This is a genomic window from Rhodophyticola sp. CCM32 (assembly GCF_004751985.1).
Taxonomy (GTDB): domain Bacteria; phylum Pseudomonadota; class Alphaproteobacteria; order Rhodobacterales; family Rhodobacteraceae; genus Rhodophyticola.
In genome coordinates this window covers 3,241,172-3,298,842 of the sequence record NZ_CP038492.1, presented here as the reverse complement: position 1 = coordinate 3,298,842, position 57,671 = coordinate 3,241,172, and the positions used below count along the sequence as shown (strand labels likewise).

At 60.3% G+C, this 57,671-nt stretch carries 49 protein-coding genes and 1 tRNA gene (2 of these 50 running past the window's edge); 26 read left to right on the top strand and 24 right to left on the bottom strand.

The features are described 5' to 3' along the window. Nucleotides 1-352, bottom strand: partial view of a shikimate dehydrogenase gene (locus tag E2K80_RS16075; RefSeq protein ID WP_135375916.1) — the beginning only. The gene continues 482 nt to the left of window position 1, outside the view; 352 of the gene's 834 nt are visible here — the first part of the coding sequence; its start codon is at nt 350-352; the stop codon falls past the left edge of the window. Continuing rightward, nucleotides 349-945, bottom strand: a complete 597-nt coding sequence (locus tag E2K80_RS16070; protein WP_135375915.1) for a Maf family protein — start codon at nt 943-945, stop codon at nt 349-351. Before E2K80_RS16070 ends, E2K80_RS16075 begins: the two co-directional genes overlap by 4 nt. Before the next feature lie 416 nt (nt 946-1,361). Here E2K80_RS16070 and hemJ point away from each other — a divergent pair, with 416 nt between their 5' ends. The 7 genes from hemJ (at nt 1,362) to E2K80_RS16035 (ending at nt 8,725) form a co-directional block, all read left to right on the top strand. After that, a complete protein-coding gene (hemJ, locus tag E2K80_RS16065; RefSeq protein ID WP_135375914.1) occupies nt 1,362-1,817 on the top strand; it encodes a protoporphyrinogen oxidase HemJ in 456 nt (151 codons plus the stop codon). Between the two features lie 131 nt (nt 1,818-1,948). Continuing rightward, on the top strand, nt 1,949-3,220 hold the full coding sequence (rho, locus tag E2K80_RS16060; RefSeq protein ID WP_135375913.1) for a transcription termination factor Rho: 1,272 nt from the start codon (nt 1,949-1,951) through the stop codon (nt 3,218-3,220). Nucleotides 3,221-3,247: 27 nt separating this feature from the next. Continuing rightward, nucleotides 3,248-4,537 carry a tRNA uridine-5-carboxymethylaminomethyl(34) synthesis GTPase MnmE gene (gene mnmE, locus E2K80_RS16055; protein ID WP_135375912.1) on the top strand — a complete coding sequence of 430 codons (1,290 nt, stop codon included), beginning with the start codon at nt 3,248-3,250 and terminating at the stop codon, nt 4,535-4,537. Between the two features lie 11 nt (nt 4,538-4,548). Beyond that, nucleotides 4,549-6,414, top strand: coding sequence for a tRNA uridine-5-carboxymethylaminomethyl(34) synthesis enzyme MnmG (gene mnmG, locus E2K80_RS16050; protein WP_135375911.1), 1,866 nt, complete (start codon nt 4,549-4,551; stop codon nt 6,412-6,414). Continuing rightward, nucleotides 6,411-7,043, top strand: a complete 633-nt coding sequence (gene rsmG, locus E2K80_RS16045; RefSeq protein WP_135375910.1) for a 16S rRNA (guanine(527)-N(7))-methyltransferase RsmG — start codon at nt 6,411-6,413, stop codon at nt 7,041-7,043. The genes mnmG and rsmG overlap by 4 nt, the downstream gene beginning before the upstream one ends. Beyond that, nucleotides 7,031-7,822, top strand: a complete 792-nt coding sequence (locus tag E2K80_RS16040; protein ID WP_135375909.1) for a ParA family protein — start codon at nt 7,031-7,033, stop codon at nt 7,820-7,822. The genes rsmG and E2K80_RS16040 overlap by 13 nt, the downstream gene beginning before the upstream one ends. A 9-nt stretch (nt 7,823-7,831) precedes the next feature. Then, on the top strand, nt 7,832-8,725 hold the full coding sequence (locus E2K80_RS16035) for a ParB/RepB/Spo0J family partition protein (protein ID WP_135375908.1): 894 nt from the start codon (nt 7,832-7,834) through the stop codon (nt 8,723-8,725). A gap of 14 nt (nt 8,726-8,739) precedes the next feature. Here E2K80_RS16035 and hemW read toward each other — a convergent pair whose 3' ends face one another. The 3 genes from hemW to rph are packed head-to-tail and all read right to left on the bottom strand — an operon-like array spanning nt 8,740 to nt 11,217. Further along, nucleotides 8,740-9,903 (bottom strand): radical SAM family heme chaperone HemW, encoded by a 1,164-nt coding sequence (gene hemW / locus E2K80_RS16030; protein WP_135375907.1) that lies wholly within the window; start codon nt 9,901-9,903, stop codon nt 8,740-8,742. Further along, on the bottom strand, nt 9,890-10,501 hold the full coding sequence (gene rdgB / locus E2K80_RS16025; RefSeq protein WP_135375906.1) for an RdgB/HAM1 family non-canonical purine NTP pyrophosphatase: 612 nt from the start codon (nt 10,499-10,501) through the stop codon (nt 9,890-9,892). The genes hemW and rdgB overlap by 14 nt, the downstream gene beginning before the upstream one ends. 2 nt (nt 10,502-10,503) lie before the next feature. Next, nucleotides 10,504-11,217, bottom strand: a complete 714-nt coding sequence (gene rph / locus E2K80_RS16020) for a ribonuclease PH (RefSeq protein WP_135376655.1) — start codon at nt 11,215-11,217, stop codon at nt 10,504-10,506. A gap of 119 nt (nt 11,218-11,336) precedes the next feature. On the opposite strand from rph, the gene hrcA reads away from it, so the two are divergent. Both hrcA and E2K80_RS16010 read left to right on the top strand, forming a co-directional pair. Beyond that, nucleotides 11,337-12,401, top strand: coding sequence for a heat-inducible transcriptional repressor HrcA (gene hrcA / locus E2K80_RS16015; protein ID WP_135375905.1), 1,065 nt, complete (start codon nt 11,337-11,339; stop codon nt 12,399-12,401). Between the two features lie 11 nt (nt 12,402-12,412). Next, the gene (locus tag E2K80_RS16010) at nt 12,413-12,982 is read left to right on the top strand and encodes a nucleotide exchange factor GrpE (protein WP_135375904.1); all 570 of its coding nucleotides are present in this window, start codon (nt 12,413-12,415) and stop codon (nt 12,980-12,982) included. A gap of 21 nt (nt 12,983-13,003) precedes the next feature. Here E2K80_RS16010 and mutS read toward each other — a convergent pair whose 3' ends face one another. After that, nucleotides 13,004-15,646 carry a DNA mismatch repair protein MutS gene (gene mutS, locus E2K80_RS16005; RefSeq protein ID WP_135375903.1) on the bottom strand — a complete coding sequence of 881 codons (2,643 nt, stop codon included), beginning with the start codon at nt 15,644-15,646 and terminating at the stop codon, nt 13,004-13,006. Between the two features lie 176 nt (nt 15,647-15,822). On the opposite strand from mutS, the gene E2K80_RS16000 reads away from it, so the two are divergent. Further along, entirely contained in the window at nt 15,823-16,704 is an 882-nt protein-coding gene (locus E2K80_RS16000) for a ribokinase (RefSeq protein WP_135375902.1), read from the top strand. 4 nt (nt 16,705-16,708) lie between these two features. On the opposite strand, the gene dnaJ is transcribed toward E2K80_RS16000, so the two are convergent. After that, nucleotides 16,709-17,869 (bottom strand): molecular chaperone DnaJ, encoded by a 1,161-nt coding sequence (gene dnaJ / locus E2K80_RS15995; protein ID WP_135375901.1) that lies wholly within the window; start codon nt 17,867-17,869, stop codon nt 16,709-16,711. Between the two features lie 79 nt (nt 17,870-17,948). Beyond that, complete coding sequence (dnaK, locus tag E2K80_RS15990) at nt 17,949-19,865, bottom strand: molecular chaperone DnaK (RefSeq protein WP_135375900.1); 1,917 nt, start codon at nt 19,863-19,865, stop codon at nt 17,949-17,951. Nucleotides 19,866-20,127: 262 nt separating this feature from the next. On the opposite strand from dnaK, the gene E2K80_RS15985 reads away from it, so the two are divergent. Further along, on the top strand, nt 20,128-20,832 hold the full coding sequence (locus E2K80_RS15985; protein ID WP_135375899.1) for an alpha-ketoglutarate-dependent dioxygenase AlkB family protein: 705 nt from the start codon (nt 20,128-20,130) through the stop codon (nt 20,830-20,832). 11 nt (nt 20,833-20,843) lie between these two features. On the opposite strand, the gene E2K80_RS15980 is transcribed toward E2K80_RS15985, so the two are convergent. Then, the gene (locus tag E2K80_RS15980) at nt 20,844-21,452 is read right to left on the bottom strand and encodes an SH3 domain-containing protein (protein WP_135375898.1); all 609 of its coding nucleotides are present in this window, start codon (nt 21,450-21,452) and stop codon (nt 20,844-20,846) included. Further along, nucleotides 21,449-22,270, bottom strand: coding sequence for an ABC transporter permease (locus E2K80_RS15975; RefSeq protein ID WP_135375897.1), 822 nt, complete (start codon nt 22,268-22,270; stop codon nt 21,449-21,451). Before E2K80_RS15975 ends, E2K80_RS15980 begins: the two co-directional genes overlap by 4 nt. Nucleotides 22,271-22,412: 142 nt before the next feature. Here E2K80_RS15975 and cysQ point away from each other — a divergent pair, with 142 nt between their 5' ends. The 8 genes from cysQ (at nt 22,413) to E2K80_RS15935 (ending at nt 31,709) form a co-directional block, all read left to right on the top strand. After that, complete coding sequence (gene cysQ, locus E2K80_RS15970) at nt 22,413-23,210, top strand: 3'(2'),5'-bisphosphate nucleotidase CysQ (RefSeq protein WP_135375896.1); 798 nt, start codon at nt 22,413-22,415, stop codon at nt 23,208-23,210. Beyond that, complete coding sequence (locus E2K80_RS15965) at nt 23,207-24,007, top strand: 3-deoxy-manno-octulosonate cytidylyltransferase (RefSeq protein WP_135375895.1); 801 nt, start codon at nt 23,207-23,209, stop codon at nt 24,005-24,007. The genes cysQ and E2K80_RS15965 overlap by 4 nt, the downstream gene beginning before the upstream one ends. Continuing rightward, nucleotides 24,007-25,239: a glycosyltransferase family 2 protein gene (locus E2K80_RS15960; protein ID WP_135375894.1), complete on the top strand. Its 1,233-nt coding sequence runs from the start codon at nt 24,007-24,009 to the stop codon at nt 25,237-25,239. The genes E2K80_RS15965 and E2K80_RS15960 overlap by 1 nt, the downstream gene beginning before the upstream one ends. Before the next feature lie 138 nt (nt 25,240-25,377). Beyond that, complete coding sequence (galU, locus tag E2K80_RS15955) at nt 25,378-26,271, top strand: UTP--glucose-1-phosphate uridylyltransferase GalU (protein ID WP_168193222.1); 894 nt, start codon at nt 25,378-25,380, stop codon at nt 26,269-26,271. 35 nt (nt 26,272-26,306) lie between these two features. Beyond that, nucleotides 26,307-27,569: a glycosyltransferase family 4 protein gene (locus E2K80_RS15950; RefSeq protein ID WP_135375892.1), complete on the top strand. Its 1,263-nt coding sequence runs from the start codon at nt 26,307-26,309 to the stop codon at nt 27,567-27,569. Continuing rightward, entirely contained in the window at nt 27,566-28,576 is a 1,011-nt protein-coding gene (locus E2K80_RS15945; protein WP_135375891.1) for a glycosyltransferase family 2 protein, read from the top strand. The genes E2K80_RS15950 and E2K80_RS15945 overlap by 4 nt, the downstream gene beginning before the upstream one ends. Next, the gene (locus E2K80_RS15940) at nt 28,573-30,276 is read left to right on the top strand and encodes a DUF5927 domain-containing protein (RefSeq protein ID WP_135375890.1); all 1,704 of its coding nucleotides are present in this window, start codon (nt 28,573-28,575) and stop codon (nt 30,274-30,276) included. Before E2K80_RS15945 ends, E2K80_RS15940 begins: the two co-directional genes overlap by 4 nt. Next, complete coding sequence (locus E2K80_RS15935; RefSeq protein WP_135375889.1) at nt 30,276-31,709, top strand: nodulation protein NodH; 1,434 nt, start codon at nt 30,276-30,278, stop codon at nt 31,707-31,709. The genes E2K80_RS15940 and E2K80_RS15935 overlap by 1 nt, the downstream gene beginning before the upstream one ends. Nucleotides 31,710-31,833: 124 nt before the next feature. Here the strand turns inward: E2K80_RS15935 and E2K80_RS15930 are convergent, their stop codons facing one another. The 9 genes from E2K80_RS15930 to E2K80_RS15890 all read right to left on the bottom strand — a co-directional run bounded on the left by E2K80_RS15930 (nt 31,834) and on the right by E2K80_RS15890 (nt 41,097). After that, on the bottom strand, nt 31,834-32,298 hold the full coding sequence (locus E2K80_RS15930; protein ID WP_135375888.1) for a PTS sugar transporter subunit IIA: 465 nt from the start codon (nt 32,296-32,298) through the stop codon (nt 31,834-31,836). Nucleotides 32,299-32,306: 8 nt separating this feature from the next. Then, complete coding sequence (gene hpf / locus E2K80_RS15925) at nt 32,307-32,915, bottom strand: ribosome hibernation-promoting factor, HPF/YfiA family (protein ID WP_135375887.1); 609 nt, start codon at nt 32,913-32,915, stop codon at nt 32,307-32,309. A gap of 374 nt (nt 32,916-33,289) precedes the next feature. After that, the gene (lptB, locus tag E2K80_RS15920; protein WP_135375886.1) at nt 33,290-34,051 is read right to left on the bottom strand and encodes an LPS export ABC transporter ATP-binding protein; all 762 of its coding nucleotides are present in this window, start codon (nt 34,049-34,051) and stop codon (nt 33,290-33,292) included. Continuing rightward, nucleotides 34,048-34,542: an LptA/OstA family protein gene (locus E2K80_RS15915; RefSeq protein WP_135375885.1), complete on the bottom strand. Its 495-nt coding sequence runs from the start codon at nt 34,540-34,542 to the stop codon at nt 34,048-34,050. The genes lptB and E2K80_RS15915 overlap by 4 nt, the downstream gene beginning before the upstream one ends. A gap of 7 nt (nt 34,543-34,549) precedes the next feature. Next, nucleotides 34,550-35,146 carry a hypothetical protein gene (locus tag E2K80_RS15910; RefSeq protein WP_135375884.1) on the bottom strand — a complete coding sequence of 199 codons (597 nt, stop codon included), beginning with the start codon at nt 35,144-35,146 and terminating at the stop codon, nt 34,550-34,552. Nucleotides 35,147-35,257: 111 nt separating this feature from the next. Next, complete coding sequence (locus E2K80_RS15905) at nt 35,258-35,869, bottom strand: ribonuclease D (RefSeq protein ID WP_135375883.1); 612 nt, start codon at nt 35,867-35,869, stop codon at nt 35,258-35,260. 37 nt (nt 35,870-35,906) lie between these two features. Continuing rightward, nucleotides 35,907-35,993: transfer RNA gene (locus tag E2K80_RS15900), tRNA-Leu, on the bottom strand. An 83-nt stretch (nt 35,994-36,076) separates the two neighbouring features. Then, complete coding sequence (locus tag E2K80_RS15895; protein ID WP_135375882.1) at nt 36,077-39,310, bottom strand: translocation/assembly module TamB domain-containing protein; 3,234 nt, start codon at nt 39,308-39,310, stop codon at nt 36,077-36,079. Further along, nucleotides 39,307-41,097, bottom strand: coding sequence for an autotransporter assembly complex protein TamA (locus E2K80_RS15890; protein WP_135375881.1), 1,791 nt, complete (start codon nt 41,095-41,097; stop codon nt 39,307-39,309). The genes E2K80_RS15895 and E2K80_RS15890 overlap by 4 nt, the downstream gene beginning before the upstream one ends. Nucleotides 41,098-41,263: 166 nt before the next feature. Between E2K80_RS15890 and E2K80_RS15885 the strand changes: the two genes are divergently transcribed. Further along, on the top strand, nt 41,264-42,247 hold the full coding sequence (locus E2K80_RS15885) for a complex I NDUFA9 subunit family protein (RefSeq protein WP_135375880.1): 984 nt from the start codon (nt 41,264-41,266) through the stop codon (nt 42,245-42,247). 37 nt (nt 42,248-42,284) lie between these two features. Here E2K80_RS15885 and E2K80_RS15880 read toward each other — a convergent pair whose 3' ends face one another. After that, the gene (locus E2K80_RS15880; RefSeq protein WP_135375879.1) at nt 42,285-43,088 is read right to left on the bottom strand and encodes an undecaprenyl-diphosphate phosphatase; all 804 of its coding nucleotides are present in this window, start codon (nt 43,086-43,088) and stop codon (nt 42,285-42,287) included. 212 nt (nt 43,089-43,300) lie between these two features. Between E2K80_RS15880 and E2K80_RS15875 the strand changes: the two genes are divergently transcribed. The 3 genes from E2K80_RS15875 (at nt 43,301) to gltB (ending at nt 50,165) form a co-directional block, all read left to right on the top strand. Continuing rightward, complete coding sequence (locus tag E2K80_RS15875) at nt 43,301-44,734, top strand: NAD(P)-dependent oxidoreductase (protein WP_135375878.1); 1,434 nt, start codon at nt 43,301-43,303, stop codon at nt 44,732-44,734. Between the two features lie 98 nt (nt 44,735-44,832). Next, a complete protein-coding gene (locus E2K80_RS15870; protein WP_135375877.1) occupies nt 44,833-45,594 on the top strand; it encodes a hypothetical protein in 762 nt (253 codons plus the stop codon). 32 nt (nt 45,595-45,626) lie between these two features. After that, nucleotides 45,627-50,165, top strand: coding sequence for a glutamate synthase large subunit (gene gltB, locus E2K80_RS15865; protein ID WP_135375876.1), 4,539 nt, complete (start codon nt 45,627-45,629; stop codon nt 50,163-50,165). A gap of 69 nt (nt 50,166-50,234) precedes the next feature. Here the strand turns inward: gltB and serB are convergent, their stop codons facing one another. Further along, nucleotides 50,235-51,110: a phosphoserine phosphatase SerB gene (gene serB / locus E2K80_RS15860; protein WP_135375875.1), complete on the bottom strand. Its 876-nt coding sequence runs from the start codon at nt 51,108-51,110 to the stop codon at nt 50,235-50,237. Between the two features lie 231 nt (nt 51,111-51,341). Here serB and E2K80_RS15855 point away from each other — a divergent pair, with 231 nt between their 5' ends. Together E2K80_RS15855 and E2K80_RS15850 are read left to right on the top strand one after the other, a co-directional pair. Continuing rightward, entirely contained in the window at nt 51,342-51,674 is a 333-nt protein-coding gene (locus E2K80_RS15855) for a hypothetical protein (RefSeq protein ID WP_135375874.1), read from the top strand. Then, a complete protein-coding gene (locus E2K80_RS15850) occupies nt 51,668-52,819 on the top strand; it encodes an alpha/beta hydrolase (RefSeq protein WP_135375873.1) in 1,152 nt (383 codons plus the stop codon). The genes E2K80_RS15855 and E2K80_RS15850 overlap by 7 nt, the downstream gene beginning before the upstream one ends. 116 nt (nt 52,820-52,935) lie before the next feature. Here E2K80_RS15850 and E2K80_RS15845 read toward each other — a convergent pair whose 3' ends face one another. The 3 genes from E2K80_RS15845 to E2K80_RS15835 are packed head-to-tail and all read right to left on the bottom strand — an operon-like array spanning nt 52,936 to nt 57,072. Further along, the gene (locus E2K80_RS15845; protein WP_135375872.1) at nt 52,936-53,997 is read right to left on the bottom strand and encodes a lipocalin-like domain-containing protein; all 1,062 of its coding nucleotides are present in this window, start codon (nt 53,995-53,997) and stop codon (nt 52,936-52,938) included. Continuing rightward, nucleotides 53,987-56,395 (bottom strand): ABC transporter permease, encoded by a 2,409-nt coding sequence (locus tag E2K80_RS15840; protein WP_135375871.1) that lies wholly within the window; start codon nt 56,393-56,395, stop codon nt 53,987-53,989. The genes E2K80_RS15845 and E2K80_RS15840 overlap by 11 nt, the downstream gene beginning before the upstream one ends. Then, a complete protein-coding gene (locus E2K80_RS15835) occupies nt 56,392-57,072 on the bottom strand; it encodes an ABC transporter ATP-binding protein (protein WP_238475563.1) in 681 nt (226 codons plus the stop codon). Before E2K80_RS15835 ends, E2K80_RS15840 begins: the two co-directional genes overlap by 4 nt. Nucleotides 57,073-57,370: 298 nt before the next feature. Between E2K80_RS15835 and E2K80_RS15830 the strand changes: the two genes are divergently transcribed. Continuing rightward, a protein-coding gene (locus E2K80_RS15830; RefSeq protein WP_135375870.1) for a helix-turn-helix domain-containing protein crosses the window boundary here: on the top strand, nt 57,371-57,671 show its 5' portion. The gene runs 611 nt beyond the window's last position; only the first 301 of its 912 coding nucleotides appear in the window; its start codon is at nt 57,371-57,373; its stop codon lies off the right edge, out of view.

Below are 57,671 nucleotides of genomic sequence, written 5' to 3'. Positions count from 1 at the left end.
CGTTCTGGTAAAGATTTGCCAGAAACCCGACACCATCGGTGTTGTCGGCCTGCAACTGCCCGTTTGCGGAAAAGGTGAGTGTATTGGCCGCCCCGATCAGGGCGGCACGGTCGGTCACGGAATCCGCGAAGCTCAATACATGCTCTTTATGGGGGATCGTCACATTCACGCCCGAAAACCCCATGCGGGGCAGGGCGCGCAGGGTTTTTTTCAGATCCTTGCGGGCAATTTTCAGGGGAACATAATGACCGGGAATACCATAGCGGGCCAGCCAATGGCCATGCAAAGCGGGTGATTTGCTATGTGCGATCGGGTCACCGATGACACCGGCAAGACGTATCTCTGTACTCATCCCTCGATGATCCCCCGATTGGTGAGATACCCGCATAAATCCAGCAATGGCAGCCCCAGAACAGTGAAGTAATCCCCGTCAATCCGCAAGAACAGCCGCGCGCCCTCTTCCTCCAGTTTATAGGCACCAACACTGTCGGACAGACCGGGCCAGTTCCTGTCAAGATAGGCGTCAATATAGTCTTCGCTTAAAGCGCGCATCGTCAATTTGACCTTTCCGATCATGCGCCAGACAGGTTTTTGATCTTCATAAATCACAACCGCCGAAAGAAGCTGATGCGCCGCGCCCTGCAATGCTTGCAGCTGCCCGCGCGCGTCTTCTTTCGTTTCGGGTTTGCTGAAAACCCTGCCCTTGAAATCAAGCACCTGATCACATCCGATGACCAGGGCATTCGGGTGTTTCCCGGCAACCTGCCGGGCCTTGTATTCGGCCAATGTGTCCGCCACATCACGGGGGCTGGCGCCTTCATGGTCCAGTGACTGGCGGATCGCCTCTTCATCCACGCGGGCCGGGATTACCGTGAAGGGAATCCGCGCCTGGCGCAACATCGCCTGACGGGCTGCGGATGCAGAAGCAAGCACAATTTCGGTCATGGGCTCATTTGACAGGTCTGTGGATATACAGGGGCGCAAGCACGGGGTCAGGATGTGTATAGAAGCCGGTTTGCGGGGCAGCCATCGTTTTCACCCGGTTTCACACGATTTCTCCGCATCTGATCCCCGGGCATGATTTGCCCACACCCTGCTGTGGATGCATGTGGCGGGTGTTCTTACAGTTGCAGATATCCTTCTTTATCCCAAAGATGTCCTTGCCTAACATGTTGTTTTTATATGTATTTATTTTATCTTCTGGACAAGATCATATCGCCGGTCTGAACGTTAAGGATATGTGTATCACCGCAGGCACAATCTGTGATCACTGCTGTTATCCCCGATATCCCCGGTACAAATACAACATCATCTTTTCTTCTATTCTTTTTATTTTTATTGGGGAGAGATAGGAAGCTCGCATGATCCTCGACTTTCTCGCCAATGCGTATCCCTGGACAAAAAGCCTGCATGTGATTTCAGTGATCGCATGGATGGCGGGGCTGTTCTATCTGCCCCGGCTTTTTGTCTATCATGTGGAACGGGTGGGCATGAGCGGTGACATGGCCGATCTGTTCCAGACGATGGAAGTCCGGCTTTTGCGGGCAATCATGAACCCGGCGATGATCGCGACCTGGGTGTTCGGGCTGGCACTGGTCTTTACGCCGGGCGTGGTCAGCTGGGCAGAGGTCTGGCCGTGGACAAAGGCGGCGGCTGTTCTGGGAATGACATGGTTTCACCATTGGTTGGGGCTGCGGCGCAAAGAGCTTCTGGCGGGTACGGATACGCGCAGCGGGCGCACCTATCGGCTGATGAATGAGGTTCCGACCGTACTTTTGATCATCATTGTGATCTCGGTCATTGCCCGGCCATTTTAAGGGATTTGTTGACTTCCTGCGCAACTCTTCTTACCTAGGCAGCGCAATGGGCCGTCCGGCCCTGTCGCTTTCCATTTTTGACATGACACACCCGGTTTGAGATATCGCCGGGCTTTATGGTGCTTTCCCACATGACCGAGAATTCCCTGAACCTGGCTGATCTGAAAGCCAAATCCCCCAAAGACCTGCTGGCCATGGCCGAAGAGCTTGAGATCGAGAATGCCTCGACCATGCGCAAAGGCGATATGATGTTCTCGATCCTCAAGGAGCGGGCCGAGGATGGGTGGGAAATCTCAGGCGATGGCGTGCTTGAGGTTGTGCAGGACGGGTTCGGGTTTCTCCGCTCGCCCGAGGCGAATTATCTTCCGGGCCCCGATGATATCTATGTTTCCCCCGACATGATCCGCCAGCACAGCCTGCGCACCGGCGATACGCTGGAAGGGGTGATCAACGCACCGCGCGAGAATGAGCGGTATTTCGGTCTGGTGAAGGTCACCAAGATCAATTTTGAGGATCCGATCAAGGCGAAACACAAGATCGCTTTCGACAACCTCACACCGCTTTACCCCGATGAACGGCTGAAGATGGAGATCGAGGATCCGACGATCAAGGACCGCTCGGCGCGGATTATTGATCTGGTGTCGCCGATCGGGAAAGGCCAGCGCTCGCTGATCGTGGCACCGCCGCGCACGGGCAAGACGGTGATCCTGCAAAACATCGCCCATTCGATCGAACAGAACCATCCCGAATGCTATCTGATCGTGCTTTTGATTGATGAACGCCCGGAAGAGGTGACCGATATGCAGCGGAGCGTGAAAGGGGAGGTTGTGTCTTCCACCTTTGACGAACCGGCCACCCGCCACGTGGCGGTGTCTGAGATGGTGATTGAAAAGGCGAAACGCCTGGTTGAACATAAACGCGATGTTGTCATCCTGCTTGATTCCATCACCCGTCTGGGGCGCGCCTTCAACACGGTTGTGCCCTCCTCGGGCAAGGTTCTGACCGGTGGTGTGGATGCCAACGCCCTGCAACGCCCCAAGCGGTTCTTCGGGGCCGCACGGAATATCGAGGAAGGCGGCTCCCTGACCATCATCGCCACGGCGCTGATCGACACGGGCAGCCGGATGGACGAGGTGATCTTTGAAGAATTCAAGGGCACCGGCAATTCCGAGATCGTGCTGGACCGGAAGGTTGCGGATAAACGCGTCTTTCCGGCGATGGACATCCTCAAATCCGGGACGCGGAAAGAGGAGTTGCTGGTCGATAAGGGCGATTTGCAGAAAACCTATGTGCTGCGCCGTATCCTGAACCCGATGGGCACTACCGATGCGATCGAGTTTCTGATCTCGAAACTCAAGCAGACCAAGACCAATTCGGAATTCTTCGATTCAATGAACACCTGACGCCACCGTTAAAAACAGGCGGATGTGATGGATACGATCTTTGCTCTGGCCTCCGCGCCGGGTCGCGCGGGCGTTTCGGTGATCCGTGTGTCCGGGCCCAAGGCGCATGATATCGGCCGGGCGCTGGCGGGGGATTTGCCGAAGATCGGGCGGGCTGGTCTGCGGGTGCTGCGGCGTGCGGATGGAGAGGTTCTGGATCAGGCACTGGTTGTGGCATTCGCAGCACCACACAGCTTTACCGGCGAAAATATTGTTGAATTTCAAGTGCATGGCAGTGTTTCGGTTGTGAAATCCCTGCTCGCCGCACTGGCGCAGACCGGGCTTGCCCGCGGGGCGGAACCGGGAGAGTTCACAAGACGGGCCTTGATGAATGACCGGCTTGATCTGGCCCAGGTCGAAGGGCTTGGCGCGCTGATCGAGGCGGAAACCGAGGCGCAGCGGAAGCTGGCGATGAAGGTTTTCGCAGGGAGTCTGGGCGAGGTGGTTGAAACCTGGCGCGCGGGTTTGCTGCGCGCAGCGGCCCTGCTGGAGGCCACAATAGATTTTGCCGATGAAGAGGTGCCCGAGGATGTATCGGAAGAGGTGCTTTCGCTTATTGACGATATCTCGGCCTCACTCACCCGGGAAATTGCGGGCAGTCATGTGGCGGAACGCATTCGCGACGGGTTTGAAGTGGCGATTCTGGGGGCGCCCAATGCGGGGAAATCCACATTGCTGAACGCGCTTGCGGGTCGTGATGCGGCAATCACATCCGAGATTGCCGGCACCACGCGCGATGTGATTGAGGTGCGCATGGATCTGGACGGGTTGGCGGTGACCCTGCTGGATACCGCCGGGCTGCGGGAGGCGGAGGATGCAGTTGAAAAGCTCGGCATCGCCCGCGCACGGGACCGGGCAGCAGGCGCTGATCTGCGGGTTTATCTGATGTCCTCCCCGGAGGAAGTTCCGCCGATTGATCTGGAAAAAGATGATATTCTGCGGCTTGGGAAAGGTGACCTGTTCCCGGATGAACCTGCGGCGATTTCCGGAAAGACGGGGGAGGGTGTGACGGATCTGGTTGCTGAGATCTCTGCCCGCCTGTCAGACCGCGCCGCGCGGGCCGAAACCGCCACCCATGCCCGCCATCGGGAGGCGATGCAGACAGCGGAGAGCGCTTTAGAAACCGCGCGATTCGAGGTAGAAGCTGGTATGGACAGGGCAGAGCTGGCGGCGGAGCATATCCGCGAGGCCATACGCAGGCTTGACGCGCTGGTCGGCCGTATTGATGTGGAAGCGGTGTTGGGAGAAGTTTTCTCCAGCTTCTGCATCGGGAAATAGGAGTGTTTCACGTGAAACACCGGGATTACGATCTTGTTGTTATCGGCGGCGGCCATGCAGGCTGCGAGGCGGCCTGTGCCGCTGCACGCGCCGGTGCGAACACAGCGCTGGTAACCCTGAACCGTGACAGCATTGGCGTGATGTCCTGCAATCCGGCGATTGGCGGGCTTGGAAAGGGCCATCTGGTTCGGGAAATTGACGCTATGGGCGGGGTGATGGGCCAGGTGGCGGACCGGTCCGGCATTCAGTTCCGCCTGTTGAACCGCAGCAAGGGCCCGGCTGTTCAGGGGCCGCGCACCCAATCGGACCGCAAGCTCTATTGTCAGGCGATGCAAACGGAGCTGGCCGATATGCCGGGTCTTGAGATTATCGAGGGCGAAGCCGCTGATTTTCTGATGCAGGGCGACCGGGTTGAAGGGCTGGTGCTGGCGGATGGCTCCCAAATCAAGGCAGGCGCCGTTGTGTTGACCACGGGCACATTCCTGCGCGGGGTGATCCATATCGGCGATCAGCAGCGGCCCGGTGGACGGATGGGGGATAAGCCTTCGGTCAGAATGGCCGAACGGATCGAAGGATTTGGCCTGCCCTTGGGCCGCCTGAAAACCGGCACGCCACCCCGTTTGCGGCGTGCCAGCATCAATTGGGATATGCTTGAGATGCAGCCCGCAGATGCAGAACCGGTGATGTTTTCCTTCCTCTCCTCCACCCCTTTTGTGACGCAGATCAGCTGCGGCATCACCCATACCAACAGCCGGACCCATGATATCATCCGCGATAATCTGGCGCGGTCTGCGATGTATGGCGGCCATATCGAAGGGGTCGGCCCGCGCTATTGCCCGTCGATCGAGGATAAAATCGTTCGCTTTGCCGATAAGGACTCTCACCAGATCTTTCTGGAACCTGAAGGGATCGACAGCGATCTGGTCTATCCGAACGGCATTTCAACCTCTCTCCCGGTAGAGGTTCAGCAGGATTATGTGCGCTCGATTCGCGGGCTGGAGGCGGCAGAGATCATGCAGCCGGGCTATGCCATCGAATATGATTATGTGGATCCCCGCGCGCTTTCCGCGACGCTGGAGGTGAAGGATGTGCCGGGCCTGTTTCTTGCAGGGCAGATCAACGGCACCACGGGTTATGAAGAGGCCGCCGCCCAGGGCATGATTGCGGGGCTGAACGCCGCCCGGCAGGTGCAGGATAAGGGAGAGGTTATTCTGGGCCGGGATCAGGCCTATATCGGCGTGATGATTGATGATCTGGTCACGCGCGGCGTGGCCGAACCCTATCGCATGTTCACCTCACGCGCCGAATTCCGCCTGACGCTCCGGGCGGATAACGCGGATCAGCGGCTTACGCCATTGGCTGAAAATCTGGGAATTGTCAGCGAAGACCGCTCTGCCCGGTTTGCGGATAAGATGGAGCGTCTGGCCGCAGGTCATGAGATCATGGCGCAGAAAACCCTGTCACCGACAGAAGGCCGCAAGCATAGGCTGCGCATCAATCAGGATGGGGTGCGGCGCAGCGCGGTGGATTTGCTGGCATTCCCCGATATTGACATGGCCATGCTGGATGACATCTGGCCGGAATTGCAGCAGCTTGACCGGGACACGCGGGAGCAGATTGCCCGCGAAGCGCTTTATGCGAAATATATCGAGCGACAGTCGCGCGATGTGGCGGCCCTGCGGCGGGATGAGGCGCTGACCATTCCCAGCGGCTTTGCCTTTGACATGATCGAAGGCCTGTCGAATGAGCTGAAAGGCAAGCTTGTCACCATCCGCCCGCGTACATTGGGGCAGGCGGGGCGTATTGACGGGATGACACCGGCGGCGCTGACCTTACTGCTGACCCGGTTGCGCCAGGCTGAGCGTCAGCGGGCATGACGGAAGAAGAGGCTCGTGACCGTCTGTTGGCAGATGTTTCACGTGAAACAGCGGGTCGGTTCGATGCTTACGCAGCCGCGCTGATCAAATGGCAGAAGGCCATCAATCTGGTGGCGCCCGCTTCGCTCAACCATCTGTGGTACAGGCATTTTCTGGACAGTGCGCAGGTGTTTCCCCTGCGCATCAAGGATCAGGGGCTTTGGCTGGATATTGGCAGCGGCGGCGGTTTCCCGGGCTTGATCTGTGCGATTCTTGCCACTGAAAAATCCCCCGATCTGCGGTTTACCTTCATTGAAAGCGATCTGCGAAAATGCAGTTTTCTTAGGGAAGTTGCCCGGCAGACAGGCCTGAAAATCTCGGTCTTAAGCCGGCGGATCGAGGATGCGCCACCACAGGGGGCCAATGTGATTTCCGCGCGTGCGCTGGCGCCCCTGACGAAGCTATGCACCCTGGCGCAGCCTCATTTGGCGCCAGATGGTGTTTGCCTGTTCCAAAAAGGCGAATCCCATCAGGCGGAACTGGACGCGGCGCGCGCAGAATGGCAAATGGGTATGGTGCAGTTCGACAGCCAGACGGCAGATGGGGCTGTGATCTACAGGATAGGAGATCTTGCCCCGTGTCTGATGTAACGCGTGCCCGGGTTATCGCTGTTGCCAACCAGAAAGGCGGTGTGGGCAAAACCACCACTGCCATCAATCTGGGGGCGGCCCTTGCCCTGTCGGGTCAGCGCACGCTGATCCTTGATCTTGATCCGCAGGGCAATGCCTCAACCGGATTGGGGATTGATGCGGGCAACCGGGATTTGACGACCTATGATCTGATCCTCGACGACACACCGCTGGCCGATGTGGTCACCAAAACCAGCGTGCCCAGCCTCTGGATCGCGCCGGCGACAACGGATCTCAGCTCTGCGGATATCGAGCTGGTGTCGAATGAAAACCGGGTGTTCATGTTGAAAGACAGCCTGGCCAACCGGGCGACGAAGGATTTCGACATTATCCTGATCGATTGCCCCCCGTCACTGAACCTTTTGACGATCAATGCAATGGTCGCGGCGGATGCGGTTCTGGTGCCCCTGCAATCGGAATTCTTTGCCTTGGAAGGCCTGTCTCAACTGATGCTGACCATCCGCGAGGTGCGGCAATCCGCCAATCCGGGGTTGCGGATTGAGGGCGTGGTTCTGACCATGTATGATCAACGCAACAACCTGTCGCGGCAGGTGGAAGAGGATGCGCGCGAGACGCTGGGCGCGCTGGTTTACAACACAAAGATTCCACGAAATGTGCGGTTGAGCGAGGCGCCGTCATTCTCGGTGCCGGTGTTGCAGTATGATCCGGCCTCCCGCGGGAGCCAGGCCTATCTGGATCTGGCGGATGAGATGCTGAACCGGCATCTGGAAACGGCATAAGGGGGCGATATGGCGGCGAAACGGGAAAAACGCGGGCTTGGGCGTGGATTGTCGGCCCTGATGGCCGATATCGAACCGTCAGCAGAGCCCGCAGGTGAAACAGCCCCGGTATCCCGGCGCGCCGATCTGCAGATTCCGGTGGAAAAGATACACCCGAACCCCGATCAGCCCCGGCGCAGCTTCACCGAAGGGGCGCTGGCAGAGCTTGCCGCCTCGATCCGGGAAAAAGGCGTTATCCAGCCCCTGATTCTGCGGCCCGATCCGGAAAAGGCAGAGATGTATCAGATTGTTGCGGGGGAACGCCGCTGGCGGGCCGCGCAGCTGGCGCAGCTCCATGAGGTGCCGGCGATTGTGCGGGATTTCGATGATACGGAAGTTCTGGAAGTCGCGATTATCGAGAATATCCAGCGTGCCGATCTCAACCCGATTGAGGAGGCCGCGGGCTATCGGCAGTTGATGGACCGGTTTGGTCATACGCAGGAAAAACTGGCCGAAGCGATGGGGAAAAGCCGCAGCCATGTGGCGAACCTGTTGCGCCTGTTGAATTTACCCGAAGAAATTCAGGGCTTTGTGCGCGACGGCCAATTGTCGGCCGGGCATGCGCGGGCGCTGGTCACGGCGGACGACCCGTTGGCTTTGGCGCGAAAGGTGATCGCCAAGGCATTGTCAGTGCGCGATGTGGAAAAACTGGCAAAAGCGCCTGTCTCGCAAGGCTCAAGCCGTGTGCACGCGGCCCCTGCCAAGGATGCGGACACCAGGGCGCTGGAGGGGGATTTATCTGCGGCCGTTGGGATGAAAGTAAGCATCGAGCATGATGAAGCGGACGGTTCTGGTAAAATATCAATTAAATACAAAGACTTATCACAGCTTGACGATATTGTTCGGATGCTGAACCGGGGTTAGGATATCCTGTGATCTCACTCTGTCAGAAGCTCGCGGAGCAGGGCATTCAGAAGCGGCCGCCCTGTTTTTGTCGTCCTTAGACGGCTGCCAATACGCTCAAGAAACCCGTCTGATTCGAGCCTGTTCAGCGTATTTGGGTCAGGCATTGGCCCGCCGATCTCACCCAATCTGTTCAAATCCGTACCTTCCGCCAAACGCAGGCTCATCATCAGGTATTCCTGGGCCTGTTCTTCAGGTGACAGGGCGCTGCGCAGGGTGCTGCCGCCTTGTCCCTGTTCCACTTGGTCCAGCCAGTAATCGGGCCGTTTTTCCGTTTCCGTGGCATAACGCTGCTGCTGAAGCGTAAGCCGCCCATGGGCGCCGGGGCCGATGCCGATATAATCCCCACAGCGCCAGTAGATCAGGTTATGGCGCGATTGTGCCATATCCGCCGCGTGATTTGACACTTCATAGGCGGGAAGACCCGCCGCTTCACATAAATCCTGCGTCAGATCATACATATCGGCGCCAAGATCATCGCTGGGCAGGCCGGGCAGGCGGCCCAGATGGTGGCGATCACCAAAGGCGGTGCCGTCTTCGATGGTCAGTTGATAAAGCGACAGGTGATCCACGGCGAGGGACAGGGCCCTGGTCAGTTCTGCCCGCCATTCCGCAAGCGTCTGGTGCTGGCGGGCATAGATCAGGTCGAAACTGACCCTGTCAAAGGCGTTTCGCGCGATGTCAAAGGCTGTCATCGCCTCTGCGACCGTGTGCAACCGGCCAAGACGTTTGAGGTCTGTATCATTCAACGCCTGAATACCCATGGAGATACGGCTGACACCTGCATCGCGGAACCCATTGAATTTATGGGATTCTACCGAGGTCGGGTTGGCCTCCAACGTGATTTCCAGATCATTTGCCACGGGCCAGGTGCGCCGGATCTTATCAATCACGGCTGCAACCAGATCGGGGGACATCAGCGAAGGCGTGCCGCCGCCAAAAAAGACACTGTTCAGGGTCTGCCCCGGGGTTTCACACCCCGCGCGTCTGATTTCATCCAGATAGGCCCGTTTCCAGCGGTTCTGATCAATCTCTGCGGCAACATGGGAGTTGAAATCACAATAGGGGCATTTCGCCTGACAATAGGGCCAGTGCAGGTACAGGCCAAAGCCAGCGCCTTGCCTGTCAGCCGCGTTCAAAAATCGTCACCAGTTTGCGGAACGCATCGGCGCGATGGCTGATCCGGTTCTTTTCCCAGCGGTCCATTTCTCCAAAGGTGATGTCATAGCCTTCGGGCTGGAAAATCGGGTCATAGCCATGGCCCTGATTGCCCCGCATGGGCCAGACAACCTGTCCCTCCATCACGCCGGGAAATACCTCATCATGGCCATCGGGCCAGGCCAGTACCAGCGTGCAGCAGAAGCGCGCTGTTCTGGGGAAGGGGGCGGATTTCGCCTCAAGCGCGTCATGGGCGCGGGTCATCGCCATGGTGAAATCGCGCCCGGTCGGGGTTTCGGCCCAATCGGCGGTATAGACACCGGGGGCTTTGCCGAGCGCGTCAATCTCGATCCCGCTGTCATCGGAAAGGGCGGGCAGGCCGGTGGCTTTTGCTGCTGCATGGGCTTTGATCCGCGCATTTTCGACAAAAAGAGTGCCGGTTTCCGCAGGCTCGGGCAGGTTGTGATCTTTGGCCGAGGTCACCGTGATGCCATAAGGCGCCAGAAGATGTGTCATCTCTTCCAGCTTGCCCGGGTTATGGGTGGCCAGCAGCAGGGTATCGCCCGTGAAACGGCGCATGATCAGGTGATGGCCTCTGTTTGTGCGGCCACCAGTTCGGTCACGCCTTTATCGGCAAGGGCCAGAAGCTCGGCAAACTGATCGCGCGAAAAGGTCGAACCTTCGGCGCTGGCCTGCACTTCAATCATCTTGCCACCCCCGGTCATCACGAAATTCGCATCCGTTCCGGCCTCACTGTCTTCGGGATAGTCCAGATCCAGCACCGGCTGACCTGCATAGATACCGCAGGACACCGCCGCGACGTGATCAGTGATCGGGTCCGACAGGACCTCACCGGTCTTCAGCAATTTGTTCACCGCCAGACGCAGGGCCACCCAGCCGCCGGTGATCGAGGCGCAGCGGGTGCCGCCATCGGCCTGAATGACATCGCAATCAACGGTAATCTGCCGTTCGCCCAGCGCAACCCGGTCAATGCCGGCGCGCAGGGATCTGCCGATCAGGCGCTGAATTTCCTGGGTACGCCCCGATTGTTTGCCGGCTGCAGCCTCGCGTCGCATGCGGGTATGGGTTGCGCGCGGCAGCATGCCATATTCCGCCGTGACCCAGCCCAGGCCGGTATTTTTCAGAAATGGCGGCACCCGTTCCTCAAGCGAGGCGGTGCATAACACATGGGTGTTGCCGCATTTGATCAGGCAGGAGCCTTCGGCATGTCTGGTCACACCGGTTTCAATGGAAATCGGGCGTAGTTCATCTAGGTTTCGACCGGAAGGGCGCATATCTGACTCCATGGGGATAGCTGCCTGTGGGATAGTCTGCCGCGCCGGGCCAGCGCAACCCCGATTGACCTTGCGCATGGCGCGCTTCTTAATAGGCTGACGCGAACAAGACGGTAAGAATGACCGATCAGTCAAATATCCTGACCGAGATGAATGACCGCTCCCGCGAGGTGTTTCGTCGCGTGGTGGAGGGATATCTGGATTCCGGGGCGCCTGTGGGCTCACGCACCCTGACGCGCAGCCTGTCGGAACAGGTTTCAGCCGCGACAGTGCGCAATGTCATGCAGGACCTTGAATATCTGGGCCTTCTGGACAGCCCCCATATCTCTGCCGGGCGGGTGCCGACGCAACTGGGCTTGCGTCTGTTTGTCGATGGTTTGCTGGAAGTCGGTGATCTGACGGATGAGGATCGCGACAGGATGGATGCGACCCTGGGCGGCAATGCCGATGACGTGACCACCATGCTTGACCGGGTCGGGTCGGCCCTGTCCGGTGTGACGCTTGGGGCCAGTCTGGTTCTGGCACCGAAACATGAGGCGCCGATCAAGCATATCGAATTTGTGTCGCTGTCACCGGATCAGGCCCTTGTTGTGTTGGTCTTTGGCGACGGACATGTGGAAAACCGGTTGTTTCAGCCACCGCCGGGCCAGACCCCAAGCTCGATGCGCGAAGCGGCGAATTTCCTGAATGCGCTGGCCGAGGGAAAGACGGTTCAGTCTTTGCGCAGGGCGATGGAGGTGGAGATTTCCGCCCGCCGCCAGGAGATTGACAGCCTGGCCCGGGACCTGATCGAAAGCGGGCTTGCGATCTGGGAAAATGAAGGTGACCGGTCTGAACGGCTGATCGTGCGCGGGCGGTCGAATCTGCTGGAAGACACCCCTGAAACCGCCGATTTTGACCGCATCCGCAACCTCTTTGATGACCTTGAGCGCAAGCGGGATATCGCCGAATTTCTGGAACTGACCGAAGGTGGCGACGGTGTGCGCATTTTTATTGGCTCAGAGAACAAGTTATTTTCACTTTCGGGTTCCTCTCTGGTGGTCTCTCCATATATGAACGCTGACCGAAAGATAGTTGGTGCGGTGGGAGTCATCGGGCCGACTCGTCTGAATTATGGTCGGATTGTTCCGATCGTGGATTATACGGCACAGCTGGTCAGCAGGTTGATCTCTGACCGGGGTTAAAAGGGTAAGATATGGCAGATCCGAAGGAAGATCCGTTCCTGGATGATGTGGAAGATATCGAGGCTGATCTCGATGCGATGATGGAGGCCGAGGTCGATCTGGACCCGGAGGTTTCCGAAATCGACGCGCTGAAGGCAGAGCGGGATGAGCTGAAAGACCGCGTGCTGCGCATGCTTGCGGATTCAGAGAATATGCGCAAACGCGGAGAACGTGACCGCCGCGAGGCCGAGCAATATGGCGGCTCGCGCCTGGCGCGGGATTTGCTGCCGGTCTATGATAATCTGCGCCGTGCGCTGGACACGGTAAATGAGGATCAGCGGGCGGTGGCCGGTGGTGTGATCGACGGGGTTGAATTGACCCTGCGGGAATTGCTGAACGTGTTCACCAAACACGGGATGACGCCGGTTATACCTGAAGCCGGGGACAAGTTTGACCCGCAATTGCATCAGGCGATGTTTGAAGCCCCCATGCCCGACACCAAGGCCGGTGAGATCATTCAGGTGATGGCCGAAGGTTTCATGCTGCATGACCGGTTGTTGCGGCCCGCGCAGGTCGGGGTGTCGTCAACGCCGGCAGGTTAAAACGATTACTGCTCTATAGCTTTAGTCCTGTAAAGCGGCTTTCAACTCATAGATCAGCGCCAGAGCCTCCCGCGCGGTCATCTCGTCGGGGTGAATGTCTTTCAGACGATCCTCGATCGGGGAGTGTTTCACCGCTGTTTTTGCAGCTGGCGGTGGCGTGGCGGCAAAAAGCGGCAGATCGTCGATCAGCGTATCCTTGCGCTGGCTGCCTTCACGCTCGCCGCGCTCCAGCGTCTCAAGCACCATTTGCGCCCGGGCAACCACAGAGGCGGGAAGCCCGGCGAGTTTTGCAACCTGCACCCCATATGACCGATCCGCCGCGCCCTGCCGGACCTCATGCAGGAAGATGACATCGCCCTCCCATTCCTTGACCGCGACCGTGGCGTTTGTCACGCCATCAAGCCGTGCGGCCAGGCCGGTCATCTCATGGTAATGGGTGGCGAAAAGCGCGCGGCATTTATTACGCGCATGCAGATGTTCCAGCGTGGCCCATGCAATCGACAGCCCGTCATAAGTGGCCGTGCCGCGCCCGATTTCATCCAGAATCACCAGTGCCCGGTCATCCGCCTGATTGAGGATGGTGGCGGTTTCCACCATTTCAACCATGAAGGTCGACCGGCCGCGCGCCAGATCATCCGATGCGCCGACCCGGCTGAACACCTGGCTGACAATGCCGATATCAGCCTTTGATGCGGGCACGAAACTGCCCATCTGCGCCAATATCGCGATCAGGGCGTTCTGGCGCAGATAGGTGGATTTGCCCGCCATGTTCGGGCCGGTCAGAAGGCTGATGGCGGCGGCGTCTTCTGCGGCGCTCAACTGGCAGTCATTGGCGATGAAAGGCGCGCCCGTCGCTTCCAGCGCGGCCTCAACCACCGGGTGCCGGCCACCTGTGATCACAAAGCTGCGGCTGGCATCCACATGCGGGCGGCACCAGTCTTTTTCCCGGGCAAGATCGGCAAGGGCGGTGGCGATATCCATCTCTGCCAGGGCGCGGGCGGTCTGGCCGATCCGGGCGTGATTGTCGAGAATATCGGCATGAAGGGCCTGAAACAGGGTCTTTTCAATCGCCAGCGCCCGTTGCCCGGCATTCAGGATTTTTGTCTCAAGCTCTGACAGGTCCACGGTTGTGAACCGCACTGCATTGGCCGTGGTCTGACGGTGGATAAACTGTTCCGACAGGGGCGGAGACAGCATCTTTTCCGCATGGGTCGCCGTGGTTTCGATGAAATAGCCCAGAACATTGTTATGCTTGATCTTAAGCGAGCTGATACCGCTGAGCGCGGCATAATCCGCCTGCATGCCGGCAATCACGCCGCGTCCTTCGTCGCGCAGTGTGCGGGCCTCATCAAGATCGGCATCATAGCCGTTTGCGATGAACCCCCCGTCGCGGGCCAGAAGCGGCGGTTCCACCACCAGTGCTGCATCAAGCCGCGCAACCAGATCGTCATGGCCCTGCAAATCAGAGGCGGCATTCCTCAGTATCCCGGGAAGTTCCAGCCCCTTCAGAAAACCCGCCAGTTGCATCGCGGCACTCAGGCCATTGCGCACTGCGGCCAGATCCCGCGGGCCGCCGCGATCCAGCGCCAGACGCGACAGGGCCCGATCCAGATCGGGCACCTGCCGCAACGCAGCGCGGATATCCTCTGAAACCGCCTTGTTTTCCAGCGCGAAAGACACTGCATCATGGCGGTCTGTGATCATGGCGATATCGGTGGAGGGGCTGGCCAGCCGCCGTTCAAAAAGCCGCCCGCCGCCTGCGGTCACACTTCTGTCGACGCTTGCTGTCAGGCTTCCCGCCCGGCCACCCGACAGGCTTGCGGTGAGTTCCAGATTGCGCCGGGTTGCGGCATCAATCTGCATCATCCGCCCGGCATTTTGTTTCGAGGGGGGGTGCAGCAGGGGCAGATTGCCCTTCTGGGTGATCTCAAGATAGTCGATCAACGCGCCCATGGCGCTGAGATCGGGGCGGGTGAAAGACCCGAAGGATTCCAGTGTTTTCACCTGAAACAGAGATTGAATGCGCCCGGCTGCGGCATGGCTGTCAAAACTTGCGGGTGACAGATGGGTCAGCGCCGCGCCGCTTTCCTCGATCAGTTGCTGCCTGTCGGCTTCCAGACTGTCGGACACCAGAACCTCACGCGGGCTCAACCGGGCCAGTTCCGGGGACAGTTGCACCGGCGGGCAGGCCATCACCTGAAACGCCCCGGTCGAGATATCGGCCCAGGCCAGCGCGCCTTGCCCCCTGACCTCTGCATAGGCGGCCAGAAAATTATGCCGCCGCGCCTCAAGCAGGCTGTCCTCGGTCAGGGTGCCCGGCGTGACCAGCCGCACAACCTCGCGCCGGACCACGGATTTTGAACCGCGTTTCTTCGCCTCCGCCGGGTCTTCCATCTGTTCACAGACCGCAACGCGAAAGCCTTTGCGGATCAGCGTCAGCAGATAGCCCTCGGCGGAATGGGCGGGCACGCCGCACATCGGGATGTCGTCCCCGTCATGTTTGCCGCGTTTGGTCAGGGCGATATCCAGCGCCTCGGCGGCGGCCACCGCATCGTCAAAGAACATCTCATAGAAATCGCCCATGCGATAGAACAACAGCGCCTCGCGATGCTGCGCCTTGATTTCCATATATTGCGCCATCATCGGTGTGACTTGCGCGGTCATGCAGGGCCCCCATATCTCGCGAAGCGCAGCCTACAAACGCTTGGCCGTGGGTGGAACCCGCAAATGCGCCATGTTGTGGTGCTTTCCCAACCCCGCTAGACAGGTTTGGTTGTAACCGGGGGAGGTTTACCATGTCGAACAAGAACCCTGATGTGATCAGGATCGGGTATTAGACGATGGCGGTTCTGTGTATCGGTTCGATCAATATCGACCATGTTTATCATGTGCCGCATCTGGTGCAGCCGGGAGAGACTTTGGCAGCCGATGCCTATGCCAAAGGCTTGGGCGGCAAGGGTGCGAACCAGTCTATCGCCGCGGCCCTGGCGGGGGCCGATATACGCCATGCGGGCCGTGTCGGGCCCGAGGCGGATTTTGCAATCTCGCAGATGCGCGATAGCGGCATGGATGTGTCCAGCATCATGCAGGTGGAAACAGCTACGGGGCATGCGATCATCACCGTGGATCCAGGCGGGGAGAATGCGATTGTGCTGTATCCCGGTGCCAATCAGACGCTGACAGAGGCGCAGATAGAGGCCGCCCTTGACGGGTTTGGCGCGGGCGACAGCCTGATGTTGCAGAATGAGGTGAATGCCACGATACATGCTGCCAGTCAGGCGCGATCACGGGGTCTGCGCGTTGTCTATTCCGCAGCCCCGTTTGAGGCGGATGCGGTGCGGGAGATATTGCCTTTTATTGACCTGCTGCTGCTGAATGAGGGGGAGGCCGCCGCGCTGGAACAGGCGTTGAACACGGATATCTCTGCCCTGTCAGGGCTGGAAATCGTGGTGACCAAGGGTGCGGATGGGGCGGTCTGGACCCATGCGGAAGGTCAGATCACGCAGGCCGCCTTCCCCGTGGATGAGGTGGTGGATACCACCGGCGCGGGGGATTGTTTTGCGGGATATCTGGTGGCCGGTCTGGATGCAGGGCTGACCCGGGATGCGGCGATTGAACGGGCCAGTGCCGCCGCCGCGCTTCAGGTCACGCAAAGCGGAGCGGCAGATGCAATGCCTGAAAATGCCGAGGTTTTGCAGTTTCTGAAAAGCCGGCAAACCTGACCGGTCAGGTTTTCATACCGTCCCAGAAGCTTTTGACCTTGTCGAAAAACCCGCTGGCATTGGGATTGTTCGAATGGGCGCAGGAATCCTCGAACTCGCGCAGCAGCTCTTTCTGCCGCGCGGTCAGCCTGACCGGCGTCTCAACGGCCAGCTCGATATACATCTCACCGGTGGCGGTGCCGCGCAGGGCGGGCATGCCCTTGCCGCGCAGGCGCATCTGCCGCCCTGACTGGGACCCTTCGGGCACTTTCACCCGGCTGCGCCCGCCATCAATCGTAGGCACTTCAATCTCTCCACCCATGGCGGCGGTGACCATGGACACCGGCACCCGGCAGAACAGGTCAAGCCCGTCGCGCTGAAACAGCGTATGGTCCTCAACCTCGATAAAGATATAAAGATCGCCCGCAGGCCCCCCGCGCAACCCGGCCTCGCCCTCGCCCGACAGGCGAATGCGCGTGCCGGTTTCAACACCTGCCGGAATATTGACCGACAGCGCCTTTTCCTTTTCTTCCCGGCCGCTGCCGCCGCAGGTATTACAGGGGTTCTTGATGATCTGGCCCATGCCGGAACATGTGGGGCAGGTGCGTTCAACGGTGAAAAACCCCTGCTGCGCGCGGACCTTGCCCATGCCGGAACATGTGGGGCAGGTGACAGGTTCGGCGCCGCCTTCGGCCCCGGTGCCATTGCAGTTGGAACAGGAGACCGAGGTGGGAACAGTGATTGATTCCTGCAATCCCGTATAGGCATCTTCAAGATTGATCCGCAGATTATATCGCAGGTCAGACCCGCGCGATGCCCGGGGGCGGGAACTGCTGCGCTGACCGCCGGCGAAATCGCCAAAAAGATCCTCGAACACATCCGAAAAGGCGCTGGCAAAATCACCCTGTCCCCGGCCACCGCCGCCAAACCCGCCGGCCCGTTGGCCGCCCGCCATGCCGCCATCGAATGCCGCATGACCAAACCGGTCATAGGCGGCTTTCTTATCGGCATCTTTCAGGACGTCATAAGCCTCGTTCGCTTCCTTGAACTGAGATTCCGCATTCGGGTTGTCCGCGTTCCGGTCTGGGTGCAGCTCTTTGGCTTTCTGACGAAAAGCTTTCTTGATCTCGGGCTCGGACGCGCCGCGTTCGACACCCAGAACATCATAGTAATCGCGTTTTGCCATGGTGTTTTCCACCCTCTTGAAACGCGCCGACCGGCCTTAGGGTATTCCAAGGCCGGTCGTGCGGGGTTAGGGGACGCTGTTACGAGCTTTTGCGGTCGTCCAGATCTTCGAAATCGGCATCCACGATATCTTCGTCCACACCGCCGGGCTCATCCACACCTTCCGGGGCTTCCTCGCCAGCTTCCTCCTGCTGTGCCTTATAGATCGCTTCCCCCAGTTTCATCGCCGCTTCGGTGACGTTCTGGATGCCGCCCTTGATCTTGCCGGCATCTTCACTGTCCATCTGCTCTTCAAGCGCCTTGATGGCCAGTTCGATGGCTTCCACCGTGGTCGGGTCGACCTTGTCGGAATGTTCTTCCATTGATTTCTGGGTGGAGTGAATCAGGCTTTCGGCCTGGTTTTTCGCTTCAACCAGTTCCCGGCGGTCCTTGTCGGCCTCGGCATTTTCCTCGGCATCGCGCACCATCTGTTCGATATCTTCATCGCTAAGACCACCAGAGGCCTGGATCGTGATATTCTGTTCCTTGCCGGTGCCCTTGTCCTTGGCGCTGACCGAAACGATGCCGTTGGCGTCGATATCGAATGTCACCTCGATCTGCGGCAGACCACGGGGTGCGGGTGGAATATCCTCCAGATTGAACTGGCCCAGAATCTTGTTGTCGGTCGCCATTTCCCGTTCGCCCTGGAACACGCGGATGGTGACCGCGTTCTGATTGTCCTCGGCGGTAGAGAAGATCTGGCTTTTCTTGGTGGGGATCGTGGTGTTGCGGTCGATCAGGCGGGTGAAAACACCGCCCAAAGTCTCGATCCCCAGAGACAGGGGCGTGACATCCAGCAGCACCACATCTTTCACGTCGCCCTGCAGAACACCGGCCTGAATGGCGGCGCCCATGGCAACCACTTCATCGGGGTTCACACCTTTATTCGGTTCTTTACCGAAGAAACTGGTGACCTCTTCGATGACCTTCGGCATCCGGGTCATGCCGCCGACCAGAACAACCTCGTCAATATCGCCCTTGGAAAGGCCTGCGTCTTTCAGCGCGGCCTGACAGGGTTTGATCGACTGTTTGATCAGATCATTGACCAGGCTTTCCAGCTTGGCCCGGGTCAGTTTCATGACCATATGCAGCGGCTGACCGCCTTTGGGGTCCATCGAGATGAACGGCTGGTTAATCTCGGTCTGGGCCGAGGAGGACAGTTCGATCTTGGCTTTCTCGGCGGCCTCTTTCAGGCGCTGAAGGGCCATTTTGTCTTTCGTCAGATCGACGCCGTTTTCCTTTTTGAACTCATTCGCCAGATAGTTGACGATGCGCATGTCAAAGTCTTCACCGCCCAGGAACGTGTCGCCATTGGTCGATTTCACCTCGAAAAGACCATCGTCGATTTCCAGAATGGTGATGTCGAACGTACCACCGCCAAGGTCATAGACCGCGATGGTTTGCGTTTCTTTCCGGTCAAGCCCATAGGCCAGCGCGGCGGCGGTCGGCTCGTTGATGATGCGCAGCACTTCAAGACCGGCGATTTTACCGGCGTCTTTGGTGGCCTGGCGCTGGGCGTCGTTGAAATAGGCGGGCACGGTGATGACCGCCTGGGTCACATCTTCACCCAGATAGCTTTCTGCGGTCTCTTTCATCTTGCCCAGAATCAGGGCCGAGATTTGCGAGGGCGAATATTTCTCTTCATTCACCTCAACCCAGGCGTCGCCATTGCCGCCATCGACAATCGCATAGGGCACAAGTTTCTTGTCTTTCTCGACCTCGGCGTCATCGACGCGGCGGCCGATCAGGCGTTTGACCGCGAAAACCGTGTTGTCCGGGTTGGTGACGGCCTGCCGCTTGGCGGCCTGTCCGACCAGACGTTCATCATCGGTGAAGCCGACGATCGAGGGCGTCGTGCGCGCGCCTTCGGAGTTTTCGACCACGCGCGGCTGCGAGCCATCCATGATCGCAACGCAGGAGTTTGTCGTACCGAGGTCAATACCAATCACTTTGGCCATATTTTCGAGTCCCTTCCACAGGCGATTCAGGCGGGGTCAGGTCCGGGATCGGCCCCCAATCCGCCGTATTGATAGCCAGGGTCAGCCCTGGCCGGTTTCCATGGGTATATAAGGAGGGTTTTTGGGGCTGCAAGCAGACTCAAAGACGGATTTGCACCTTGGTTTGCGAAGTGTTGGTATTTTTCGGAACTGTGGCGTTTCGGCCATCCGGCTTGTACCCCCTGTCTCGCCCTGTCAGCGGGGGTTTGATAAGACATGTCCGATGGCACCTGAACTGACCCTGCGCGGGGTGAAGATTTACCCCGGCCTTCTGGACGAGACGGCGCAGGCAGCGCTGGTGGAAGATCTGCGGGCTATCCTGCGGATCGCGCCTTTGTTTCAGCCGGAAACGCCTTATGGCAAGCCGATGTCGGTGCGGATGAGCGCAGCAGGCCGTTTTGGCTGGTTCTCGGATCGCAAGGGCTATCGCTATATTGACCGGCATCCGTCCGGCGTGGGTTGGCCCGCGATCCCGGCCCCGGTTCTGGCGATCTGGGATCGGGTCAGCGGCGTGGCCCGCGCGCCGGATTGCTGTCTTATAAATTTCTATGGCGCGGGTGCGCGGATGGGTCTGCATCAGGACAAGGATGAACAGGATTTTTCCATGCCGGTTGTGTCGGTTTCCCTTGGCGATGATGCCCTGTTCCGGGTCGGGAACCTGACCCGGGGCGGAAAAACCGAATCTGTCTGGCTGTCTTCGGGCGATGTGGCGGTGCTGGGGGGTGAGGCGCGGCTGGTTTATCACGGGGTTGACCGGACGCGGCCCGCCCCGTGGGGGCGGTACGGGCGCTGCCCGGCGGTGCCGCCAGGCGAAAGGATGATGCGGGGTGGTTCAGAATTTCGTTCTATAGCGTTTCGACTTTACATTGAAGCAGTAGAACGGCTTTCGCGTTTGAGCCAAAGGCAGCGAAAGGCGTTTCAACAGTAAGTCGAAATGCTTCAAGGAGCCAATGCGCAGCAGCCCGCAAGCATCTGCACCCCGGCGGCATTTTGCAGAATAACAAGTGTGGACATGCCGAACACCCTGTCAGACATCCCGTCATTGCAAAGCTCCCTGCGGAATGTTGCGCCGATCCGGCTGTCATCTTGGTGCCACAGGGCCCCAAACTGCGCAGCGCTGCGCCCGGTGGCCGGACCGCTCCAGATTTCGGAAAAGCTGGATTGGGCAAAGCCCGCATCGCTGAACAGGATCTGCCCGCCGCCGCGCTCCAGTGACCAGAACGGTTCAGTCCCGAAACAGGCCAGCGATGTCGGCAGGCCGAAAGACCAGATCGGCCCCATGCGCTGCAAATAGAATGCCGAGGCCCACCCGCTGCTTTCCCCGGTGTTCAGGCGCAGCCAGCGGCCGTTTTCACTGGCCTCCACGATTTCCACATCACGGGCATTGGGGGCAAGCGTGCCGATCACCGGATAGCCCACACCGGGCCCGGCCCGGATATTCAGCATATCATCGGTTGAGACACCCCTGACATCATATAATGCGGGAAATTCCTGCGCCTGGGCGATACTGGCAAGACAGCATATCGCAAGGGCGAGCAGGGTTTTCATCGCCCGGCGCTCCAACTGGCCGAGGCGTGTTTACGGCTATAGAATTCCCCCATCAGGCCCAGGGTCACCAATGCGATGGAGACGTAGATCGGGTATTCCCAGTTGCTGTGATGGGGGTTGTAATTGATGAAGACGAAACCGCGCATCTGGTCGATGATGTGAAACAGCGGATTCCAGTCGAATATCCCGATCAGCGCGCTTGGCAGCATGTTTGCCACAAACATCTTGCCCGACGCGATCATATTGGCCCGGACATAGACCATCTGGATGATCGAGATCAGATCGGGAAGCCAGGGCTTCAGCGCCAGCAGGACAATGCCGGCGGCACAGCCGGAAAACCAGGCCAGAAGATACATCATAAAGGCCATGTCCCAATGCTGTATCTCGACCGGGTTGATCAGCACATGGATCAGAAAAAGCAGCACAAACAGCGAGATGGTTTGCAGGTAAAGTGCCGACAGCGCCGAAGAGACAATCGCAACGATGGTGTTCATCTGTGCGTGCATCATCATCGGGCTGGCGGGCCCTTCAGACCCAAGAACAGCCCCAAGCGCCTTGATATGGGTCAGATAGAGGAAAATGCCGGTCAGCAGGTAAAGCATGAAATCGCCGCGAATGGCCACGCCGCGGGTGCCCAGAACATTGAACATCAGATAGAAGGCGGCGATGAACAGGACCGATTGAAAAATATTCAAGATGATGGCCATCAGCGCATTGCGATGGGCCTGTCGCACCTTTCGGACGGATGCGTGAAAGGTCATCTCGGCCAGATTGAAAATCAGACCAAGGGTTGATCTTTGTCTTTTGGCCTCGAACATGTGGGATGTTCCAATCTGCCGATCCTGCGCCCCGGGGCGCGCTTGCCTGTCTTTGATGCAGGCATGTCTTGCCGTTTGCCCTTGGCAGAACGATAACGGCAAAGGCATTAACGATCAATCTAGACCGCAAGGAGTTTCATGCGTGGATTTTGAACAGATTGAACAGGTGTTCCGCAAACTGGCCATCGAGGCCGGGGGCCGGATCATGGAGATTTATCAGGCTGACGATTTCGATGTGAAGGTCAAATCCGATGACAGCCCGGTGACCGAGGCTGATGAGGCCGCCGATGCGCTGATCTCTGCAGGGTTGCGGGCCGCTTTCCCTGATATGACACTGGTGACCGAGGAACAGGCCGCCAGCCACAGCCAGTCGGCGCGCGATTTCATTATTGTCGACCCGTTGGACGGAACCAAGGAATTCATCAAAAGACGCGGGGATTTCACCGTGAATATCGCCCTGGTCCATGACGGCGTGCCGGTACGTGGCGTGGTTTATGCGCCCGCGAAGGGCCGCTTGTTCTACACCCGCGCAGATGGGGTCAGCGTGGAAGAGACCGGCGATTTTGCCCCTGACGCCCCCGGCCCGGTGACAAAGATCGGTGTTTCAGTGCCCGATCCGGCGGCGTTGATGGTGGTGGCCTCCAAATCCCACCGGGATGCGGCGACCGATGCCTATATTGCGAAATACGATGTGGCTGACATGAAAAGCGCGGGGTCCTCCCTGAAATTCTGTCTGGTGGCGACGGGGGAGGCGGATATCTACCCGCGTCTTGGCCGGACCATGGAATGGGATACGGCCGCAGGCGATGCGGTCTTGCGCGGCGCGGGCGGGCAGATGGTGCGGTTCGACGATCACACGCTGTTCACCTATGGCAAGCCCGGTTATGAAAACCCGTTCTTCATTGCCTATGCCCCGGGCGTTGCGCTGAAACCGGCGTGAGTGTCATCTGCGTCATACCGGCCCGCTATGCCTCAAGCCGGTATCCGGGCAAACCGCTGGCCTTGCTGCGCGGCGCAACCGGTATGGCGCAAAGCCTGATCGAGCGGAGCTGGCGCGCCGCCATGGAGGTTGAAGGCTTTGACGCCATCTATGTGGCCACGGATGATGAACGGATCGCCGGGGCCTGCCATGGGTTCGGGGCCGAGGTTCTGATGACGTCAGAGACCTGCGCCAATGGCACGGAACGTTGTGCCGAAGCGCTGGGCCTGCTGGGCGATGATGTTGAAATTCTGGTGAACCTGCAGGGCGATGCGCCGCTGACCCCGGCCTGGTTTCTGGAGGATCTGGTTGCGGGTCTGCGTGCCGCGCCCGGGGCCGCGGTGGCCACGCCGGTGCTGCGCTGTGACGGGGACACACTGAATGCGTTCAAGGCTGACCGTCAGGCCGGGCGCGTGGGTGGCACGACGGCGGTGTTCGACACGGCGCACCACGCGCTGTTCTTCTCGAAAGAGGTGATCCCGTTTACCGCCGCGTCCTATGCCGATGATGCGGCGACGCCGGTGTTTCATCATGTGGGCGTCTATGCCTACCGGCCCGCAGCTCTGGCCAGCTATCCCGGTCTTGCCCCGGGTGTTCTGGAGCAGATGGAGGGGTTGGAGCAATTGCGGTTTCTCGAACATGGCCATCCGATCCTTTGTGTCGAGGTCACGGCCCGGGGGCGCCAGTTCTGGGAGTTGAACAACCCCGAGGATGTGCCCCGGATCGAGGCGATGATGGCCGAGATGAACATGCCCTGATGATCGCCACCGCCCCATCTGTCAGTGTGATCATCGTCAGCCAGGGCCGGCCGGCCCTGCTCAGGCGGTGCCTTTTGGGGGTGTATCAGCTGACCTACCGCCCGGTCGAGATGGTGGTTGTGGCCGATCAGGCGGGGCTGGATGCGATCGCCGATCTGCCTTTTGCCGACCGGATCAGGACCGGGCTTCAGACCTGCAGCAATATCTCGGCATCGCGGAATATGGGTCTCGCGCTGGCCTCGGGCGATGTGCTGGCCTTTATGGATGATGATGCGGTGCCGGAACCCAATTGGCTGACCCGTCTGATGGCGGGTTTCGACGATCCGCAGGTGATGGCGGCGGGGGGCCATGTGATCGGGCGCAACGGTTTGTCGCTGCAATGGGGCAGCCGCGCGGTGAATGCCGAGACGGATGAGATTGCGCTTGATCTGGAAGGGACCGGCCCGGTGCGCCCGGCTTTGTCATCGGGTTATGCCTTGAAACTGCAGGGTACGAATATGGCCCTGCGCCGTCGGGCGCTTGACCGGATTGGCGGGTTTGACACCAGTTTTGCCTTTTATCTCGACGATACGGATATGGCCCTGCGCCTGCATCAGGCGGGGCTGATCTCGGTCTCGGTTCCTTCGGCGCTGGTTCATCATGGCTTTGCCCCCTCTGCCCGCCGTGCGGCCAACCGCGCACCCAGATCACTGACAGAGATCGGGGCAAGCATGGCGGTCTATCTGCGCAAGCATCTGGCACCCGATCAGGTTGCCCCGCATCTGGCCCGGTTTCAGGCAGACCAACTGGCCCGGCTTGACCGGTTTCAGCGGCAGGGTGATCTGACACCCCGGGATGTGCAGCGCCTGCGTCAGGAGCTGGAGGACGGGTTTGCCATCGGGCGCACCCGGGTGCCGGGGCAGACGGATATACCCGCCGCAGAGGGGGGCGTGTTTCAGACCATGCGCGATGATCTGCCCTTGCCGCCCCTTTATCTGGCGGGCCGGTGGTTTCAGGCAGACAGATGTCTTGCTGATGCGGCAGAACCGGCACAGTCCGGCCGGACCGTGACGGTGTTTCTGTTTGCGCCGACGCCAAGGGCGCATCGGGTGCAATTTACCGAAACCGGTGTCTGGGTACAAAGCGGCGGGCTGTTCGGCCGGGCGGATCGCACGCGATCACGGGTCCAGATATGGAGTTTCCGGCGGCGCGTTCGTGCGGAAACCGACCGGATAGAGGCGGTGCGCAGCTGATTTTATACGCCCTGCCATAAATTTGACCATTTGTCGCCTGTCTGGGTTATGAACCGGGGCAAAGCTGGTGGTCCCGGTCGGGTATCGTTATGTCGGTCAAGGGATTCTCTGCCCATGAGAAAGGCGAATGGTGAAGTTATGACAAAACGGGTCACAAAAGCGATCTTTCCGGTGGCGGGGCTGGGCACGCGGTTTCTGCCCGCGACCAAATCAATCCCGAAAGAGATTATGACATTGGTGGACCGCCCGCTGATCCAATATGCGATCGACGAGGCGCGGGCCGCCGGTATCAAAGAGTTCATCTTCGTCACCTCGCGCGGGAAAAGCGCGCTTGAGGATTATTTCGACCACTCGCCCGAACTGGAAAGCGCCCTGCGCGCCAAGGGCAAGGATGATCTGCTGAAGGTTCTGGACTCCACCAATATGGATAGCGGCGCCATCGCCTATCTGCGCCAGCACAAGGCGCTTGGCCTTGGTCATGCGGTCTGGTGTGCGCGGCGTCTGCTGGCAGATGAGCCTTTTGCGGTGATCCTGCCCGATGACGTGATCGCGGCTGAAACACCCTGTCTGCAACAGATGGTCGAGGCCCATGCAGAGACCGGCGGCAATATGGTCGCGGCGATGGAAGTCCCGGCAGAGAAAGCCTCGGCCTATGGGGTTCTGGATATCAGGGAAGACATGGGCACGGTTGTCTCGGTCAAGGGCATGGTTGAAAAACCGCCGATGGATGAAGCGCCATCGAACCTGGCCGTGATCGGACGCTATATTCTGACCCCGAATATCATGCAGAACCTGCATCAGATCAAAACCGGCGCCGGTGGCGAGGTGCAGCTGACCGATGCCATTGCGCAAGAGATTGAGACATCAGGCAATGTGTTCGGCTTCCGGTTCCGGGGCCAGCGGTTCGATTGCGGCTCAAAAGCAGGGTTTCTTCAGGCGACAGTGGCCTTCGGGCTGGCACGTGCGGAATTGCGCGATGAATTTTCGCAATATCTTGGCGAAATGGTAGCCACACGAAACGCGGCACAGTAGTCTCTGGCGTCAGGGAACACGAGGGGGCCGACCCCGTGCCGGGCGCGGAATATAGAATCTGTCTTGATGTCACGCGGCTGGTCAGCCGGGTGGGCCGTGGTGCCCTGACGGGGATTGACCGGGTCGAATACGCATATCTGACATGGTGCCTGCATCATCATCCGACAGCGATCTACCTGTGCCGGACAACGCGCGGGTATCTGATGCTGGGCATCAGTGGCGCCACGGTTCTGGTTGATCTTCTTGACGGGCGGCTGCCGCTTGGGCGTGCGGATATGATCTCTCGCCTGTACGGGAAATCCGGCAAGCCCCGGCATCGCGCCGAGGCGATGCTGCGGCCCCACGCGCTGGCCCGGTCACTGCGTGGGCGGCTGGCGCGGATGCTGGTCTCTGAATTGCCGGGACGGTCGGTATATCTGAATGTCGGGCACAGCAATCTGTCGGTGCGGACCCTTGCCGCCATCGCCAGGCAACCGCAGATGAAACTTGCGGTTCTGGTGCATGATGTCATTCCGCTGGAACGCCCCGATGTCGTCGTTTGCGGCCAGCCAGAGGCGTTTGGGGCGATGATGGCGCGGGTTTGCGATCAGGCGGATCTGATCATTGCCAATTCGCAGGATACGGTTGCCGCCTTGACGCGGCATGCGACAGGTTGGGGCCGCATGCCTGATACAATTGTCGCCCATCTGGGCCTGCCCGATCCGGTGGCGGTCCACCCGCCACCGCCGGGGGTTGATCTGTCGCATCCTTATTTTGTTGCCCTCGGCACGATTGAACCACGCAAGAACCACGCCTTGTTGCTGGATATATGGGAGGCGCTGTTGCAGGAGCTGCCGGAAGACCGGATGCCACATCTGCACATCATCGGTCAGCCGGGTTGGTGCAACGCTGCATTGATCAAGCGGCTTGTGACCCATCCGCAGCGCGGGCAGAGCCTGTTTGACCATGGCGCGCTACCCGACACACAGGTGCGTGGCCTGTTGAAAGGTGCCCATGGGTTGCTATTTCCAAGTCTGATCGAAGGGTTCGGATTGCCGCCGTTAGAGGCATTGCGGGAAGGATGCATCCCGTTTTGTTCAGATTTGCCGGTTATGCGCGAGGTTCTGGGTGACAGCGCCGTTTACCTTGATCCCCAGGATGCGTATTCTTGGATTGAAACGATAAAACAGCGCATTGCAGGCGATTTGGTGGTGCCGGATACTTCAAAAGCCCGGCTGCCGGATTGGCAGGCCCATTTCACGACGGTCGGGGCGTCTATCGACGCGCTTTGGCAGGACAGGCAAAAAGGCAGCGAATGAGGGCGATTCAACGCTATGGATTGCGCCTGAGGCGTAGAAGGTTCCGCTTGCGCTCGATGCGCAAAAGCCGGGAGCTTTTATCTGTTGTCGATCGCACCGCCATGGTCAGGCCCGATGATCTGCTGTGTTTTGTGACCCTGCGCAACGAAATGGTGCGGCTGCCCTATTTTCTGGAATATTACCGGGACCGGGGCATCGCGCATTTCTTCTTTGTCGATAATGACAGCACCGATGGCACGCGGGAATATCTGACGGCGCAGCCGGATTGTTCGGTCTGGACAAGCGATGCCAGCTATAAACGCGCGCGTTTCGGCATGGACTGGCTGAACTGGCTGTTGATGAAATACGCCCATGGCCATTGGAGCCTGATCGTCGACCCTGATGAATTTCTGGTCTATCCGTTCTGCGACAGCCGCCCGATCCCGGCGCTGACCGATTGGCTGGATGCATCCTCGGTCAAGTCTTTCGGGACGATGCTGCTGGATATGTACCCCAAAGGTCCGATCACACTTCAACCTTACCATGAAGGGCAGAACCCGTTCGAGATTGCCTGCTGGTTCGATGCGGGCAATTACATGATTAACCGCAATAAACAGTTCGGAAATCTGTGGATTCAGGGTGGCCCGCGGGCACGGCTTTTCTTCCCTGACAAACCTGAACGGGCGCCTGCGCTTAACAAGATCCCCCTGGTGAAATGGAACAAATATTACACTTTCGCCAGTTCCACCCATATGCTTTTGCCGCGTGGGCTGAACCTTGTTTATGACGAATGGGGGGGTGAGAAGACATCGGGCGTGCTGATGCATGCCAAATTCCTCGACACATTTTCCGACAAGGCCAGTGAAGAGCTTGATCGCCGCCAGCACTATGCCAACAGCCATGAATACGAAGCCTATTATCAGGGGTTGAACGAAGACCCGAACCTGTGGTGCAAATGGTCTGAACGCTACATCAACTGGCGTCAGCTTGAGATTCTGGGCCTCATGTCAAAGGGGAACTGGGCATGAGCAGTGTGGGTTTTGTCATGCTCTGCCACACCGCGCTGAACCGTGCGGCCGAGGTGGCGCGGCATTGGGCAGAACGGGATTGCCCGGTGGTGATCCATGTAGACAAACGGGTCAGCACCGGGGCCTATACCGGGTTGCAGACCGCCTTGTCCGATCTGGGAAATATCCGGTTTTCCAAACGCCATAAATGCGAATGGGGCACCTGGTCGCTGGTCGCGGCCTCACAAACCGCGGCCGAGGTGATGCTGGAGGATTTTCCCGATGTGCGGCATGTCTATCTGGCCAGCGGCTCTTGTCTGCCGCTGCGCCCGGTGGAGGAATTGCGGGATTATCTGATCGCCCGCCCCCGGACGGATTTCATCGAAAGCGTGACAACCCAGGACGTGGAATGGACCGTGGGTGGTCTGAACGCGGAGCGGTTTCAACTGCGGTTTCCGTTTTCATGGAAACGCCACCGGCTGCTGTTCGACCGCTATGTGGAGATGCAAAGAGCGGTTGGTTTCAGGCGCAAGATACCCGAAGGGCTGGTGCCGCATCTGGGGTCTCAGTGGTGGTGTCTGACACGGCAGACGCTGTCGGCGATTTTGCAGGACCCGGCGCGCCAGATCCATGACCGCTATTTCAAACGGGTCTGGATCCCCGATGAAAGCTATTACCAGACGCTGGCCCGGCTTTATTCGACACGGGTCGAAAGCCGGTCCCTGACGCTCTCGAAATTTGATTTTCAGGGCAAACCCCATATGTTCTATGACGACCATCTGCATCTTCTGCGCCGGTCCGATTGTTTTGTGGCGCGCAAGGCCTGGCCGCAGGCGAACCGGCTTTATGATACATTTCTCGGGCCCGACCACACCGGCTCGCAAATGGCGGAACCGGCGCCGGGCAAGATTGACCGGGTCTTTGCCAAAGCCCAGGAACGCCGGACCCGGGGCCGTGCGGGGCTCTATATGCACAGCCGCTTCCCCAATCAGGATTGGGAGAACGGAAAAACCTGCGCCCGCTATTCGGTTTTTCAGGGGTTCAAGGACCTGTTCGAGGATTTTGAACCCTGGTTGTCGCGCCGGCTTGGCGTGCGGGTGCATGGCAATCTGTTCGATCCGGTGCGCGCCCGGTTTGCGGGCGGTGCGGATGTGTATGCCGGCTGTCTCCCGGCATCGGCCAAATTGCGCGATTATAACCCGCAGATGTTCCTGACCAGTCTGATCTGGAACACGCGCGGCGAACGGCAGATTTTTCAGCTCAGCCCGCGGGACAACCAGAAAATCGGCTGGTTCCTGTCATCTGACAGCAATGTGCAGATTTCGGCAATCACCGGGGCCTGGGCGGTGCCGCTGTTCCTGTCGAACCGGAATTTTTCGGAAATCCGCAAAGAAGCGGCGATGATGCAGAAACGTGAGGTGGAATTTGTGAACACCCTGCGCAGTGTCAAAACCCGGGCCGATGTGCGGATCTGGTCGCTGGCCGAGTTCATTGAAGAGCCGATGGAAAACCTGCAAAGCATCCTTGATGCGATGGATGGCCCGTCTGCCCCACGGCTGACCGAGGCCCCGCGCATGGCCAATCTGGATGGGTTCGGGCGGTTTTTGCAGAACCTCAAGAATCAGGGGATGAAACCCTTTGTGATGGGTGATTTTCCGGCGACAAGCACCGAAACCCATGAAAACCCCGGCGGAAGCCGCCCTTATCTGGTACAGAAATAATGCCCCGCCGATTTGATGCTTTCGTGATCTTTGCCGAGATGCGCACCGGATCGAACTATCTGGAAGCGACGGTGAACGAATTTACCGATCTCGATTGTCTGGGTGAGGTTTTCAACCCGACCTTCATGGGTCATCAAAAGACCTTCGAGATGTATGGCATCGACATGGCGGCGCGTGAAAAAAACCCGCTTCGGCTGTATGACGCGCTGCTGCAAAATACCGATGGCCTGCCCGGTTTCCGGTTCTTTCACGACCATGATGCGCGGGTGCTGGACCGGGTGCTGCCGGACCCAAGGGTTGCCAAAATCATTCTGACCCGCAACCCGCTGGAAAGCTATGTCTCACGCAAGATCGCGGCGGCGACGGGGCAATGGCGGCTGACGGATATGAAGCATCAGCGCAAGGCCGGAAAAATCAGGTTTGTCCCGGCAGAATTTGAAGAGATGCTGGACCAGTTGCAGCAGTTTCAGCTGCGTTTGCAGAACGGCTTGCAGCGCAGCGGGCAGACCGCGTTCTATATTGCCTATGATGACATCAATGATCTGGATGTGATCAATGGCATGGCCCGGTTTCTGGGGGCCAAAGAGGACATTGCGGCCGCCAACAGCAAGCTGAAAAGGCAAAACCCAAGCGATCTGAGACAGAAGGTCGAAAATTACGACGAGATGGCCGCAACGGTGTCGGCCCTGGACCGGTTTGATCTGACCCGCACCCCGAATTTCGAACCGCGGCGCCATCCCGGTGTGCCGGGGTTTTATGCGTTGCCGGAAACAGGTCTGCTGTTCATGCCGGTCAAAGGGTCGGTTGTGGAGCCGGTGATCAGATGGATGGCGGGTCTTGAGGGGATCGCGCCGGACGATCTGAAAACCCGAATGAACCAGAAAGAGCTGCGCCAATGGCTGCGCAAACATGTGGGGCATCGCAGTTTCACGATTCTGCGCCATCCGGTGGTGCGCGCCTATGATGTGTTCAATCGGCATATCCTGCCCAGTGATCCGCCCGGTTACACGGACGCGCGGCGCGTGTTGCGCAAGATGTATGGCCTGCCGATACCGGCCAAGGGGTTGGTTGATGGGTATGGGGTTGAGGATCACAAAGCCGCGTTTCTGGCCTTTCTGGCCTTTCTGAAAGGCAATCTTCAGGGGCAGACCAGTCTGAAAGTGGACCCGGCCTGGGCTACACAAACCGCGATTTTACAGGGCATGGCCGGTGTCACCCTGCCCGATCAGCTGATCCGGGAAGAGGATATGGCCGATGCGCTTCCTGTGCTTGCGGCGGGTCTTGGCCATGAGGGCGCAGGATTTGATGCGGTCGATGCCGAGGCTCCGTTCCCGCTGACGGCGATCCATGATGATGCGGTGGAAGACGCCGCGATGCAGGTGTACCGCCGCGATTACCTCAATTTCGGATACGGGCGCTGGGCTATGCCATAGAGCGAAATTGTTTATTCTGCACCATCACTCATCAAAATTCACGTTCGAGATCAGCAGTTTGCTGACCCGGAGGCAGAGAATTTTGATTCAGATTAAACGATTTCTGCTCTAAACGATTTCTGCCTTAAGCCGCTTGCGAGGTTTCTCCGCCGGTGATCAGCGTATGCAGGGTTGCGGGGTCGGAATTGGTGCGCAGCTTTGTACACAGCGCCTGATTGCGCAGGGTGCGCGACACCAGCGCCAGCGCTTTCAGATGGTCCACCCCGGTATCGGCGGGCGCAAACAGGGCAAAGATCAGATCAACCGGCTGCCGGTCGACGGAATCGAAATCGACCGGTTTGTCGAGTTTCAGGAATGCGCCGCTGACCTGGGTCAGATCGGCCAGCCGGGCATGGGGCAGGGCCACGCCCTGGCCTACACCGGTGGGCCCCAGGCTTTCACGTTCCTGCAACGCATCAAAAATGCCGGCCGTGGGCAGACCCACCAGGCTTTCTGCGACATCTGCAAGCGTCTGCATAAGGCGTTTCTTGCTGGTAACATCTGAAACAACCTTAACACCCTCCGGTTTCAGGAGCGTCGGCAAATTCATCTCTGATCCTATCCTTGCACCCGTTCCGGCGGGCGCATCCGGTTACTTTTCAGAACGGGGTCGATCCACCCGACATTTCCGTCTTCACGGCGATAGACCACATTCACTCCGTCATGTCTTTCATTCCTGAAAACCAACAGCGGCGCGCCTGCAATCTCCATCTGCATCACGGCCTCCCCAACGGAGAGAGACGGGATTTTGGTTTCCATCTCGGCCACGATGACGGGTTGCAGGGTTTCGGGTTCTGCAACGTCGCTGTCTTCCGATGCGGCGAGGATATAAGACGATGCGCCAAAAAGTTCAACGGGTTGTGAACGCTCTTTGTGATGGTCTTTCAGACGGCGCTTATACCGACGCAGCTGCTTTTCCATCTTGTCGCAGCACGAATCAAATGCGGCATAGATTTCGTGGGACGAGGCTTTGGCCGAAGCTGTCAGCCCGGTGGACAAATGCACACTGGCCTCGCAGACATGTTCATGCCCGCTGCGCGAAAAAATGACCGTGGCATCGGTGGGCCGTTCGGCATATTTCGACACCGCCACGCCAAGGCTGTCTTTCACATGAGTCTGAAGCGCGTCACCGATATCGATCTGTTTTCCGCTGATTTGGTACCGCATATATCCTCCGAAAATAGGTCAATAAGGCCGATCACGACAGTATCGTGGAAGGCTTTAATCGCATGTTTACGATGTTTGGATGGGCCATGCCTTTGCTCTGTGCGCGGCCAGGGCTTACGCGGCCCTGGCGTGACACCAATGAGGAATCGGCATTTGCGAACATCCCTTATATCTGGCGATATTTTGGCGGGGTCTGTCAACGCCAAGCAGATGTGGGAAGGGGTGGCATATCGTGGCAACCGCCCAAAACGGCCAATGTGTAAGCGGTCCGGCGCCGAGTGTCTTTTGGCTTTACCGACAGATCAGATTTTCAGGTCCGGGCGCATGTCGCAGGCAAAAGGCTGTGAAAAATTCAAAATCAACCGAAAAGCGGTTCAGCTGATTCGGAAGCTTTGACCCAGATAGACGCGGCGCACATTTTCATCCTGCACAACCTCGTCGGCAGATCCGCTCATCAGAATTGTGCCGTCATGCAGGATATAGGCGCGATCCACGATTTGCAGGGTTTCGCGCACATTGTGATCGGTGATCAGAACCCCCAGACCCCGGGTTTTGAGGTCGGAAACCAGCGCCCTGATCTCGCCCACGGCAATCGGGTCAACCCCTGCAAAGGGTTCATCCAGAAGCACATAACGCGGGTTTGAGGCCAGACAGCGGGCAATCTCGACGCGTCGGCGTTCGCCCCCCGACAGCGACAGGGCAGGCGCGCGCCGCAGATGGCCGATGGAAAACTCCGACAGCAGTTCTTCCAGCCGGTCCAGCCGCCGGGTCCGGCCCGGTTCGGACACTTCGAGAATCGCCATGATGTTGTCTTCGACAGACAGGCCGCGGAAGATTGACATTTCCTGCGGCAGATAGCCGATGCCCGCCTTGGCGCGGCGATACATGGGCAGTTGTGTCACGTCCTGCCCATCCAGCGTGACGGTGCCGCCATCCGGCGTGATCAGGCCGGCGATCGAATAAAAGCAGGTTGTCTTGCCCGAGCCATTGGGGCCAAGCAGGGCCACCACCTCCCCCTGGTTCAGTGCCATGGTCACGTCGCGGATCACCGGGCGGCGGCGATAGCTTTTGCGCAGCCGGCTGATATGCAGGCCCTGATGGCCCTCGGTGACTGTCAGTTCCGGAGGAGGTGTCATTGATTGTCATCCCCCTGTTGCAGCACCGTGCGCACACGGCCTTCGACCGTGCCGTCGCCTGTGGTCATATCCACCACCATCCGGTCCCCGGAAATGGCCGTGGGGCCCTGGGTCACCAGAACCCCGCCGGTCAGGGTCATCCGGGAGGCCGCAACCTCATAATTTGCTGCCTGTCCCTCGGCCGCGTCTTCCCCGCGTGTGATCAGCACGCCGCCTGTGGCAACCACCTGCTCAACATCCTGCGACCCGTCTTCAAGGCTGTAGATAACGGTCACTTCACCGGCGGCCATCCGCAGATCGCCCTGCAGGATGATCACATTGCCGGTAAAGACGGCATTGCCGGTGTTCTGGTTCACCGCCAGACTGTCGGCTGTCACCTCAATGGCCTGTGTGGCATCATGGGCCACGCCGCCAAAGCCTATATTGACCTGGGCAAATGCGGCACAGGCCGACAAAGAGACCGCCAGGGCGGCTATTAAAAAAATGCGCATAAAAACCTCAATCTTCCGGGTCATATAGCACCCTGACCTGTCCGTTGAAACTGAGAACCTGCGCGCCATTTTCCTCAGACAGGTTCATATCATCGGCGGTCAGCGTCAAAGACGGGCCGGTGACCCGGACCGGACCGGGGGAAACCATGTTCAGAACGTCCAGCGACATGTGCAGAAGATCGCTTTGAAGCCGGTATCCGGTGGAACTGGTGATATGCACATTGGTTTCCATTTCGGCGGTGCGGCTTGCCATATCCACCCGGGAACGGCCACTGGTCAGCAGGATGTATCCGGTTTCCGATGTCGCCACCCTGGCCTGTACAACCTGGGCGTCGATCTGATCGGGGGCGCCTGCCACCGGTGCGGCGGTCTCTGCGATGAACAGAATTTCGCGCCCGTCTTCAAGCGTTCCGGCAAAACGTGGCTGGCCAAGGCGCTGCTCGCGGGCAAGCTGTTCCACATCAAAATCGGCAAAGGGAATCGCAAGATCAGGGTCGGGGCTGTTTGAAAACAGGAACAGGGTTGAAAGCAGCACAAGCGCCAGAAGCGGCAGGATCACCCTCACCCAGGCAATGGTTTGTGAGTATCGGTTTTCCGCAGCCATGGGCCAAACCTATAGGGGTTTGCATTTGATCTGTATCGAAAACCGTTGCCTCTTCCCTTCGGGTCGAACGCGGTTTTCGACAGGGGTGTCTCACATAAAACGCAAACCGCTTTAATGGGCGAATATGTCGATTTCGGGCCAGCCCGCCAGATCAAGCCGGGCCCGGGTTGGCAGAAACCCGAAAGCGGCCTCTGCCAGGTCGGTTCGTCCTTCGCGGGTCAGGCGGATATCCAGTTCCTCGCGCAGCCTGTGCAGGTACAGAACATCAGACGCCGCATAGGATTTCTGCGCCTCGCTCAGCGTTTCGGCACCCCAGTCCGAGCTTTGTTGCTGTTTCGAGATGTCGATGCCCAGAAGTTCCTGACAAAGGTATTTCAACCCGTGCCGGTCGGTATAGGTCCGCACCAGTTTCGAGGCGATCTTGGTGCAATAGACCGGGGCTGCCAGCGTGCCGAAGGCATGATACATTGCGGCGATATCGAAGCGGCCGAAATGAAACAGTTTCAGCACATCCGGGTCGGCCAGCATTGCGGTCAGGTTCGGGGCGTCGGTCTGGCCTTTGGCGACCTGCACCAGATGGGCGTTTCCGTCACCATCTGACAACTGGATCAGGCACAGCCGGTCACGATGCGGGTTCAGCCCCATGGTTTCGCAATCAATGGCGACAACCGGGCCAAGTTTCAGCCCGTCGGGCAGATCATTCTGGTATGTATGGATGGTCACGGACTGCCCCATTCTTGACCCCCGGTCAGAAAAGGGGTGGTGCCCAGGAGAGGACTCGAACCTCCACATCGTTGCCAATACTAGCACCTGAAGCTAGCGCGTCTACCAATTCCGCCACCTGGGCCAAGTGTCGTGAAAGCGGCTGATATCGCGGGGCGAAAGCGCTGTCAACGGGCCATTGGTGAAATCCCGCGCCCCGGGCGGGGTTCAGTAATCGCGCTCGAAAAACAGGCCCAGGCTGCTGTCGCCTTCGGCCCCGAAGCTGCCCCGGGCGGTGATGCTGGGGGTCAGGTCGATATTGAGGTTCACAATGGCACCCTCCTGGCCGCCGACGGTGACATCCGTATAGACATTGTCCGACAGGTAGCGCCCGGCGCGCAACGCGGCGCTGCCATCTTCCGAGGTCTGGATATCCAGATCATCAAGGCCAAGATTTTCACGCAGGTTCGAGAAGATACCGCCGCCGGAGCCGCCACCGGCCAGCCCGGCCACCGCATCGGCCAGTTGCAGCGCCTGAAGCGGCGACAGGCTGGAAATACTGCGGCCGAAGAAAAGCTGCGCCAGCACTTCATCCTGTGGCAGTTCCGGTTCCGAGGCAAACCGCACCTCGGGTGCGGAAGCCGGGCCTTCAAGGATGATGCGGATCAGATATTCGCCCACCCGGCTTTGTGCGACAAGGCGGATGAACGGGTCGAAACTGCCGCTGAGTGTGGCGCTGCCCTCGACCAGATCCAGACGTTGACCCAAAATGCCAAGCCGCCCGCGGATCAGGTCAAACCGGCCATCGGGCAAAGCATTGGCGGTTGTGCCCCGCACGCGCAAAGTACCGCCAAGTTCGGCATCCAGCCCGCGACCGCGCAGGAAGATGCGCCCGGGGGCGCTGATCGTCAGGTCAAGGGCGGTTTGGGAATTCCCGGCGCTGTCATCATTGCGGTCAAGCAACCCGGCAAAGCCCCGGGTGCGGCGCTGGGCGGGGGTCTCATGCAGATGGGTGATGTCAGGGATCGGTTCGGTCGATCCAAGAGAGGATTCGGGCACGCGGATCTCGGATTGGCCGATCCCGATTTCGCCAGACAGCATGGCCGATCCGCTCAGATCGCCTGCATAGGTCAGACGTGCCCGGGGGATCGCCAGTTCATAAAGCTCAGGGTCGATCAGCACGGCCTCATCCAGAGCAATATCAATCCGGGCAGGCAGGCCCGGCGCCGAAAACCCGACAGAGCCGCTGGCCGAGACGCGCCCGCCCGAGCCAAGCGTGCCATCGGTTGTCAGACGTGCGGACCCGTTTGCAATCTCTGCATTGGCGGACAGATGCGCAAGGCTGAGGCCAAGGGCCGGGGCGGCAATGGTTGTGCCGCTTGTGGTCAGCGTCCCCGACATGTTTTCCAGGTCGGGCGTGCCGGTCATCCGCATATTCAGAGCCAGATTGCCACGCACCGTTTGCGGCGCAATGAACCGGTCCGCCAGACCCAGGGGCACGCGCCCGGTCAGGCCCAGATCGACCGCGCCACCCGGCAGGCCGACATCCCCGTTCAATGCCAGAGTGGTGCCGCCCGGCCCTGCCAGATCGGCCTCCGCCACCCAGGGTGCGGTGCCGGTCTCGCGGCTGAGCCGGCCATCGGCCCGGGCCGGACCAGACAGGGCAGAGGTGAAAAGCCCCACATTCCGAAATCGGACCGAGGCCAGTATTTCACTGTCCGCGCTGCTGAGCCGCCCGCTGCCCGCAACGGTCAATTCCTGATTTTGCAGCTGCAACTGATCCAGAACAAGCCCGGTTTCATTCCGTCGCACAGCGATATCAAGCGCGGTTGTTCCGGCAAACAGACCCGATGGCAGACCCGGCGCCAGTCTCAGCCCGGTTGTTTCCCCCGTTACTGTTGCGTCGAAGGCGCCCGACAGGGCCTCTGCCGTCCCCGCAACCGAAAGCCTGGCAGCGCCCGCCAGCCCGTCACCGGCAAATGGGGCAAAGCGGCTTAAATCCGCGCTTTCGGCAGCCAGATCATAGCTTAGATCAAGCCGCGCCTCCGCCAGATCGGCGCTGGCCTGCCCGGTAAGGGTCAGATCGCCCGCAGCCACGCGCAGATCCATCAGACTGACCGGCGCATCGCGTTGCCAGGCGAGAAACGTCTCTATGGTTGCGGTCTCACCCATGACACTGGCGGTGGCATCATCCGTATGGCCAAGCCCCGCGGCATCGGCTGACATCAGCGCCGTGACCGCAGACAGGCCCTGATCGGCCTCGGTAATCTCTCCGCTGATATCCAGCGTGACAGTCTCGGCGGTCAGTTCACTGGCAATCAGATCTGTCAGGGCGAACCTGCCGGTCCAGCTGTTGCCGAGGCTGCGGGTATATCCCACATCCAGCCGGGCATCGCCGATCGAGATGGCGCCATCTGCAATGGGCAGGCGCACCCGGTCGCCATCGGCCGGGTTGATCTGCCCGATCAGCATGAAGCTTTCCGGCTGCCGCGCGGCATTCAGCACCACCTGACCATCAAGCGCGATTGCGGCGGTTTCCAGATGGAGGGGATCAGCGGTCAGCACGCCGGTGGCATCCTGGGTCACACGGGCGATCAGCGACACATCCGGCCCGAAGAAATCGCGATATTGCGGCAGAACAATCGCGGTGACATCACCGGACATATCCAGGGCAATCGTTTGCACCCCGCTGTCTGACTGCGCGATATCCAGATCGCCGGTCAGGCGGGGTTCCCCATCGGTTTCCAGCGCAAAACCGGCCGCGAAATCGGTCAGCGGCCCCTGCCCGTCCACACTTAAGGACAGCGAAGGTGCGCCGGGGATACCCAGAAGGGAGGCGGCCAGCCCACCGGCCTCTTCCTCAAACAGCATGTCAATCACGGCGCTGCGGGTCTCATTCTCGAACCCGGCAGTCAGGCGGAACCGGCCCAAAGGCCCGTCCAGCCGCTCCAGTTGCAGCGCCGCATCGGCGGCGCCATCGGCCAGCGTGGCGGTGCCCTCGACGGTAAAAGCCAGATCCTGACCCAGAACCGGCGCGCCGATCTCGACCCTGTCAATCGCGGTATGGTCTATACGGATGCTCAGCGGCAGTTCCGGCAGGCTGAACGGTGTTGTTTCCGCATCGGGCAAACTGCTGTCTGATTGCGGCAACCGCGCCAGTTCCAGCCGCCCGGCGGTCAGTTCATTCACCTCCAGCGCCCGGGAAAACAACGCGCTGCGCGTCCAGTCCAGGGTGACCTCTTCCAGGGTCAGCCAGATACCGTCTTCATCCGCGATGGTCAGCCGGTCAAGAGAGGCCTGTGAGTTGAGCGCGCCGCGAAACCCCTCGATCCGCACCTGCCTTGCCGCATCATCAGACAGGGCATCTTCCAGAAGCGCCTGCAGGCGACCCCGGTCATCATCCTGGGCGCCAAGGCCGGTCGGGCTCAGCGCCAGCATGGTGATCAGCAATGCCCGTTTCAAAACGCGTGTCCGATGCCGATGTAAAACAACACCCGGTTTCCGGCATCATCGCCGGTTACCGGTGTGGCGACGTCCAGCCGGATCGGCCCGAGGGCGGTGTTATAGCGCAGGCCCAGACCTGCCCCTGCGTGCCAGTCTCCATCCGTATCGCCAAGCGACCCGGCAGAGATATAGCCGCCATCGGCAAAGGCGACGAGCCCATAGGTGTCGGTGATATCGGTGCGGATCTCGGCAGAGAGGCCCGCAAACCCGCGCCCGCCGCTGCTGATCCCGCCCTGTAGCGCACCCAGAGACTGGTAGGGTTGGCCGCGCACGGTGTCCCCCCCGCCCGAGAAAAACAGAAATTCCGGCGGCAGATCGGTGAACGCGCCACCGTCAATTGTGCCCAGTTGCAGCCGCCCTGCAAGGCGGGTCCGGTTTTCCGCCCCGATCCCCAGATAGCCACGGGCATCCAGTGTCGCGCGCAGGCCCAGCCCGTTCCCGGCCCCGTCCAGCACCACAAATGGTGTCAGGTCCAGTTCGGCGAAATAGCCCGCGCGGGCATCCAGCGGGTTGTCGCGCCGGTCATAGGTGGCCCGGGCCGGAAAGGTGGCCAGCAGAACATCGCGATCGCCAAAGGCATCGCTGATATCAGAGGCACGCAACCCGATGCCCAGTTCAACGGTCAGCTCGTCTGACACGATGCGCTCAAAGCCCAGGCTGGTCTCAAACAGGGTTTCCCGAAACGTCGTTTCATCAAGACCCGCAAGTCTGACATCGAAGATCATTGTGGTGTCAGGCCGGAAGGTTGCCGGGCGGCTGAACACACCGGCAAGTTCCCAGTCCGTGCCGCCTGTATCGCCGCCGATCCCGGAAATCTCGGCATCAAACCGCAGCCGTTCGGCCCCGCCCAACAGATTGCGATGCAGCCAGTAAGAGCTGAGCGTTATGCCGTCGGAAGATGAGATTTCAGCGCCAAAGCCAATCCGTCTGAGCGGGGCTTCGACCAGTGTCGCGCCGATATCCATGATCGCATCGGCATCAGGTGTGCGTTCTTCCAGCGCGACTGAACGGAATGTGCCGGTGCGGCGCAGCCTTTGCGCCGCGTTTTCCAGCGTGTCGGGGTCGAAAACCGCGCCCCGGGGCAGGCCCGCGATCTCGACAATACGCTCGGGCCGGGTGCGTTGCTGGCCCTGGGGGATCAGATCCCCGAACCGGATCAGACGGCCGGGCGCGACGGTGATATCCGCATCCAGAACAGCCTCATCCTGCCGCGCGGTGATGGTCTGACCGGCGATATCGGCGGTGGCATGGCCTACGGACCGCCAGCCGGTGATCGCGGCCTCGGCACTGTGGCGCAATATGGGTGTATTTGCGGGTGCGCCCGGGCGAAAGCCCTCGGGCAATTCCGTGCCCGGGGCCAGCGGGCCGATCTCTGCCCTTCCAAGGCGAAACCCGCGCCCGGGCGTGACCCGGATGTCCATCTCCGTGACGCGCGCAGGCGGAGAGAATGGCGACAGGTTGGCCGCCTCGGCGCCATTGATCCGGATGCTGAGCGTCGGGCCGAAATACCCGTATTCATAAAGCACGGCCAACAGGCGGCCATAATCCGCCCGGGCGGCGGCGACCCGGTCCTGAACCGTGGCGGTGTCATCCGCATCGGTCGTGACCAGCAAAGATGCGGCGCGCAACGCATCGCGCAGATCATCAGACCCGTCGCCCATGTCAAAACGAACCTCGGCACCGGCGACACCGGCGACAATCAGGGCGATCGACAAGAAAAATGCGCGGCAGCGGGCCAAGCCCATAATCCCCCAAATCAGCTGAAACCGGTTTTAGCGGTATAAAATGGACAAGACCACATATCCCGACGGGCTTCGGCGGAAATGTGACCCGGCTTGGGACGATTTGCGCCTTGTCCCGTCACGGGGCCGGGCGTATCACCGGAACAACCGGGATAGAAGGATCATCGCCATGTCGAAACTCGTCACCATCTTCGGCGGTTCTGGCTTTGTGGGCCGCTATGTGGCGCGCCGGATGGCAAAACAGGGCTGGCGCGTGCGGGTCGCCGTGCGGCGCCCGAATGAGGCGCTGTTCGTGCGCCCTTACGGTGTGGTCGGTCAGGTCGAACCGGTGCTGGCAAATCTGCGCGATGATGCTTCGGTTGCCGCCGCGATCAAGGGTGCGGATGCGGTGGTCAACTGCGTTGGCATCCTGTCCGAACGGGGCCGGAACAGATTTGATGCCGTGCAGGTGGACGGGGCGGGCCGGGTTGCCCGGCTGGCCGCCGCAGAAGGGGTGGCGCAACTGGTGCATCTTTCGGCCATCGGGGCATCCGCCGACAGTCTCAGCGATTATGCCCGGACCAAGGCCGAGGGTGAGGCGGCGGTGCTTGAGGCGTTTCCGAATGCCGTCATCCTGCGCCCGTCGATCATTTTCGGAACCGAGGATCAGTTCTTCAACCGTTTCGCCGGGATGACCCGCTTTGGCCCGATCCTGCCGGTCGTGGGCGCCGATACGATGTTTCAGCCGGTCTATGTGGATGATGTTGCCGCTGCGGCCAGTGCCGGGGCGCTGGGCGATGCCGCACCGGGTGTCTATGAGCTTGGCGGCCCGGATGTAGAGACATTCCGCGCCCTGATGCAGCGTATGCTTCAGGTGATCCGCCGCCGCCGTTTGATCATCAATGTGCCATTCTGGATTGCCGGCATGATGGGCTGGGGTCTTGACCTGGTGCAGACCCTGTCGGGCGGATTGCTCCATAACGGGATGCTGACCCGGGATCAGGCGCGCCAGTTGCGGCAGGATAATGTGGTGGCCCCCGGGATGCGCGGCTTTGCCGATCTGGCGATCACCCCGATGCATATGGGCGCGGTGCTGGATGAGTATCTGTGGCCCTATCGCCCGGGCGGGCAATATGCCGAGATCAAGGAAAGCGCGGGCAATCTGCGGGTTTAGGCCGCGTCTGCATATGAGCCGCTATGCCGATCCGGCGTTAGCTGTAGGCGATGACCAGCAGGATCACGCCAAGGATCACCCGGTAGATCACGTAAGGCGTGAAACTGACACTGCGCAGCAGGCGCATCATAAGTGTCAGGGCGGCCAGCGCTGCCAGAAAGGCGAAGACGGCAACAATGGCCCCGTCACGGGCGGCCTGTGCATCGGCGGTTGCCATAACCTCGATACCCAGCAGTGCGCCAGAGGCCATAATGGTCGGGGCCGACATCAGCATGGCCAGCCGCGCCGCACTTTCCCGGCCATAACCCAGATACCGCCCGGCCGTGATGGTGATGCCCGAACGTGAGGTGCCCGGGATCAGGGCAACCGCCTGCCAAAGTCCCATGATCAGGGCATGTTTCAGGGTCCAGTCTTCGGTCTTCCGGGTCTCGGGGCCTTTCTGGTCGGCCCAATAGAGGGCAACACCAAAGATCAGCATGGTCCAGCCGATCACAGCCGGCGAGCGCAGCAGGCCATCCCAGCCGGTGAGGTTCAGGATCAGGCCGAAAATGATGACCGGAACGGTGCCGATCGCCAGACACAGGGCCAGAAACGCGCCGCGGGTATCAAGCTTGCCGCGGATCAGGCGGAGCGAGCCAATGGCGGCCTCACGCATATCGGACCAGAAATACAGAACGACCGCGCCAAGCGTGCCCAGATGACTGGCCACGTCGATCACCTGACCCTGATCCTCCATACCCGTCAGATTCGGCAGCAAGATCAGATGCCCGGAGGAAGAGACAGGCAGAAATTCGGTCAAACCCTGGATCAGGGCGACAAGGAAAAGATGAAAAAGACTCATGTGTTCCCTTCCGGCGAATCAATGCCGACAGACTAAAGTGCTGGAGACAAATAGAAAACGAGGTAATAAGTAAGTCATACTGTCTTATTTTTGACTGAAACAGAGAGAGCGCACACGATTTTCACCTTTGAAACCCTTAATAGGTCAGCATAACTGTCTTTTATTGCGCCTGTCAGGGCGATATAGCAGCCCCGTCAGGTAGGAGATGATCCGTGGCCAAGCAATCTATGCTGAAATTCGTGACTGTAGACAAGGCGATGCCCGAAAAGCGCCCGCCGGATCTGCGCAAAGAGGATTTTCAGGAGATTTACAGGGATTACGCGCGTGAAAAGGCGGCGCAGCAGGCCGGGCGTTGCAGCCAGTGTGGCGTGCCCTATTGCCAGTCCCATTGCCCGTTGCACAACAACATCCCCGACTGGCTGCGCCTGACTGCCGAAGGGCGTCTGGAAGAGGCGTATGACCTGTCTCAGGCCACCAACAGCTTTCCTGAAATCTGTGGTCGGATCTGCCCGCAGGACCGGCTTTGCGAAGGCAATTGCGTGATCGAACAATCGGGGCATGGCACGGTCACCATTGGCTCGGTCGAGAAACATATCACCGACACCGCGTTTGAAATGGGCTGGGTCAAGCCGATCCGGCCATTGATGGAACGGTCTGAAAGTGTGGGCATCATCGGTGCCGGGCCGGGCGGGCTGGCCGCTGCGGATTTCCTGCGCCGTCAGGGTGTGCAGGTCACGGTCTATGACCGGTATGACCGCGCGGGCGGCTTGATGACCTATGGCATTCCCGGTTTCAAACTTGAGAAACCCGTGGTGATGCAACGGGTTGAACAGTTGCAGCAGGGCGGTGTGACATTCGTTCTGAACTGTGCCGTGGGCGAGGATATGTCATTCGCCGATATCCGCGCCGAACATGATTTTGTCGTCATTGCCACAGGGGTCTATAAATCGCGGGCCTTGCAGGCGCCGGGTGTGGGCGCGAAAGGTCTGGTGCGGGCGATTGATTATCTGACCGTCTCGAACCGCAAAAGCTTTGGCGATGATGTGCCGCAATTCGACAGTGGCGAGTTGAACGCCGAAGGCAAACGGGTGGTTGTGATCGGCGGCGGCGATACCGCGATGGATTGCGTGCGCACCGCCGTGCGGCAGGGCGCCACAAGCGTCAAATGCCTTTACCGGCGCGACCGGGCGAATATGCCCGGCAGCCAGCGCGAAGTGGCCAATGCCGAGGAAGAAGGTGTTGAATTTGTCTGGCTGAGCGCGCCCAAGGGCTTCAGGGGCGACAGTATCGAAGGCGTCATGGTGCAGAAGATGCGCCTGGGCCAGCCCGATGCGACCGGACGGCAAAGCCCCGAGATCATCGAGGGCGCGGATTATGTGGAAGATGCCGATCTGGTGATCATGGCGCTGGGGTTTGAACCTGAAGATCTGCCCGCACTGTGGGATACGCCCGAGCTGGAGGTGACCCGCTGGGGCACGGTGAAGGCCGATTTCCGCACCCATGAAACGGCCCTTGATGGGGTCTATGCGGTGGGGGATATCGTGCGCGGTGCCAGCCTTGTTGTCTGGGCGATCCGCGACGGGCGCGAGGCGGCCGAGGCGATTTTGACGAAGCTGTCGGCGCCTGTAAGCGTTGCCGCAGAATGAACGGCTCACAGGTTTTCGTCTGAAGAAGAAGATGATGGGCCGACGCATATACACCTGATCCCGGTATGGGACAGAGATGGCAAAAGAGGTTGAAGGTCATGATTGCGGACCAGAGTAAGGCAAGACATATGGGCGCCGCTGTGATGGCATTGGTGGTGCTGTCTTTTGGCGGGGTGCCAACCCCGGTGGCGGCGCAAAGCAGTGGCAATCTGTTCACGCCGCCTTCCGGCTGTACCGCATTTCTGACCGTGCAATCGCGCAGTTGCGTCGTGTCCCATTACTGGACCTGTCAGGCGGACCCTGACGGCCATCTCTGGGATATCTCGATTGGCGAGGATGGGCCGTTCCATCTGTCTTATACGGATCATGAATTTCGCTGGCTGAGAAATTACAGCCTGCGTGATGGCCGGCAATCCACCCTGATCGAACCCGAAGAAGACCCGGCCAGCCTGACCGAGCTGTTTGAAACCGGTACGGATTCAATGATCTATAGTGTGATCGAAGAAGGCCCGAACGGGACATTTCAGAAAGATTACGTTGGCTTTGATGCCCTGACCGGGGAAAGCGTGACCGTGGATGGGCACAATCTGCTGATCACCTCCTTTTCCTATGAATACGAAACCGGGTTCGGCACCCGCCAGGTAAGCGGAAACCAGTTTGTCAGCGAAGACTGGCGGCTGTTTTTTGGCGGAACAGAGACGGTTACAACGCCCGATGGCGGCACGTTCGAGGGCAATCATTCCCCCATGGAGTTTGCGGAACCCGGGGAAGACGGGTTTCTGACCATGACCCCGATCTATGATTGCGGAAACACGATGTCGCGGCTTGATCAGGCGCCTCTGTCAGGGGGGCGTGGATGAGCCGGGTTGCGGGCAGAATAAAGGAGCATTCCATGAGTGAATATGGAACAGACTGGGCCGCGGCAGAGCAGGCAAAGCGTGAGTGGATGGCCGAAAACAGCCTCTATTCCGAGGCGGATGAACATGCCTCCTGCGGTGTGGGGCTGGTTGTGTCCATCGACGGAACGCCCTCGCGGCAGGTTGTGGAAAACGGGATCAACGCGCTGAAAGCGGTCTGGCATCGCGGCGCTGTGGATGCGGATGGCAAGACCGGGGATGGCGCGGGTATCCATGTGCAGATCCCCGTGCAGTTCTTCTGTGATCAGGTGCGCCGCACCGGGCATGAGCCCGATCTGAGCCGGTTCATGGCCGTGGGGCAGGTGTTTCTGCCCCGCAATGATTTTGGCGCGCAGGAAACCTGCCGGACGATCGTGGAATCCGAGGTTCTGCGCATGGGCTATTACATCTATGGCTGGCGCCATGTGCCGGTGGATGTCTCGGTTCTGGGCGACAAGGCAAATGCCACAAGGCCCGAGATTGAACAGATCATCATCTCGAACACCAAGGATGTGGATGAAGAAACGTTTGAGCGGGAGCTTTACGTCATCCGCCGCCGGATCGAAAAGGCGGCGATCACGGCGGGTGTCGGGCAGCTTTATGTCTGTTCGCTCAGCTGCCGGTCGATCATCTACAAAGGCATGATGCTGGCCCAGGATGTGGCCGAGTTCTACCCGGATCTGAAAGATGAGCGGTTTGAGAGCGCCTTTGCGATCTATCATCAGCGTTATTCCACCAACACCTTTCCGCAATGGTGGCTGGCACAGCCGTTTCGGATGCTGGCCCATAACGGTGAGATCAACACGCTGAAGGGCAATATCAACTGGATGAAAAGCCATGAGATACGGCTGTCTTCCAGCTATTTCGGCGAGATGGCCGAAGATATCAAACCGATCGTGCCGCAGGGGTCGAGCGATTCGGCGGCACTGGATTCGGTGTTCGAGGTGCTGGTGCGCGCCGGGCGGAATGCGCCCATGGCCAAGACCATGCTGGTGCCCGAGGCCTGGTCACAGACCGCGACGGAACTGCCGCAGGCCTGGCATGACATGTATTCCTACTGCAATTCGGTGATGGAACCCTGGGATGGGCCCGCCGCCCTGGCGATGACCGACGGGCGCTGGGTCTGTGCCGGTCTGGACCGGAGCGGTTTGCGGCCGATGCGCTATGTGGTGACCGGTGACGGGCTGATGATTGCGGGTTCCGAGGCCGGAATGGTGCCGGTGGATGAGGCCAGCGTGGTGGAAAAAGGTGCGCTGGGGCCGGGGCAGATGATTGCGGTCGACATGGCCGAACAGACCCTGTTTCACGACCGCGAGATCAAGGATGCCCTGTCCGCTGCCCGGCCTTTTGGCAACTGGGTCAGCAAGATCACCGATCTGGCGGCTGAAACCGACGGGGTGAGCGAGACCGCGCTGTTCAGCGGTGCGGAGCTGCGCAAAAGGCAGATCGCGGCGGGCTATTCGATTGAGGAACTGGAGCAGATTCTGGCGCCCATGGCCGAGGATGCCAAGGAATCGCTGGCCAGCATGGGCGATGATACGCCCTCGGCCGTTTTGTCGGCGCAGTATCGCCCCCTGTCCCATTTCTTCCGGCAGAATTTCAGCCAGGTCACGAACCCGCCAATTGACAGCCTGCGCGAATATCGGGTGATGAGCCTGAAAACCCGGTTCGGCAATCTGAAAAACGTGCTGGATGAAGACAGCAGCCAGACCGAAATTCTGGTATTGGACAGCCCGTTTGTCGGCAACGCCCAGTTCAAGACGATGCTGGCGCAGTTTGGCGACAGCGTGGTGACCATTGATTGCAGCTTTCCCGCCGATGGCGGTCAGGGGGCGTTGCGCGAAGGGTTGCATCGGATCCGGGCAGAGGCAGAGGATGCGGTGCGCTCGGGCGCGGGGCATATCGTGCTGACCGACCGGTTTCAGGGCGACACCCAGGTGGCGATGCCGATGATCCTGGCCACCAGTGCGGTGCATAGCTGGCTGACGCGACATGGGTTGCGGACCTTCTGTTCGCTCAACATACGCTCGGCGGAATGTATCGACCCGCATTATTTCGCGGTTCTTGTGGGCTGTGGCGCGACCACGGTGAATGCCTATCTGGCGCAGGATTCGCTGGCAGACCGGATTGACCGGGGCCTGCTCGACTGCACCCTGACCGAGGCTGTGGCGCGGTATCGCAATGCGATTGACCAGGGCCTGTTGAAGATCATGGCGAAGATGGGGATCAGCGTGATTTCCAGCTATCGCGGCGGTCTGAATTTCGAGGCTGTGGGCCTTTCCCGTGCGATGGTGGCGGAATATTTCCCCGGCATGATTTCCCGGATTTCCGGGATCGGGGTCAGCGGTCTGCAAAAGAAGGTGGAAGAGGTTCATATCCGGGGCTGGCGTGGCGGGCAGGATGTGTTGCCTATCGGTGGGTTCTACAAGGCGCGCCGTTCGGGCGAAAAACATGCCTGGGAAGCGCAGACCATGCATATGTTGCAGGCGGCATGCGACCGGGCAAGTTATGAGCTTTGGAAGCAGTACAGCCAGGCGATGCAGAACAACCCGCCGATCCATCTGCGCGATCTTTTGGATATCAAACCTCTGGGGGAACCGGTGCCGATTGAAGAGGTGGAAAGCATCACCTCGATCCGCAAACGCTTTGTGACGCCGGGCATGTCGCTGGGCGCGCTCAGCCCCGAGGCGCATAAGACACTGAATGTGGCGATGAACCGGATCGGGGCGAAATCCGACAGTGGCGAGGGTGGCGAAGACCCGGCCCATTTCGTGCCGGAACCCAATGGCGACAACCCGTCGGCCAAGATCAAGCAGGTGGCCTCGGGCCGGTTCGGGGTGACCGCCGAATACCTGAACCATTGTGAAGAGCTTGAGATCAAGGTCGCGCAGGGGGCCAAGCCCGGCGAAGGCGGGCAGTTGCCCGGTATGAAAGTGACCGAGCTGATCGCCCGGCTGCGCCATTCGACGCCGGGGGTCATGCTGATCTCTCCACCGCCGCATCACGATATCTATTCAATCGAGGATCTGGCGCAGCTGATCTATGATCTCAAACAGATCAACCCGCGCGCCAGGGTGACGGTGAAACTGGTGGCGTCATCCGGTGTCGGCACGATTGCCGCCGGTGTGGCCAAGGCCAAGGCCGATGTGATCCTGATCTCGGGCCATAATGGCGGCACCGGAGCCTCGCCTGCGACCTCGATCAAATATGCGGGTCTGCCCTGGGAAATGGGCCTGACCGAGGCGCATCAGGTTCTGGCGATGAACAAGCTCAGGGACCGGATCACGCTCAGGACCGATGGCGGGCTGCGCACCGGGCGTGACATTGTCATGGCCGCGATGATGGGGGCCGAGGAATATGGCATCGGCACCGCCGCGCTGATTTCCATGGGCTGTATCATGGTGCGGCAATGCCAGTCGAACACCTGCCCGGTGGGGGTCTGCACGCAGGATGAGAGCCTGCGCGGGAAATTCACCGGCAGCGCCGACAAGGTGGTGAACCTGATCACCTTCTATGCGCAGGAAGTGCGGGAGCTGCTGGCCTCGATCGGGGCGCGGTCTCTGGATGATGTGATCGGCCGGGCGGATCTGCTGACCCAGGTCAGCCGTGGCTCGGCGCATCTGGATGATCTTGACCTGAACCCGCTTCTGATCACCGTCGATGGCGCGGATCAGATTGTCTATGATCGCAACAAACCGCGCAATTCGGTGCCTGATACGCTGGATTCGCAGATCGTGGCCGATGCGGCGCGGTTCCTGAAAGATGGTGAGAAAATGCAGCTGAGCTATGCTGTGCAGAACACGCTGCGCACCATCGGCACACGGACAAGCAGCCATATCGTGCAGGCTTTCGGGATGCGCAACACGTTGCAGCCCGATCATCTGACCGTGATGCTGGAAGGCTCTGCCGGGCAATCCCTGGGCGCGTTCGCGGCACCGGGGCTGAAACTGTCGGTGTCGGGCGATGCCAATGACTATGTCGGCAAGGGGTTGAGCGGCGGGATCGTGGTGGTGAAACCGCCGCAGGTCAGCCCGCTGAAGGCGGATGAGAATACGATTATCGGCAACACGGTGCTGTATGGCGCGACCGATGGCTATCTGTTTGCCGCCGGGCGCGCAGGCGAACGGTTTGCGGTCCGCAATTCAGGCGCAAGGGCGGTGATCGAGGGCTGCGGATCGAATGGCTGTGAGTATATGACCGGCGGGGTTGCTGTGATCCTTGGGTCCATCGGTGCGAATTTCGGTGCCGGCATGACCGGGGGGATGGCATATTTATATGACCCGGATGGGCAGGCCCTGACGAATATGAATCTGGAAACCCTGGTGACCTGTCCGGTGAATATGGACCATTGGGAGGCAGAGCTTAAAACCCTGATCGCGCAGCATGCAGAAGAGACCGGCAGCCGGAAGGCGCTGGATATCCTGCAGCACTGGGCGCTGGAGAGGGGGAATTTCCTTCAGGTCTGCCCCAAGGAGATGCTGGATAAGCTGAGCCATCCTCTGGGCATTGAAGAAACGGCGGTTCCGGCGGAGTGATCGGGGCTTTCCGCCGCCCTCGGGTTAGTATGCATGGGCGGCGGCAGGGCATAAACGGGTCGGGGCGATTTACGGCGTTACGATCTCATCAGCGCCATAGCCCTGAATATACAGAAGGGCGGTCAGGTCGCCGTGATTGATGCGAATGCGGGCCTGTTCCTGCACGGCGGGTTTCGCGTGGAGCGCAACGCCGGTTCCGGCCAATTGCAGCATGCCAAGATCATTGGCGCCATCGCCGACCGCAAGGGTCTCTGCCGGGGTGATGTTCAGCATGGCGGTGATCTCATGCAGGGCCTGCACCTTGGCGTCACGGCCCAGAATGGGGCGCGCGACCTCTCCGCTTAGGGTTCTGTTTTCGGTCAAAAGCGTGTTGGCGCGATGGTCGTCAAAGCCAAGTTCCGCCGCGACTTTGGTGGTGAACGCAGTGAAGCCGCCCGAGACGAGAGACGCATGCGCCCCATGGGCCTTCATCGTCGCCACAAGGGTTTTGCCGCCGGGCATATATGTGATCCGCCGGGCCAGCACCGTGTCGATGACAGAGATATCAAGCCCTTTCAGAAGACCCACGCGGCTGCGCAGCGCCTCTTCAAATTCCAGCTCTCCGTTCATCGCACGCGCCGTGATCGCCGCGACACGCTCCCCGATCCCGGCCTCTGCCGCCAGTTCGTCAATGCATTCCTGACAGATCATGGTGCTGTCCATATCCGCCAGAAGCAGTTTCTTGCGCCGTCCCTCCATGGGCTGGATCACCAGATCAACCCCTTCGGCCTGCAGGCCGTGCCAGATCTGATCTTCATTCTTCGGGCAGCTGGGAATGGGAAATTCGGCGGCCCTGTCCGGGGCAAGCCACAGGATGTCACCACCGCCAAGCGCGTTTCGCAGGCTGTCGACCAGCGCGCGCTCCATATACATTGCGGGATTGGTGAACAGGGTGGCGGTGAACATGGGCGCTCCGGGCCGACACAAGCAGGGAAACCGCATAAAGCACGGACCCGCAAAATTCGCAATTGGTTTTGCCGAAAGGTCTCCTACAGCATGCTGCCTTAAACCTGAGACATCGCGCATCACAAATGTCCCGGGAACGCGAAGCGTGGCAGGGTATTTGTGATTCAAGTTTCAGGCAGGGTGCTTTATGCTTCGCATCGAAAGGTTTTGTTGGTTCGTTGGAGCAAGCTTTTGAGTTTTCGTGATGTCCTTTCGATATTGCTGATGCTGATCTGTATCGGGCTGGGGCTGGTTCACCTGGAACGGCCACGCACCGGGCTGGAGATCCGTCAGACCATGGTCGGGCAGATGCCCGCCACCGTGATGCAGGTGCCGCAGACCCGTGCGCCGGTGGTGGTTCTTGTCCATGGGTTTGCCGGGTCGCGGCAGATGATGCAGCCCTATCAGATGACATTGGCGCGGGCGGGTTACATCACCATCAGCTTCGATTTCGCCGGACATGGGCGCAATCCTCTGCCATCGCCGGATGGTATGATCGGGGGGATGCGGGGACCCGGATGCTGATGGATGACATCGGGCGTATCACGGATGTGGCTTTGGCCCTGCCGGGCGCGGATGGGCGCGTGGCGCTTCTGGGGCACTCGATGGCGTCTGCCGGTGTTCTGCGGCAGGCGCGGGTCGATGATCGTGTGGCGGCCGTCATCCTGCTATCCCCGGTTTCACAGATGACCCCCGCAGAATTGTCAGAGAATGTGCTGATCATCAGCGGTGTCTGGGATGCCGTATCGGAGGCCGGAACACAGCAGATTATGGCCGCACAGGGTGCAGAAGAGGGGGCGCCTTCGGGCGCGCCGGGCAATGGCCAGGCGCGCCGGGCGTTTGTTGCGCCGATGGCGGAACATGTAGGCGTTTTGTATTCCGGCACGGGCATGGGGGCCGCGCGGGACTGGCTGAATACCAGTTTCGACCGGGAGTATCGCAGCCAGGTGGCGGCGTTTGGCAGGCCTGTTCTGTTCACGCTGCTGGGGATCGTGCTGTTGGGGATCCCGCTGGCAAGGGTGCTGCCCGAGGGGCGGCCTGTGCCCGAGGTGCCGACAGGGGCGTTCTGGACGCTGATCCTTGTGCCATTGATCCTGACACCCTTGATCCTTTCCCTCGTGGAGATACGGGTTTTCCCGGTTCTGGGGGTCGATTATCTGGCCCTGCATCTTGCGATTTACGGGGCCTTGATGCTGGCCGGGCTTGCGGTTGAGGGGGATTTGCCAAAACAACAAGGTTGGTGGATCGGTCTGTTCCTGGCCGCCTATGGGCTGCTTGTTTTCGGCGGTGTGCTTGACCGGTATGTGCTGAGTTTCTGGCCCAATGCCGAGCGTCTGCCAATCCTGTGTGCGCTTCTGCCGGGCGCGGGCCTGTTGATGGTGGCCGATGCGGCCTTGCTGCAGGGGGGAACTGCGCGGCTTTGGCGCTTCTGGGTGGCGCGGCTGGTGTTTCTGGTCTCCCTATGGGGGACGATTGCGCTGGATGCGGAGCGGATGGGCGTTCTGATCATTCTTCTGCCGGTGATCGGGGTTTTCTATCTCAGCTTCGGGGTGATGGGGGGCTGCGTAGGGCGGCGGACCGGGTCGGTCATGGGGATGGGTCTGGGCCTTGGTGTTCTTCTGGCCTGGGTTCTGGCGGTGACGCTGCCCATGGTTTCAGGCGGGACCTGAACCACCCTGCCTTAGACTTGCATCACAAATACCCTGCCACGCTTTGCGGTCCCGGGACATTTGTGATGAGTGATGTCTCAGGTGTAAGGCAGCATGCTGTAATTGACCCGAACCTTCTATTCATACCCGGTCATTTCCAGATATCCGCGCCCCTCATGGCTGCCGGTGACGCGGATCGGCCCTTCCCAATAGGGAAAGCTGGTGCCCATCCAGCTTTGCGGGTTCAGTGCTGTGGTCCGGATATCGACATCGCGGTCAGCCAGTTCCACACGCCATTCTGTCGGCATGTCCCGGCCCGCGACCGCCCTGTTCCGCAAGGGCGTCAGCACCAGCGCGCCATCGGGATAGGCGGTGGTTGTGCCGTCTGGGGCGATCCATGTGGCGGATGTATAGGTGGGCCGGATGGCCGAACGCAGGGCGAACCCCATCAGCCGCGCGCCGCTTTCAAACCGGATCGAAAACCAGTCCCACCCGGTCTGATCGGCAGACAGGGGCTGGGACGACCATTCGCGGTCCAGCCAGGCATTGCCGGTCACCTCCACCGGGCCATCCGGCAGGGTCAATGTGCCGGTCACCTGGTAAAAGGGTTGCGAATAATAATAGCTGGATCGCCCATCGGCGGATTTCACCGAATAGCCGCCCGCACCCTGAAAGATCAGCGGGCCTGTGGCCTCCAGCGCCAGATCATAGGAAAACTCCGCCCCGCGTGCGGTCAGATCAAGGGTTGAAAGGGCATCAGCGCCTTCCGATGCGGTTGACATCATCGCCCAATCGTCGATCCAGGCCTCGAACGGGGCGGCGGTGACACCGGCCTGCCCGATGCCGCCACGGGCCAGACGCTCGGCATGGAAATGGGCGGTTTCGGTGGTCAGGCCGGCATGGCCCATCCAAAGCTGGGCAGGGGTCCAGCCGCTGGCCTCTTCCGGGCTGAGGCCAGAGCGGAACAGCGTCCATTGAATGCCATATTCCTGCCCGGCAGCGTCAGAGAGAGTGGCGGTCAGATACCACCATTCGATGCGGTATTCCGGGTGGGACCCGTGATCCGCCGGAAAAGAGAAGACCGGGTTCGGGGCGGGTGCGGCAAAGCCGTCGGCATTGCTCCCCAGACCCGCAAAACCCTGCGACAAAGCCGGGCCTGCCATCAGACACAGCACAAGGAGGCCTGCTTTACCGTTCATCGGCAAAGACCTTGAGAAGGGTGCCCGGTGCGATGCGGGCCAGACGCCAGGCAGGCCAGGCGGCGGCCAGCATTCCGGCCAGCAAGGCAGAAAACCCAAGGCGCAGCCAGTCGCCGGGGAAAAGCCGCATCGGCAGGCGCCAGCCAAAGGCCTCCACATTGACGATCGTCAGAAGAACCCAGGCAAGGGCCAGACCGACGGGGATGGACAATGCGAAGGTCAGAAGCGTCAACAGCACGGTGCGGGTAAACTCGGCCCGGGCCAGTGTGGCGCGGGTCTGGCCCAGCACCCAGACCGGCGCAAGCTGCGGCAGCCGCATGCCCGCCAGCGTCAGAAGGCTGGTCAGAAGCGCAAACCCGGCCACCCCGAGGGTCAGGATATTCAGCGCGCCGGTGACCAGGAATGTCTGTTCAAAGATGCGCAGCGAGACCTGTTTGATCTGGTCCTGATTGATCACATTCCCGCCGGGCAGATCAAACCGGCTCCGGATCGCCTCGGCCAGATCGGGGGCGCGGTCAGGGGCGATGCGGATCGCCATGCGCAGCTGTGGCAGATCGGGGAAGGTTTCGGTGAAAAGTGCCAACCCGATGATCGCCTGACCTTCCGGGTTGCCGTAATCGGAATAGATGCCCGCGATAGGCAGGGTCCAGCCCGGGCGCAGGGTGACGGTGTCGCCGATGCCCAGCCCCTCGCGCCGGGACAGTTGTTCGTTGATCAATGCGGCCCGCCCGCTGGCAATATCGGCCCAGACATCAGGCATGGCGGACAGAAGCGGCCAGTTGTCACGATATGTCGCATGATCGGCGATGCCATAAATCTCTCCGGGGCGATCATAAAGCCGGGCAGGGGTTGAGATGATGGGCAGGATGGCATCGGTCTCGGGGGCCAGGGCGGTCCGAAGGGCTGCGGCCTCCTCCGGCGTGCGGGCGGTGACGTAAAGCTCGGACGCCAGACGTTGATCCAGCCAGCCGATGAAGGTGCCGCGGAAAGAGCCGACCATGGTCGAGACACCGATATTCGCGGCCAGCGCCAGCAGCAGCGCCATCAGGGCCATGGACAGGCCGGGAAGCTGCTGCCTGGTATCGGCCAGAAGCCATGCGCGGAAAGCTGTGGTCGCCAGCCGGGTGCTGAGATGCAGCAGCAGGGTCAGAAGCGAAGGCAGTGCCAGCGCCGCCCCGATCATCAGGCCCGCCAGACAGGCAAACCCGGCGACCAGCCCGCTGCCGAAAAGCGCAAGAAGCCCCGCCGCCGCGAAAAGCGCGAGGGCAATCCCGGATTGTGCGCGCATGGTCTGGCCCGATGCCATGGCCCAGGCGCGGGGCTGGGCCGGGGCCAGAAGCGGCAGGCGTGCGACACGCAGCAATGCCTGTGCCGAGGCCGCTACCGTGCCGATCAGGGCGATGCCCATGGCGGCGGCGGCCCAGGCGGGCTGAAAGGCCAATTGCCCCGAAATCTCGGCCCCGTAGAGGCCTCGCAATGTGCCTGCCACGCCGGGCAGAAGGGCTGCGGCGATGGCATAGCCCAGGGCGATGCCAATCAGCCCCGAGATCAGGGCAAACCCGGTCAGTTCCAGCATCAGCAGGGCCACAAGCCGGCCAAGCGGCAGACCAAGCGCACGCAGGGTGCGAAAACTGCTGCGGCGCTGTTCAAACGCCAGACCGATGGCGGCATGCACGATGAACAACCCGACCGCAAAGGCCAGCAGCCCGAAAGCGGTGAGGTTCAGGTGGAAACTGTCGGTCAGCCGGGTCGGATCGGGGCCTGATTGCGGCGCTGACAGGGTCAGGCCCGGCGCGGCCCCGGCCAGTGGTGGCAGGCCAGCGGGCTGTGCCGGGGCGACCAGCAGATAAGACGGATCAGACTGATCGCTGAGCCGGGCGGCGGTGGCGATATCGGTCAGCGCCATGCCCGGGGCAAGGCCGTTCACGGTGATCAGCGGTGGCAGATCGGGGGGCAGCGGGCGCTCTGCGGTTTCGGGCGCGATCAGCAGGCGACCGGGGGGTGTAAGGAAAGCGTCGAATGAGACCGCGCCGCTGGTCAGCGCCGGGGGCTGCGCTTGTGCAGGTGCGGTCAGCGGGTCCAGCCCCAGCAGGCGCAGACGGGCGCCGGGGCTGTGCAGCTCGGCCGTGATCACCGGCGAGACCTGATACCCGGCCCGGCGCAGGGCCACATAATCGGCCAGTGGGATCGCGGTGCCATCGGGCCGGGTCAGACGGGCCAGCTGGTTCTGGCCCAGAACCGCGGCGGCCCGGTCATAGGAGACGCGGGCCTCGGCATTGATCGCCTGCACCCCCGACCAAAGTGCGGTGGCCAGGGCCAGCCCCAGTATCAGGGTCAGGCATTGCCCCGGATGCCGCCGCCAATGGGACAGGAGTGTGCCCAGCGCAGGCCCGGTCATTCGGCGGACCGGTCGGGTTTTGCCTCTGTCAGGTGGCCCTTGGTCAGATGAATACGCCGCGCCAGACGGGCGGCCAGACGGGTGGAATGGGTCACCATCAGAATGGCGGTGCCGGTTTCACGGGCAAGGTCCAGCAGAAGGTCCAGCACAGCGTCGCCGGTTGTCTCATCCAGATTTCCCGTAGGCTCATCGGCCAGAACCAGGCGCGGCCGCGCGGCCAGCGTGCGCCCGATCGCAACCCGCTGCTGCTGCCCGCCGGACAATTGTTCAGGGTAGCGCGCCAGACAGGCCGACAGGCCCAGCCTTTCAACCAGTTCTGCCGTCCATCTGGCGTCATGACGGCCCGCAAGCCGCGCCTGAAACGCAAGGTTCTGCGCCACGGTCAGCGACGGGATCAGGTTGAATTGCTGGAAAATCAGACCCACCACATCGCGCCGCACCCGGGCCAGCCCCGCATCGTCCAGACCGGCCAGTTCTGTCCCGTCGATGAGGATCTGCCCCTGATCGGCGGCATCCAGCCCGCCAATCAGATGCAAAAGCGTGCTTTTGCCCGATCCGCTTTCCCCGGTCAGCGCCAGGGTGTCGCCGGGGGCCATGGATACAGAGACACCGTTCAGCACCGGCAGCGGCCCATCTTCGGTCGCAAAGGTTTTGTGGAGGTCGATGACAGTCAGCACTGGTGGCCTCTCGGAACAGGGTATCCTGACTAAGCTAGAGCATTTTGCAGATGGATTGAATCGAAAGCCGCGGCTTTCGGTTCCGGGTGTGGGCGAGGCTGTGACAAGGCGCGATCTCCGGCGTGCAGCGGGCTTTCTTTCAAGCATACCGGATGGGTGAGAACCCTCGGACAGCACGGTTCCGCAACCCGGGACGTCAGGGGCTGACAGCAGCATTTTTGTCTGGCTCCCCGGATGGTTGTGCCCCCGCCGATTGACCTTATGTAAGCTGAGCCGTTCGGTCTGAATTGAGGTGAGGATGGGCGTTCAGAATACACAGGCCTGGTATATGCAGGCCGCGCTCAGCTCTGCCCGTTTGCCTGTGGCCGGGGCCGCGCCACTGCTGCGGGCCGATTATTTTGAACTTGAGGCAGGGCCGCTTGAACCGGTGCGCCTGCCGGATCATTGCCTGCTGATCCCGCTGCAATCTGAACCGGCGCGGGGCGTGTTTCACCGTGCCGGGCAACGCAACCGGGTGCATCTGCCCCCGGGCGGGCTGATCGCCGCCCCGGCCGGTGCCGATTTCAGTTGTGACTGGCATGGGCCGGTCAGCCTGCTGA

Coding starts and splice junctions, on each gene's coding strand:
- E2K80_RS16070 (WP_135375915.1), bottom strand. CDS start 945: ATGACCGAAATTGTGCTTGCTTCTGCATCCGCAGCCCGTCAGGCGATG.
- hemJ (WP_135375914.1), top strand. CDS start 1,362: ATGATCCTCGACTTTCTCGCCAATGCGTATCCCTGGACAAAAAGCCTG.
- rho (WP_135375913.1), top strand. CDS start 1,949: ATGACCGAGAATTCCCTGAACCTGGCTGATCTGAAAGCCAAATCCCCC.
- mnmE (WP_135375912.1), top strand. CDS start 3,248: ATGGATACGATCTTTGCTCTGGCCTCCGCGCCGGGTCGCGCGGGCGTT.
- rsmG (WP_135375910.1), top strand. CDS start 6,411: ATGACGGAAGAAGAGGCTCGTGACCGTCTGTTGGCAGATGTTTCACGT.
- E2K80_RS16035 (WP_135375908.1), top strand. CDS start 7,832: ATGGCGGCGAAACGGGAAAAACGCGGGCTTGGGCGTGGATTGTCGGCC.
- rdgB (WP_135375906.1), bottom strand. CDS start 10,501: ATGCGCCGTTTCACGGGCGATACCCTGCTGCTGGCCACCCATAACCCG.
- rph (WP_135376655.1), bottom strand. CDS start 11,217: ATGCGCCCTTCCGGTCGAAACCTAGATGAACTACGCCCGATTTCCATT.
- hrcA (WP_135375905.1), top strand. CDS start 11,337: ATGACCGATCAGTCAAATATCCTGACCGAGATGAATGACCGCTCCCGC.
- E2K80_RS16010 (WP_135375904.1), top strand. CDS start 12,413: ATGGCAGATCCGAAGGAAGATCCGTTCCTGGATGATGTGGAAGATATC.
- mutS (WP_135375903.1), bottom strand. CDS start 15,646: ATGACCGCGCAAGTCACACCGATGATGGCGCAATATATGGAAATCAAG.
- E2K80_RS16000 (WP_135375902.1), top strand. CDS start 15,823: ATGGCGGTTCTGTGTATCGGTTCGATCAATATCGACCATGTTTATCAT.
- dnaJ (WP_135375901.1), bottom strand. CDS start 17,869: ATGGCAAAACGCGATTACTATGATGTTCTGGGTGTCGAACGCGGCGCG.
- dnaK (WP_135375900.1), bottom strand. CDS start 19,865: ATGGCCAAAGTGATTGGTATTGACCTCGGTACGACAAACTCCTGCGTT.
- E2K80_RS15985 (WP_135375899.1), top strand. CDS start 20,128: ATGGCACCTGAACTGACCCTGCGCGGGGTGAAGATTTACCCCGGCCTT.
- E2K80_RS15980 (WP_135375898.1), bottom strand. CDS start 21,452: ATGAAAACCCTGCTCGCCCTTGCGATATGCTGTCTTGCCAGTATCGCC.
- E2K80_RS15975 (WP_135375897.1), bottom strand. CDS start 22,270: ATGTTCGAGGCCAAAAGACAAAGATCAACCCTTGGTCTGATTTTCAAT.
- E2K80_RS15960 (WP_135375894.1), top strand. CDS start 24,007: ATGATCGCCACCGCCCCATCTGTCAGTGTGATCATCGTCAGCCAGGGC.
- galU (WP_168193222.1), top strand. CDS start 25,378: ATGACAAAACGGGTCACAAAAGCGATCTTTCCGGTGGCGGGGCTGGGC.
- E2K80_RS15945 (WP_135375891.1), top strand. CDS start 27,566: ATGAGGGCGATTCAACGCTATGGATTGCGCCTGAGGCGTAGAAGGTTC.
- E2K80_RS15940 (WP_135375890.1), top strand. CDS start 28,573: ATGAGCAGTGTGGGTTTTGTCATGCTCTGCCACACCGCGCTGAACCGT.
- E2K80_RS15935 (WP_135375889.1), top strand. CDS start 30,276: ATGCCCCGCCGATTTGATGCTTTCGTGATCTTTGCCGAGATGCGCACC.
- E2K80_RS15930 (WP_135375888.1), bottom strand. CDS start 32,298: ATGAATTTGCCGACGCTCCTGAAACCGGAGGGTGTTAAGGTTGTTTCA.
- hpf (WP_135375887.1), bottom strand. CDS start 32,915: ATGCGGTACCAAATCAGCGGAAAACAGATCGATATCGGTGACGCGCTT.
- lptB (WP_135375886.1), bottom strand. CDS start 34,051: ATGACACCTCCTCCGGAACTGACAGTCACCGAGGGCCATCAGGGCCTG.
- E2K80_RS15915 (WP_135375885.1), bottom strand. CDS start 34,542: ATGCGCATTTTTTTAATAGCCGCCCTGGCGGTCTCTTTGTCGGCCTGT.
- E2K80_RS15910 (WP_135375884.1), bottom strand. CDS start 35,146: ATGGCTGCGGAAAACCGATACTCACAAACCATTGCCTGGGTGAGGGTG.
- E2K80_RS15890 (WP_135375881.1), bottom strand. CDS start 41,097: ATGGGCTTGGCCCGCTGCCGCGCATTTTTCTTGTCGATCGCCCTGATT.
- E2K80_RS15885 (WP_135375880.1), top strand. CDS start 41,264: ATGTCGAAACTCGTCACCATCTTCGGCGGTTCTGGCTTTGTGGGCCGC.
- E2K80_RS15880 (WP_135375879.1), bottom strand. CDS start 43,088: ATGAGTCTTTTTCATCTTTTCCTTGTCGCCCTGATCCAGGGTTTGACC.
- E2K80_RS15870 (WP_135375877.1), top strand. CDS start 44,833: ATGATTGCGGACCAGAGTAAGGCAAGACATATGGGCGCCGCTGTGATG.
- gltB (WP_135375876.1), top strand. CDS start 45,627: ATGAGTGAATATGGAACAGACTGGGCCGCGGCAGAGCAGGCAAAGCGT.
- serB (WP_135375875.1), bottom strand. CDS start 51,110: ATGTTCACCGCCACCCTGTTCACCAATCCCGCAATGTATATGGAGCGC.
- E2K80_RS15850 (WP_135375873.1), top strand. CDS start 51,668: ATGCTGATGGATGACATCGGGCGTATCACGGATGTGGCTTTGGCCCTG.
- E2K80_RS15845 (WP_135375872.1), bottom strand. CDS start 53,997: ATGAACGGTAAAGCAGGCCTCCTTGTGCTGTGTCTGATGGCAGGCCCG.
- E2K80_RS15840 (WP_135375871.1), bottom strand. CDS start 56,395: ATGACCGGGCCTGCGCTGGGCACACTCCTGTCCCATTGGCGGCGGCAT.